44 protein-coding genes and 1 pseudogene (1 of these 45 cut by a window edge) are annotated in these 49,805 nt (G+C 31.4%); 11 read left to right on the plus strand and 34 right to left on the minus strand.

Features of this window, described 5'->3' with window-relative positions; translation table 11 throughout:
- The 6 genes from mprF to parE all read right to left on the minus strand — a co-directional run.
- Nucleotides 1–1,553: the 5' portion of a bifunctional lysylphosphatidylglycerol flippase/synthetase MprF gene (gene mprF / locus SBL16_RS05310; RefSeq protein ID WP_107638452.1), read on the minus strand. Its footprint begins 970 nt before the window's first position; only the first 1,553 of its 2,523 coding nucleotides appear in the window; its start codon is at nt 1,551–1,553; its stop codon lies off the left edge, out of view.
- A 241-nt stretch (nt 1,554–1,794) separates the two neighbouring features.
- A complete protein-coding gene (locus SBL16_RS05315; protein ID WP_037537130.1) occupies nt 1,795–3,024 on the minus strand; it encodes an AI-2E family transporter in 1,230 nt (409 codons plus the stop codon).
- Nucleotides 3,025–3,101: 77 nt separating this feature from the next.
- Entirely contained in the window at nt 3,102–3,956 is an 855-nt protein-coding gene (gene glcT, locus SBL16_RS05320; RefSeq protein ID WP_053017916.1) for a glucose PTS transporter transcription antiterminator GlcT, read from the minus strand.
- A gap of 161 nt (nt 3,957–4,117) precedes the next feature.
- Nucleotides 4,118–5,575, minus strand: coding sequence for an alanine/glycine:cation symporter family protein (locus tag SBL16_RS05325; RefSeq protein WP_107614265.1), 1,458 nt, complete (start codon nt 5,573–5,575; stop codon nt 4,118–4,120).
- A gap of 216 nt (nt 5,576–5,791) precedes the next feature.
- Nucleotides 5,792–8,191 (minus strand): DNA topoisomerase IV subunit A, encoded by a 2,400-nt coding sequence (gene parC, locus SBL16_RS05330; RefSeq protein WP_107612237.1) that lies wholly within the window; start codon nt 8,189–8,191, stop codon nt 5,792–5,794.
- Nucleotides 8,188–10,188: a DNA topoisomerase IV subunit B gene (parE, locus tag SBL16_RS05335; RefSeq protein WP_107612238.1), complete on the minus strand. Its 2,001-nt coding sequence runs from the start codon at nt 10,186–10,188 to the stop codon at nt 8,188–8,190. Before parE ends, parC begins: the two co-directional genes overlap by 4 nt.
- 202 nt (nt 10,189–10,390) lie before the next feature.
- On the opposite strand from parE, the gene plsY reads away from it, so the two are divergent.
- Both plsY and SBL16_RS05345 read left to right on the plus strand, forming a co-directional pair.
- A complete protein-coding gene (plsY, locus tag SBL16_RS05340) occupies nt 10,391–10,999 on the plus strand; it encodes a glycerol-3-phosphate 1-O-acyltransferase PlsY (RefSeq protein WP_011275846.1) in 609 nt (202 codons plus the stop codon).
- Nucleotides 11,000–11,168: 169 nt separating this feature from the next.
- A complete protein-coding gene (locus tag SBL16_RS05345; RefSeq protein WP_011275847.1) occupies nt 11,169–11,468 on the plus strand; it encodes a HesB/YadR/YfhF family protein in 300 nt (99 codons plus the stop codon).
- A 361-nt stretch (nt 11,469–11,829) separates the two neighbouring features.
- Here SBL16_RS05345 and menI read toward each other — a convergent pair whose 3' ends face one another.
- The 3 genes from menI to SBL16_RS05360 all read right to left on the minus strand — a co-directional run bounded on the left by menI (nt 11,830) and on the right by SBL16_RS05360 (nt 17,033).
- Nucleotides 11,830–12,300, minus strand: coding sequence for a 1,4-dihydroxy-2-naphthoyl-CoA hydrolase MenI (gene menI / locus SBL16_RS05350; protein ID WP_107612239.1), 471 nt, complete (start codon nt 12,298–12,300; stop codon nt 11,830–11,832).
- Between the two features lie 94 nt (nt 12,301–12,394).
- Nucleotides 12,395–15,100 carry an aconitate hydratase AcnA gene (gene acnA, locus SBL16_RS05355; RefSeq protein ID WP_011275849.1) on the minus strand — a complete coding sequence of 902 codons (2,706 nt, stop codon included), beginning with the start codon at nt 15,098–15,100 and terminating at the stop codon, nt 12,395–12,397.
- Nucleotides 15,101–15,395: 295 nt separating this feature from the next.
- On the minus strand, nt 15,396–17,033 hold the full coding sequence (locus tag SBL16_RS05360) for a BCCT family transporter (protein WP_107612240.1): 1,638 nt from the start codon (nt 17,031–17,033) through the stop codon (nt 15,396–15,398).
- A 188-nt stretch (nt 17,034–17,221) separates the two neighbouring features.
- On the opposite strand from SBL16_RS05360, the gene mscL reads away from it, so the two are divergent.
- Nucleotides 17,222–17,575, plus strand: coding sequence for a large conductance mechanosensitive channel protein MscL (gene mscL / locus SBL16_RS05365; RefSeq protein WP_033080045.1), 354 nt, complete (start codon nt 17,222–17,224; stop codon nt 17,573–17,575).
- Nucleotides 17,576–17,629: 54 nt separating this feature from the next.
- Here mscL and sbcC read toward each other — a convergent pair whose 3' ends face one another.
- The 7 genes from sbcC to sosA all read right to left on the minus strand — a co-directional run bounded on the left by sbcC (nt 17,630) and on the right by sosA (nt 25,929).
- Nucleotides 17,630–20,665, minus strand: a complete 3,036-nt coding sequence (gene sbcC, locus SBL16_RS05370; protein WP_317953078.1) for an exonuclease subunit SbcC — start codon at nt 20,663–20,665, stop codon at nt 17,630–17,632.
- Nucleotides 20,666–20,669: 4 nt separating this feature from the next.
- The gene (gene sbcD, locus SBL16_RS05375; RefSeq protein WP_107634648.1) at nt 20,670–21,794 is read right to left on the minus strand and encodes an exonuclease subunit SbcD; all 1,125 of its coding nucleotides are present in this window, start codon (nt 21,792–21,794) and stop codon (nt 20,670–20,672) included.
- Between the two features lie 363 nt (nt 21,795–22,157).
- Nucleotides 22,158–22,625, minus strand: a complete 468-nt coding sequence (locus tag SBL16_RS05380; RefSeq protein ID WP_037537138.1) for a CcdC family protein — start codon at nt 22,623–22,625, stop codon at nt 22,158–22,160.
- A 158-nt stretch (nt 22,626–22,783) separates the two neighbouring features.
- Nucleotides 22,784–23,026, minus strand: coding sequence for a YneF family protein (locus SBL16_RS05385; protein WP_011275855.1), 243 nt, complete (start codon nt 23,024–23,026; stop codon nt 22,784–22,786).
- Nucleotides 23,027–23,246: 220 nt separating this feature from the next.
- Entirely contained in the window at nt 23,247–25,235 is a 1,989-nt protein-coding gene (gene tkt, locus SBL16_RS05390) for a transketolase (RefSeq protein ID WP_107612638.1), read from the minus strand.
- 103 nt (nt 25,236–25,338) lie between these two features.
- A complete protein-coding gene (locus SBL16_RS05395) occupies nt 25,339–25,572 on the minus strand; it encodes a DUF896 domain-containing protein (protein ID WP_016931078.1) in 234 nt (77 codons plus the stop codon).
- A 123-nt stretch (nt 25,573–25,695) separates the two neighbouring features.
- A complete protein-coding gene (gene sosA, locus SBL16_RS05400) occupies nt 25,696–25,929 on the minus strand; it encodes a DNA damage-induced cell division inhibitor SosA (RefSeq protein ID WP_107612636.1) in 234 nt (77 codons plus the stop codon).
- A gap of 142 nt (nt 25,930–26,071) precedes the next feature.
- On the opposite strand from sosA, the gene lexA reads away from it, so the two are divergent.
- A complete protein-coding gene (gene lexA / locus SBL16_RS05405; RefSeq protein WP_011275859.1) occupies nt 26,072–26,695 on the plus strand; it encodes a transcriptional repressor LexA in 624 nt (207 codons plus the stop codon).
- Between the two features lie 229 nt (nt 26,696–26,924).
- Here the strand turns inward: lexA and SBL16_RS05410 are convergent, their stop codons facing one another.
- The 5 genes from SBL16_RS05410 to SBL16_RS05430 all read right to left on the minus strand — a co-directional run bounded on the left by SBL16_RS05410 (nt 26,925) and on the right by SBL16_RS05430 (nt 31,293).
- Nucleotides 26,925–27,917, minus strand: coding sequence for a CAP domain-containing protein (locus tag SBL16_RS05410; RefSeq protein WP_411861520.1), 993 nt, complete (start codon nt 27,915–27,917; stop codon nt 26,925–26,927).
- Nucleotides 27,918–27,965: 48 nt separating this feature from the next.
- On the minus strand, nt 27,966–28,943 hold the full coding sequence (gene guaC / locus SBL16_RS05415; protein WP_037537140.1) for a GMP reductase: 978 nt from the start codon (nt 28,941–28,943) through the stop codon (nt 27,966–27,968).
- A 146-nt stretch (nt 28,944–29,089) separates the two neighbouring features.
- Nucleotides 29,090–29,359 (minus strand): 30S ribosomal protein S14, encoded by a 270-nt coding sequence (rpsN, locus tag SBL16_RS05420; RefSeq protein WP_011275862.1) that lies wholly within the window; start codon nt 29,357–29,359, stop codon nt 29,090–29,092.
- A 180-nt stretch (nt 29,360–29,539) separates the two neighbouring features.
- Entirely contained in the window at nt 29,540–29,689 is a 150-nt protein-coding gene (gene rpmG, locus SBL16_RS05425) for a 50S ribosomal protein L33 (RefSeq protein ID WP_001265708.1), read from the minus strand.
- Nucleotides 29,690–29,778: 89 nt separating this feature from the next.
- Nucleotides 29,779–31,293 carry a catalase gene (locus tag SBL16_RS05430; RefSeq protein ID WP_107612502.1) on the minus strand — a complete coding sequence of 505 codons (1,515 nt, stop codon included), beginning with the start codon at nt 31,291–31,293 and terminating at the stop codon, nt 29,779–29,781.
- A gap of 215 nt (nt 31,294–31,508) precedes the next feature.
- On the opposite strand from SBL16_RS05430, the gene SBL16_RS05435 reads away from it, so the two are divergent.
- Nucleotides 31,509–32,963, plus strand: coding sequence for an amino acid permease (locus tag SBL16_RS05435; protein ID WP_107612504.1), 1,455 nt, complete (start codon nt 31,509–31,511; stop codon nt 32,961–32,963).
- Between the two features lie 139 nt (nt 32,964–33,102).
- Entirely contained in the window at nt 33,103–33,417 is a 315-nt protein-coding gene (locus tag SBL16_RS05440) for a hypothetical protein (protein ID WP_107612506.1), read from the plus strand.
- A gap of 86 nt (nt 33,418–33,503) precedes the next feature.
- Here the strand turns inward: SBL16_RS05440 and SBL16_RS05445 are convergent, their stop codons facing one another.
- From SBL16_RS05445 to SBL16_RS05460, 4 genes are read right to left on the minus strand one after another with little or no spacing between them, the layout of a single operon-like run.
- Entirely contained in the window at nt 33,504–34,307 is an 804-nt protein-coding gene (locus SBL16_RS05445) for a Cof-type HAD-IIB family hydrolase (RefSeq protein WP_317953093.1), read from the minus strand.
- A 52-nt stretch (nt 34,308–34,359) separates the two neighbouring features.
- On the minus strand, nt 34,360–35,277 hold the full coding sequence (gene thrB / locus SBL16_RS05450) for a homoserine kinase (protein ID WP_107612508.1): 918 nt from the start codon (nt 35,275–35,277) through the stop codon (nt 34,360–34,362).
- A 2-nt stretch (nt 35,278–35,279) separates the two neighbouring features.
- Nucleotides 35,280–36,341 carry a threonine synthase gene (gene thrC / locus SBL16_RS05455; protein ID WP_107613660.1) on the minus strand — a complete coding sequence of 354 codons (1,062 nt, stop codon included), beginning with the start codon at nt 36,339–36,341 and terminating at the stop codon, nt 35,280–35,282.
- Between the two features lie 5 nt (nt 36,342–36,346).
- Nucleotides 36,347–37,624, minus strand: coding sequence for a homoserine dehydrogenase (locus SBL16_RS05460; protein WP_107612512.1), 1,278 nt, complete (start codon nt 37,622–37,624; stop codon nt 36,347–36,349).
- Between the two features lie 197 nt (nt 37,625–37,821).
- On the opposite strand from SBL16_RS05460, the gene SBL16_RS05465 reads away from it, so the two are divergent.
- Nucleotides 37,822–39,204, plus strand: a complete 1,383-nt coding sequence (locus tag SBL16_RS05465) for an aspartate kinase (RefSeq protein ID WP_107612514.1) — start codon at nt 37,822–37,824, stop codon at nt 39,202–39,204.
- A gap of 65 nt (nt 39,205–39,269) precedes the next feature.
- On the opposite strand, the gene SBL16_RS05470 is transcribed toward SBL16_RS05465, so the two are convergent.
- Nucleotides 39,270–39,851: a hypothetical protein gene (locus SBL16_RS05470; RefSeq protein ID WP_037537148.1), complete on the minus strand. Its 582-nt coding sequence runs from the start codon at nt 39,849–39,851 to the stop codon at nt 39,270–39,272.
- Nucleotides 39,852–40,137: 286 nt separating this feature from the next.
- Here SBL16_RS05470 and SBL16_RS05475 point away from each other — a divergent pair, with 286 nt between their 5' ends.
- Nucleotides 40,138–40,995, plus strand: coding sequence for a hypothetical protein (locus SBL16_RS05475; protein ID WP_107612518.1), 858 nt, complete (start codon nt 40,138–40,140; stop codon nt 40,993–40,995).
- 62 nt (nt 40,996–41,057) lie between these two features.
- Here the strand turns inward: SBL16_RS05475 and nucI are convergent, their stop codons facing one another.
- Nucleotides 41,058–41,594 (minus strand): thermonuclease NucI, encoded by a 537-nt coding sequence (gene nucI, locus SBL16_RS05480; RefSeq protein WP_107612520.1) that lies wholly within the window; start codon nt 41,592–41,594, stop codon nt 41,058–41,060.
- Between the two features lie 167 nt (nt 41,595–41,761).
- Here nucI and SBL16_RS05485 point away from each other — a divergent pair, with 167 nt between their 5' ends.
- Nucleotides 41,762–41,953, plus strand: a complete 192-nt coding sequence (locus SBL16_RS05485) for a hypothetical protein (RefSeq protein WP_011275874.1) — start codon at nt 41,762–41,764, stop codon at nt 41,951–41,953.
- 240 nt (nt 41,954–42,193) lie between these two features.
- Nucleotides 42,194–42,373 (plus strand): hypothetical protein, encoded by a 180-nt coding sequence (locus SBL16_RS05490; protein ID WP_037537151.1) that lies wholly within the window; start codon nt 42,194–42,196, stop codon nt 42,371–42,373.
- A 153-nt stretch (nt 42,374–42,526) separates the two neighbouring features.
- Here the strand turns inward: SBL16_RS05490 and SBL16_RS05495 are convergent, their stop codons facing one another.
- The 6 genes and pseudogenes from SBL16_RS05495 to SBL16_RS05520 all read right to left on the minus strand — a co-directional run bounded on the left by SBL16_RS05495 (nt 42,527) and on the right by SBL16_RS05520 (nt 47,736).
- Nucleotides 42,527–43,129 (minus strand): response regulator transcription factor, encoded by a 603-nt coding sequence (locus tag SBL16_RS05495; RefSeq protein ID WP_107612522.1) that lies wholly within the window; start codon nt 43,127–43,129, stop codon nt 42,527–42,529.
- A complete protein-coding gene (locus SBL16_RS05500) occupies nt 43,126–44,223 on the minus strand; it encodes a sensor histidine kinase (protein ID WP_107613665.1) in 1,098 nt (365 codons plus the stop codon). The genes SBL16_RS05495 and SBL16_RS05500 overlap by 4 nt, the downstream gene beginning before the upstream one ends.
- A pseudogene (locus SBL16_RS05505) lies at nt 44,224–44,962 on the minus strand (ABC transporter permease).
- A 3-nt stretch (nt 44,963–44,965) separates the two neighbouring features.
- Nucleotides 44,966–45,832 (minus strand): ABC transporter ATP-binding protein, encoded by an 867-nt coding sequence (locus tag SBL16_RS05510; protein WP_053041023.1) that lies wholly within the window; start codon nt 45,830–45,832, stop codon nt 44,966–44,968.
- Nucleotides 45,833–46,021: 189 nt separating this feature from the next.
- Nucleotides 46,022–47,503 (minus strand): cardiolipin synthase, encoded by a 1,482-nt coding sequence (gene cls, locus SBL16_RS05515; RefSeq protein ID WP_107612702.1) that lies wholly within the window; start codon nt 47,501–47,503, stop codon nt 46,022–46,024.
- A 38-nt stretch (nt 47,504–47,541) separates the two neighbouring features.
- On the minus strand, nt 47,542–47,736 hold the full coding sequence (locus SBL16_RS05520) for a hypothetical protein (RefSeq protein ID WP_107612699.1): 195 nt from the start codon (nt 47,734–47,736) through the stop codon (nt 47,542–47,544).
- Between the two features lie 213 nt (nt 47,737–47,949).
- Between SBL16_RS05520 and SBL16_RS05525 the strand changes: the two genes are divergently transcribed.
- Nucleotides 47,950–48,975, plus strand: a complete 1,026-nt coding sequence (locus SBL16_RS05525) for a threonine aldolase family protein (protein WP_119472381.1) — start codon at nt 47,950–47,952, stop codon at nt 48,973–48,975.
- Between the two features lie 423 nt (nt 48,976–49,398).
- On the opposite strand, the gene SBL16_RS05530 is transcribed toward SBL16_RS05525, so the two are convergent.
- Nucleotides 49,399–49,677 (minus strand): hypothetical protein, encoded by a 279-nt coding sequence (locus SBL16_RS05530; RefSeq protein WP_107612747.1) that lies wholly within the window; start codon nt 49,675–49,677, stop codon nt 49,399–49,401.
- Nucleotides 49,678–49,805: the final 128 nt, after the last annotated feature.

The raw sequence follows: 49,805 nt of genomic DNA on the forward strand, positions 1-49,805 counted from the left end.
TGTGGTCTAGTGTATCTAGACCCCAATAACCATGCGACGATACCTACAAGTATGACTACTACAAGAATCGTTAACCAGAAATAATATTTCAATAAAGAAGTATCCATTTCAATGTGGTAAATATCAAGTGCATATAAAGTTTCTGAAATTATAAAATGATTAACATACAACACTAGCATACTTAAAATAATTGTAAAAATTAAACGTTTTAATCTGAATGGTCGTTTCATCACTTTAGAACGACGATAAGCGAGAACAAGTAATACAAATATTAATAAAATCCATGATAAAAGAATTAAAGATGCATAAGTATATACTGTTGCACTAAATATTAAAACAAGTGAAATCATTACAAACAAAATAGCACGTCGGCTTTGTTTAAATACACCTCTAACATTGATAAGTAATAATAAGCAAGCACTTGTATGCACAGATAACATAATATAATATGCGAAATGATGATCGTCGTATAAACCATCATAAACAATTGTAATGTTATTAATAAAGAAAACAAAACTTGTTATTAGTACTAACGTAGCTAAGGCAAATGACGGAATCTTGGCAATAATATCTTTTTGATAAGAGAATAAAAAAGATGTTACATCTCTTGCAGGTACAAAATATTTAGATTCTTCGAAGTATTTTCGCGCAGATGATCCAAACTCAAATGTAGATAAAACAAGTGCAATAATAACTGGTACAAAGTAATAAGCGAAACGATATAATAATAACGCTAATAATACTTTTTCTTCAGGAACACCTAAAGACTTAAGACCTAATAATACAACTAAATCGAAAGCACCGAAGCCACCTGGTATGAAACTAACCAATCCAGAAAGAGCAGCAATGATGAATATACCGATAACAGTCGTGAATGCTATGTTAATATCTACAATAACTGTTGATAAATAGAGTACTGTCGCAGCTGCAAGCCACTCAAAACTTGATACTAATGTGCAATAAACACCTAAATATTTATTGTTGCGATCAATAGGGTTAATCATGGTATAGGCAATAAATAAAGGTAAAAATAATGCAACAACATATAAAATCCATCGAACCCAACTTACTTTATTTATTATATGAGAAGCATCAAAAATATGTAACACGACAAGGATTGATAAAAGACTCAAACCCGTTAACATAGAAATCAGTATGATTGAAATGGCATGAACTAATTTTTTTCTATCAGTTGTATAATTTTTATAAATAAATGCTCTAAATCCAGCCCCTATAAATCCACCAAAGCCAACAATGGCATTAAGTGCATTAATGATATAGCTAATTTTAAAAACCCTAATAAGCGGTATATCCAGTTTTAACCCTTTTACTAAGATAAGATCATACAAACTTAGTAAAATCATAGCTGAACCACCGCAAATGAATAAGCCAACTAGATACCAACGATTAATTTTGCTAAATGCTTCAAGTGTTTGTTTAAAATTAATGTGTGCTAATTCATGATATAGCGTTGCAACAACTGCTATAAATAAAACTGCAGCAAAAACAAATTTGAGTATTGATAATAATCTATTCTTAAGTTCTTCAGTCATGTCATACCTCTACCTTTACCTACGATTATTTAAAAATATATCATACCTTCATTTGAATGAACATATGAATATGTATAACTCATACTAACAGTATTGTAATGTGTGTAAGATTAAATACTTTTAAAAAAAGGACGGGAATGAGACAGAATCCAAAATGAATTCATTATCTCATTCCCGCTAAGGTAACTAAAACTGGGAAAGCTAGATAAACTGGCTTTTACACTTAATACTCGTTTAAAGTTTATTCAGCTTGAGTATATTCTTTAGTTTCTTCTTTTTTAATTTCATATTCTCCTGAATCATCACCATAATAGTTGTTATAACGACGTTTAAATAATAAGAATAGGTGTGAGACTAATACTTTAAGTATTGCATAACCAGGTATACCTAAAATAACACCAACAATACCTAATAAATTACCAGCACTCAATAAGATGAAAATAATCGTTAAAGGATGAATTTTCAATGTTTTACCCATAACATTAGGTGAAATGAAATGTCCCTCAATAAATTGAACAAGCGTCCATACTACAATTAATTTCAATAACATGAATGGCGATGTAATAATCGCTATAATGATGGCTGGTGAAATAGCGATCGTTGGTCCTAGATAAGGTACAACACTAGTAACAGCAGCTATACAAGCAAGTACAAGACCGTAATCAAGACCAATAATTGAATAGCCTATAAAGAGTAAGATACCAATACAAAATGAAACAATAATTTGACCTTGGATATATGATCCAACTTGTACACTCATTTTTTCCATTAAATCATGGTAATCTTTTCTAAATTTAGGTGGCATAATCTTCGTTGAATACTCTTTAAATTTGTGACCATCTTTTAACATGAAGAATAATACAAAAGGTGTTGTGACAAGAACTACACCTACATTAACAATAGCTTCTGCAAAACTTCTAATTTTAGTTCCAAATCCATCAAAATAACTCGAAACCATAGAAGGTATCTTATTGGAAACTGAGTCTAACCAATCTTGTATTTGAGTATAAAATGATGATAAGAAAGAAAAATGTGTGACTTGATCTATTGCGTTATTAAATTTATCTACATATTTAGGGAAGTTGTTAGCTAAACGTGTGATTTGATCTCCAATAAGCGGAATTAATAAATTAATAATTAATGTCGCTCCACCAACAATAGCTAAAAATACAATAATGATTCCTAGTAATCTTGGAATATTATATCTCTCCATCAAATTAATCACTGGATTAATAAGATAGAATAAAATAAGCGATAAAATAATTGGTGCTACAATTGTATTAAATATGATGATAAATGGTTCAAAAACATAAGAAACTTTATCAAATATAAATATTACAATACCTATGAGCACTAATGAAAGCAAAGCAAATAATAAATCTTTACCGCCTAAGAATTTCATAAAACGCGTTTCTGTAAAACTAAATTTTTTTGCGTTTTTTTCTTCAACTTGCTTATTTTCAATTGCCATGTTTTTCACCATACCTTAACTTACTATTAAAACTAAAGCTATTTTACATCATAACACAAAAAATAATTAAGTGTTCCTTAGTTATGCGATGAACTTATTTGATTTTCAAAATGATAAATATGTAAAGCAAGATACACAATTTCGGAATCATCGATAGGAATATTCAAGTGCTTTTGAATCATTTTTGAAATTTTAAAAGCAGTATTATATGCATTTGGGTAATGATTTTTAACCATATCTATAAAAACATCTTGAGCATATATATATTCTTTTTTATTAAGTCGTCGAATTAAAAATTGAATATGTCTTATAAAACGTTGATATTGAACCGTATGATTATCGATTTCATGATTTAAATCATTTTCAATAATAAGTATACTTTTACTAATCAATTTATTGATCAAAGACATCTCATGTATCGTTAAATCCTCTGTGTTTGAAGCAATGTGTAATGCAATAAATCCAATTTCATCAGGTGGGAACTTAACATCTAGTCGTTGATTTAATTTATCAATAACTTGACTTGCAATAGCGTACGCACCACTATATAAATGTTTGGTTTCGATAGCAAATGGATTACTAATAATTTGATTTTGTTTTAATCTTTTATATGCAAATATAATATGATCAGTCAATGCAACAACAAGGTTTTTATCATCTGTAGTATGAGTTGTACTTGTAATAAAATTGACTGCTTCAATAATCGCTTGTAGAACATCTTCATCGGCAATTTCAACTAAAGATTTGTAATATTCTTGTTGTTGTTTTTGCTCTAATTTATAAACCTTTTCTATTGAAGCACTTTCATCTAAAGTCATTCCAGCCTTTTTATTAAAGCCAATACCTTTTCCAATGAGTATGACCTCTTGATTATTATAAGTGCATATGATGACGTTATTGTTTAAAGCTTTAGAAATGGTATACTCACTCATCATAATCACCTTTCTCTGTAATATATGAATTATAAATCTATTTATTAAAAATGAAAAGATTTCTAACTTAATGTAAAAACTCCTTTCAACGTTTTGAATGAAAGTTTCAACACATTGAAAGGAGTATGAATAAATTTTATTTTAATCAATCAATTAAGCGATTATTTTTTAGGTAGTTGATTTTCTCTACCCCAAGTTTCAATACCAAATAAGTTAATTTCAAGATTCTCTGGTTTAAACACAGGTTTCATACCAGCTTTACGTTGTCTTTGGTAATCTTTCATTACAGCTATCGCTATATTTGAAAGACCAATTATAGAAATCAAGTTAACAATTGCCATTAATCCCATGAATAAATCGGCAGTACTCCAAACAGTTTCAGTTTTTACTACTGATCCAACAAATACTAATAAGACAACTAAACATCTAAAAACAAACATAACTACTTTGTTTTTAGATAAGAACTCTATGTTAGATTGACCATAATAATAGTTACCAACAACAGAAGAAAATGCAAATAGCGTAATTGCGATTGTTAAGAAGATACCTCCAGCTGAACCTAAATGTTCATTTAATGCTGATTGTGTAACTTGAACACCTTGAGGTGCATTTTCTCCAAATTTTAATCCTGAATATAAAAGAATCATAATCGCTGTGGCTGTACAAACTAACATTGTATCGAAAAATACACCTAGTGATTGAATTAAACCTTGTTTAACTGGATGTGGCACTGCCGCTGTTGCTGCTGCGTTTGGCGCAGAACCCATACCAGCCTCGTTAGAGAATAGACCACGTTTAATACCTTGAAGAATCGCTGCACCTACAGCGCCTCCTGTAACTTGCTCGAAACCAAATGCACTCTTAATGATTGTGCCAATCATCGGAACAATTTGATCGATATTTAATAATAAGATAACTAAAACCATACCGATATAAATAATAGCCATGATTGGAACAATCAATGAAGATAATGTCGCGATACTGCGGACACCACCAAAGATAATTGCTGCAGTAATAACAGCTAAAATAATTCCTGTTACAACTGGACTTACGTTGTACTGTGTGTTTAATGATTCTGCAATCGTATTAGATTGAACAGTATTAAATACAAACGCAAATGTTATTGTAATTAATATTGAGAATAAGATACCTAACCATTTTTGGTTCAAACCTTTAGTTATGTAATATGCGGGACCCCCTCGGAATCCACCTTCTTTGTCATGAACTTTATAAATTTGAGCTAAAGTTGCCTCCATAAATGCACTTGCAGCACCGATAAAAGCAATTACCCACATCCAAAATACTGCGCCAGGACCACCTAGTACAATTGCCGTAGCTACACCTGCAATATTACCAGTACCAACACGGGAACCAGCACTAATTGCAAATGCTTGGAATGGCGATATACCTTTTTCACCACTATTCAATGTTTCAGGTTTTTCAGTTAAAGCTCTAAACATTTCCGGCAACATACGTAATTGCACGAATTTAGAACTAATAGTAAAGAAGAACCCTACAGTTAATAGCAATCCAATTAAATATTGCGACCAAATTAAATCATTACCTACCTGAACAATTGTTTTAAACCACCCAGGTATTAAATTATCAAAATCACTCATTAAATCCCTCTCATCTACAATAAATTAATATCCTAAGATATACTACAAGAGATTTATACTGTATTGAATAAACCCAATAAAATAATACTAGTACATATTACGTTTGAGTGTTATACAACATCAATATAAATCTCTTGAAAGATTAAAATTGGTTAAAATAACAAGTTCAATTTTATCATTTTCTTTTAAAATTGAAAATATAATTTTTATAATCCATTAGTCGATTGTCATATCTAAGACGTCTCCAAACTCTTTAACATCAACAACAAATGACCCATTTGTGTATTGTTCAGATAAATGAATATCAGTGATTTGTCCTTCTTCAGAGTGACTTTCAGAATATAGAGTATACATACTTTCATCTTTAACAACATAACCTGCAACAACACGATGCGGATTTTTCTTCAACTCTTTAAGTAATGTAATACCTCTTTGTGCTCTTTTAGCTTGTTGTAAAATCTTATAGCTAATTCGTTTTACAGCACCTCTTTGAGTAGCCATTATAATTGAGCTATCACTATCTACAACATCCGTCATAACGACAAAATCTTCATCTTTTAAGTTGATAGATTTCACCCCAGCTGCTCGTAATCCCGTATCAGATAGTTCTTCACTTGAATATGTTAATGACATACCTTTATGTGTTAATACATTGATGAGTTGATCTTCATTTAATCGAATGACATTTATTAATTCATCATTATCTTTAACTTTCATAGCAACTAATGGTTTATTGTAACGAGTCGTTTTAAATAAGCTAACGTTACTTTTTTTAATCATTCCATTTCGAGTCGCTAGTACATAAAATGCGTTATCTTTAAAACTTTGTTCATTGTAAACATCAACTACAGTTTCATAATCATCTAGGGGAACAATTTGAGATACATGCTGTCCAAGTTCTTTCCATCTGATATCTGCTAATTTATGAACCGGAATGAATAAATACCTTCCTTTATTTGTAAAAACAAGTACCGTATCTTGCGTGTTAACTGTTTGATATTTGAGTAAACTGTCTCCATCTTTAAGCCCTATTTCAGTTACACCACTGGCATTGAAACTACGTGTAGATGTCCGTTTAATATATCCTTGACGTGTAATACTTAAAACAACATCTTCACTTGGAACCATAACTTCTTTATCAATTTTAATTTCTGCGATTTCCGCTTCAATTGATGATAAACGTTCAGATTTAAATCTTTTTCTAATATCAGTCAATTCACTTTTAATTACTTGTAACAATGCATCATGATTATCAAGTATATGACGATATTCTTTAATCAAATTAGCTAACTCATTATGTTCATTTTCCAATGCAACGATATCTGTATTAGTTAAACGATAAAGTTGAAGCATAACAATAGCCTCTGCTTGAGCTTCCGTAAATTCAAATTCAGCAACTAAATTGTCTTTAGCATCTTTTTTATTTTTAGAGTTACGAATTAACGTGATAACCTCATCCAATATTGATAGTGCTTTCATTAAACCTTCCACAATATGCATGCGTTTTTCAGCGTGATCTAAATCATATTTCGTACGATTTGCCACAACTTCAATTTGATGATTTAAGTAACTATCAATAATTTGGCGAATACCCATTAGTTTTGGACGACCGTCACTAATTGCAACCATATTAAAGTTATAAGCAATTTGTAAATCAGAGTTTTTGAATAAATAGTTTTTTATAGCTTCTGCATTTACATCCTTTTTCAGTTCGATTGCTATTCGTAATCCAGTGCGATCAGTTTCATCACGGACTTCGATAATACCATCTACTTTTTTATCTGCTCTTAACTCATCGATTCTTTTGACTAGTGAACTTTTATTCACTTCGTAAGGAATCTCAGTAACGATAAGTTGTTGACGACCATTACGAAGGGTTTCTTCATCCACTTTAGAACGTACAACAATTTTACCTTTACCAGTCTCATAAGCTTTCTTAATGCCATCCACACCTTGAATAATACCGCCAGTAGGGAAATCTGGACCTTTTATATATTTCATTAGTTGAGTGACAGTAATATCAGGATTATCGATATATTTCAATGTTGCTTGAATTACCTCTGCTAAATTATGCGGTGGGATGTCAGTCGCATAACCTGAAGAAATCCCTGTTGAACCATTAACTAATAAATTAGGAAATCTTGCTGGTAAAACCATTGGTTCTAAAGTTGTATCATCATAGTTTGGAACAAATGCAACAGTTTCCTTGTTAATATCTCTGACAAGTTCTTCCGATAATTGGCTTAACTTCGCTTCAGTATAACGCATGGCTGCAGGAGGATCATTATCGATACTACCGTTATTACCATGCATTTCAATTAAAACATGACGTAATTTCCAATCTTGACTTAAGCGTACCATTGCATCATATACTGATGAGTCGCCATGAGGATGATATTGACCAATAACGTCACCGACTGTCTTCGCACTCTTACGGAAATTCTTATCATACGTATTCCCACTACTATGCATTGCGAAAAGAATTCTTCGTTGTACTGGCTTCAAGCCATCACGAACATCCGGTAATGCACGTTCTTGAATAATATATTTACTATATCTTCCAAAACGATCGCCTATCACATCTTCAAGTGATAAATCTTGAATTATCTCACTCAATTTGTTTCCTCCTCAGTATATTCTTCAGTTTCTAGTACTTGTACTTCAGTATTATCTAATATACTCTGATCTTCTTGCATGCCAAATTCAACGTGACTTTCAATCCATTCACGACGTGGCGCAACTTTATCACCCATTAAAGTTGTAACTCGTTTAGACGAACGCATTTCATCTTCAATTTGAACACGAATTAATGTTCTAGTTTCAGGATTCATAGTTGTTTCCCATAACTGTTCAGGGTTCATTTCACCTAGACCTTTATAACGTTGCAACATAAATCCTTTTCCTAATTTCTTCTGAAGTTTTTCAAGTTCATCATCAGTCCATGCATATTCAACTTGCTTAGATTTACCTTTTCCTTTTTCCAGTTTATATAATGGCGGTAATGCGATAAATACTCTTCCAGCTTGTACAAGCGGTTTCATGTACTTAAAGAAGAAGGTTAATAATAATACTTGAATATGCGCACCATCTGTGTCGGCATCAGTCATGATAATAATTCTATTATAATTACTGTCTTCTATTTTAAAGTCGTTTCCAACACCAGCACCAATTGTATGAATGATAGTATTAATTTCTTCATTTTTAAAAATATCTTCAAGTCTTGCTTTTTCAGTATTAATAACTTTACCTCTTAAAGGTAAAATCGCTTGGAATTTTCTATCTCTTCCAAGTTTAGCTGAACCGCCTGCTGAGTCACCTTCGACTAGATATAATTCATTTTTCTCAGTATTTTTACTTTGAGCAGGTGTTAACTTTCCTGATAATAAAGTGTCTTTACGTTTATTCTTCTTACCTGAACGTGCATCTTCACGTGCTTTACGCGCAGCTTCCCTAGCTTGTTGTGCTTTAATTGCTTTCTTCACTAGAGATTTAGAAAGTTGACCTTTTTCTTCTAAATAATATGGCAATTTATCAGAAACTACTGAATCAACAGCACTACGAGCTTCTGAAGTACCCAATTTAGATTTAGTTTGCCCTTCAAATTGTAACAATTCTTCAGGTATGCGAACTGATATAACTGCAGTTAAACCTTCACGAATATCATTACCGTCTAAATTTTTGTCTTTTTCTTTCAATTCATTGATTCTTCTTGCGTAATCGTTGAACACACGTGTCATTGCAGTTTTAAATCCTACTTCATGTGTTCCGCCGTCTTTGGTACGCACGTTATTTACGAAGCTTAATATACTTTCTGAATATTGATCATTATATTGAAAAGCGACATCTACTTCTATACCATTTGAAGCACCTGTAAACATAGTTACGTCGTGAAGAACCTCTTTGCCTTCATTTACATAACTAACAAACTCTTTAATCCCCTCTTCGTAATGATAAACATCTTCACGTTCTTTGCCATTACGTAAATCTTTCAATGTTATTTTAAGATTCTTTAATAGGAAGGCAGATTCTTGTAACCTCTCACTTAAGGTTTCAAAATTAAATGTAGTTGTAGCTTTAAATATTTCGGGATCTGGTTTAAATGTAACTTTAGTTCCTGTTTTTTTTGTTTTACCTGATTTAACTAATCCAGATGCTGGCACTCCACCATTTTTAAAGCTTTGCTTGTAAATATTCCCGTCTCTATGTATTTCTACTTCTAACCATTCGCTTAATGCGTTAACTACAGATGCACCAACCCCATGCAATCCACCTGATGTTTTATATCCGCCTTGGCCGAATTTACCACCGGCGTGCAATACCGTGAAAATAACTTCTACAGTAGGTTTACCCGATGCATGCATACCTGAAGGCATACCACGACCATTATCTTCAATAGAAATACTATTATCTTGATTTATTGTTACATTTATTTCATTACCATATCCGTTTAAAATTTCATCTACGGAGTTATCTACTACTTCATACACTAAATGATGTAGTCCTCGTTTATCAGTAGATCCTATATACATACCTGGACGCTTTCTTACAGCTTCCAATCCCTCTAATACTTGAATAGAATCATCTGAGTAATGATTTGAATTTTTTGTTGCCAATGCGTTCGCCTCCTACAAACGTACGTTCGTTTTAAAAACTATACAATAGTTATTCTTATATAAATTGGTCTAAATTGCAAGCGTGAGTTAAAAACTAATCTATTTAAAGTTCTTGTTAAGAACAAATTTTTAAAATTGGTCGTTGTTATCTATTAGATTATGGTAAAATATAGCTACGTTATTAAAGGATGTGTAAAGTTATATGATGATAGTAGTCATGCTCATATTAAGCTATCTCATCGGCGCTATTCCTAATGGATATGTTATAGGAAAGCTTTTTTTCAAAAAAGATATTAGACAATATGGCAGTGGTAATACTGGCGCAACTAATAGTTTCCGAGTTCTAGGTAAACCAGCAGGATTTATTGTAACCTTTTTAGATATATTTAAAGGATTTATTACTGTGTTCTTTCCTATTTGGTTTCCAGTGCATGCAGATGGACCGCTTAGCACGTTCTTCACACATGGGTTAATTGTAGGTTTATTCGCAATACTTGGCCATGTATATCCAATATATCTTAGATTTAAGGGTGGAAAAGCTGTAGCTACAAGTGCTGGTGTTGTCTTAGGCGTAAATCCTATCTTGCTACTTATATTGGCAATTATATTCTTTGGAGTATTATATATATTTAAATATGTTTCACTCTCAAGTATTATTGCAGCAATTTGTTGCGTTATTGGCTCTCTCATCATACAAGATTACATATTATTTGGGATGAGCTTACTCGTTTCAATAATTTTAATAGTAAGACATCGCACCAATATTGTAAGAATTTTTAAAGGCGAAGAGCCAAAAATAAAATGGATGTAAATCCAATACCGATAATAATGCATTAAGCGTATCAATTCGCTTAGTGCTTTTTTATATCTTCATTGAAATTTTAAGGATTATCTCAAAATATGGATATGTTATAATTCTAAGAGTTCCATTTAAAAATTAAAATCCAAGTAATAGATAAATAAGGTAGGAGGATAATGTAATGAAAATTAAACTAACAGATCAAGCTGTAGAATGGTTTAAAGATGAACTAGACTTACCTGAAAATAACAAAGTTTTACAGTTTTACGTTCGCTATGGTGGTGAATTTCAACTTAAACAAGGTTTCAGTCCTGCCTTTCGCGTTGAACCAAGAGAAGATGTAGAAATTGGTTACGAAGAAAATTATAATGATTTGATATTAGTCGTTTCAGAAGAAGATCTATGGTATTTTGAGGACAATGAAGTCCTCGTTGAAAAAGTAGATCATGATGATGAAATTGCCTATTCTAAATTGAAGTAAGTCATAAAAACCGTTGAATTTAACTAAGCATATATAAAAGAACTGAGAAGACGCTCGCATGTAGCATTTCTCAGTTTTTTTAATACATATTAGTGATAAATCTAAACGCTTGAAATCACAATAAAAATTTTAAAGGTAAGGTAAATGATGGTCGGCCCTCGAATAGAGAATTTCGCCCTGAAATTCTTCAAGCAAAGTAAGCTGGGGTCGGCCCCCGAATAGAGAATTTCGCCATGAAATTCTTCAAGCAAAGCAAGCTGGGGTCGGGGCCCTAGCATAGAGAATTTCGCCCTGAAATTCTTCAAGCTAAGCAAGCTGGGGTTAAATGAATACATTCCTCTCCCTAAGTCTTGTATATCATCTATATTTCAAGGTCGCTTGATTGTGTCACTTCAAAATCTTTTCCATCTTGATTTAATTTATCTACATGACTATAAACCTTATGCCATTCTGGGAAGTAACGGTCTAATCTAATTGGTCGAAAATTACTTGATTTCATACAAATTAATTGAGTTGAACCAGTTGTGGCAAGATCTCCATTCTCATTATATACTTCATAACAATAAACTGATTTAAGTCTTGAATATTGCTCAACCCATGTTTTGACTGTCACTTTTTCAGGATAAAAAATTGATTTTCTATATTTTATTTGGAGGTCTACAACTGGAGAAATGATGCCCTCTTTTTCCATATCTGCATAACTAAAACCCAACTTTCGGATATAATCTGTTCGTGCAACCTCAAACCATGTTGCATAATTACCATGATAAATCACACCCATTTTATCTGTTTCTTGATATCTAGCTTCAATTTCAGTCATACTGTATATCATTCTTAAGTACCTCTTTTCCAAAATCATTCATAATTCATATTAACATAAAAAAGCCATGCCAACATAAAGTCAGCATGGCTTTAAAATTCATATATTATTGCGCTAATTTATTTCTAAGAACCATTTGTAAAATACCACCATGACGATAGTAATCTAATTCTACTAGTGAATCAAATCGTACAATTGCTTCAAAATCAACGACTTCACCATTTTCTTTTTTAGCATGTACTTTCACAGTATCACGTGGACTTACTGTTTCGTCAATATCAACAGAAATAGCTTCTTTACCATCTAATCCTAATGATTCTGCTGATTCACCATCTTTAAATTGCAATGGTAAAACACCCATCATAACTAAGTTAGAACGGTGAATACGTTCATAGCTTTGAGCGATAACAGTTTTCACACCTAATAAGTTTGTACCTTTTGCAGCCCAGTCACGAGAAGAACCCATACCGTAGTCGTTTCCTGCTAAAACAGCTAAACCAGTACCGTCTTCTTTATATTTCATAGCTGCATCATATATAGGCATTACTTCATCTGTAGGCCAGTAAGTAGTGAATCCACCCTCAGTACCTGGCGCTAATTGGTTTTTAATACGAATATTAGCAAATGTACCTCTTACCATTACTTCATGGTTACCACGTCGAGAACCGTAAGAGTTAAAGTTTCTAATAGGTACATCATGATCTAACAAATATTTACCAGCTGGTGTGTCTTTACCGATTGCACCGGCTGGAGAAATATGGTCAGTCGTAACAGAATCGCCAAATTTACCCATAACTCTTAAATCTTTAAGTGGTTCAATTGTACCAGGCTCTTTTGATAAACCTTGGAAGAATGATGGATTTTGGATATATGTTGAATTAGGATCAAAGTCATATAATGGTGCATCTGTTACATCAATTTCATTCCACATTTCATTGTTATTATACACGTTTTTATATTCTTCTAAGAATAGTTCAGGTGTTACAACACTATCTACAGTATCTGCAACCTCTTGAATTGTTGGCCAGATATCGTTTAAGTAAACATCTTGACCGTCTTTACCTTTTCCAATTGGCTCATTTTGTAAATCAATATCCACTGTACCAGCTAATGCATAAGCTACTACTAATTGAGGAGAAGCTAAATAGTTTGCTTTAACTAATGGATGGATACGACCTTCAAAGTTACGGTTACCAGATAATACTGATGTAACTAGTAAATCTTCTTCAGCCACTGCTTTTTCGATTTCAGGTAATAATGGACCAGAGTTACCAATACATGTCGTACAGCCGTAACCAACTAAGTTAAATCCTAAGTCATCTAAATATTCTTGAAGACCTGAATCTCTTAAGTATCCAGTTACAACTTTTGAACCTGGTGCTAATGAAGTTTTAACAAATTCAGGAACTTTAAGACCTTTTTCAACGGCTTTTTTAGCAACTAATCCTGCACCTAACATAACATATGGGTTAGATGTATTTGTACATGATGTGATAGCTGCGATAGCAATATCACCTGTTTTCATTGTTGCAGTTGAACCGTCAGCAAAATTGATATTTGCTTTTTTATCAAATTCACTTTTATCTAGTCCATGTCCTTGGTTACCAGCAGGTGCTGTAACAGATTTTTCAAATTCTTTCTTCATATCACTTAAGAAAATTAAATCTTGTGGACGTTTTGGACCTGATAATGAAGCTTCAACAGTAGATAAATCTAAGTCGATGACATCTGTATATTCTGGGTCTTCTTTATCTACAGTGAAGAACATATTATTTTGTTCTAAATAAGCTTTAACTAATTCAACATGCTCTTCTTTACGTCCAGTTAATCTCATATATTTAAGAGATTCTTCATCAACTGGGAAGAAACCACAAGTTGCACCATATTCAGGCGCCATGTTAGCGATTGTTGCACGATCTGCTAATGGTAAGTCAGTTACACCAGGACCGAAGAATTCAACAAATTTGCCAACTACACCTTTTTTACGTAGTTCTTGAGTCACACGTAATGCTAAATCAGTAGCTGTTGAACCTTGTGGTAATGAATTAGTTAATCGAACACCAATTACTTCAGGGATTGGGAAGTAAGAAGGTTGTCCTAGCATACCCGCTTCAGCTTCAATACCACCAACACCCCAACCTAATACACCAATACCATTGATCATTGTAGTATGAGAGTCAGTTCCTACAAGTGTGTCAGGAAATGCCGTCTGTTCTCCATCAACATCGCGAACGTGTACAACATTTGCAAGATATTCTAAGTTTACTTGGTGAACAATACCAGTTGCAGGGGGAACAGCATTATAGTTATCAAATGCTTTAGTCGCCCAATTTAAAAATTGATAACGCTCATAGTTACGTTCGAATTCTAATTTCATATTTCTTTCTAATGCATCTGGATTAGCATAGCTATCAACTTGAACAGAGTGGTCAATGACTAAGTCAACTGGCACTTCTGGGTTGATTTTATTAATATCCCCACCAACATCGTTCATTGCTTTACGTAATGATGCTAAATCAACAACTGCAGGAACACCTGTGAAGTCTTGCAGAATAACACGAGATGGTTTGAAAGGTACTTCACCTTCATTTCCTTCATTGCCAAAGTTACCCAACGCTTTAATATGTTCATCAGTAATGACAAATTCATCTTCTTGTCTTAATACTGATTCTAATAAAACACGAATTGAGTAAGGTAATTTACTTATTTTTGTTAAACCTTGTTCTTCTAAACTTTTTAAATCATAGTACGTATATGACTGGCCATTTGCTTCAAATGTCTTTTTAGCTTGTTGCTTAATGTTAGAAGTCATTTATATATCCCCCTTGAATATTAAAATTCATATTTATATGCCTTTAAATAAATTGTATAATTATATGTTTTTCAAAACAACTGTATATACCTACATTTCATGTGATTTAGCTTTCGCATTTATAATCAGTGTATATAAGTTATTCTTATCATATGTGCTTACCACTATAAGTAAATATTATTAATTGAGAATGATTTTCATTAATATATAACATGATCTCTTTAAAATTCATAAAAAACCCTCAAGTACTTATAAAAGCACTTAAGGGCAATAATGTTATTATGATGACTTCATATTATTTTTCAGCGTTTCTTCTTGATTCACGCTTTTCTAAAATATCAGATTCATAATCTTGTTGTTGACTTTTAACATAATCTTGAAGTCTATGTTTGTTTGGTTGAAGTGTTAATCCTAAGAATTTACGTTCTTGGTTTGCATCTTTATAGAAACTAATCATCATCATTATAACTACAAAGGAGAATGGGAACGCACTTATAATTGCCGCACTTTGAATAGCATTTAATGCGTCAGCACCGTTTCCGCCACCTGCTAGTAATAAGATGAATGCGATTAATGATTGAGAAACACCCCATGTTACTTTCACAGCACTAGAAGGTTCAAGAGAACCAAATGTTGTTTGCATACCCAACACAAATGTAGCTGAATCGGCAGATGTGATAAAGAATGAAGCAATTAGTACTAATGCTATAAGTGATAATGCCATTCCTAATGGAACGTGGTGGAATACACCGAACAACTGAGTTTCAGGTGTCATTTTAAATAATTCAGGGTGTTTTTTACCTGTTTCAATACCTAACACACCAAATACACTGAACCATAAGAAACTTACGATTGCTGGTACTAGTAAAACACCTGAGATAAATTCACGAATTGAACGTCCTTTAGACACACGTGCAATAAATACACCTACGAATGGACTCCAACTTAACCACCAACCCCAATAATAAAGGGTCCATGAAGACATCCATTCACGTTTTTGACCATTTAATGCTGCAGTGTCAAAACTGTTGAATAAGAATGAATTTAATAAGCTACCAGTTGAACTAGTAAACATATTTAAAATAAGTACAGTAGGTCCAATAATTAAAGCAATAATCATTAAAACAGTACCTAAACCAATATTTAAGTTACTTAAATATTGAATACCTTTACTTAAACCAGACCATGCACTAGCAATAAATAATATTGTAACTACGACAATTATAATAGATTGAACCCATACATTATTTGGAACACCAAATAAGTAATGAAGTCCACCATTAATTTGTAACGCTCCCATACCAAGTGAAACGGCTACACCTACAACAGTCGCAAATACTGAAAGAACGTCAATAATTGTTCCTATAGGTCCTTCCACTTTGTCTCCTAAAATAGGGCGTAGTGTACGAGAAATTAAACCTGGTTCATTTTTTCTAAATTGTGCGTAAGCTAAAGCTAATGCAACTACACCATATACAGCCCAAGCATGGAATCCCCAGTGGAAAAATGTAGAACGTAATGCTTCTGTATATGCTTCAGTAGTTTTAGGATCGGCATTAGGTGGTGAGGCAAAATCTGCCATAGGTTCAGCTGCACCGTAGAACACTAAACCTATTCCCATACCGGCACTAAATAACATCGCAAACCATGAAACAGTATTAAATTCAGGTTTATCATTAGGTTTACCTAGTTTAAGTTTACCGATTGGACTAAAAATTAAAAAGATACAAAAGAACACTATTACAGTAATCAAAATCATGTAATACCAGCCAAGCTTTTCAGTAATCCAACTACTGATGTCACCTGTAATTTTACCGAATTGCTCAGGTAAAAATGCACCGATTAATACAACAATGGCTACTACGATAGCACTGTAAATAAAAACCGATGAAAACTTCTTGTTTTGTTTTGTTTCTTCAGAAGAAGAATTCATAATTTACTTACCCCTTTCCTATATTAAATTTAAAAATTAGTTTGAAATAACTATGAAGTAATTTAAGACGCTATATTAAAGGATAACAAAGCCTTTATACAATATCAAATTTCTTTTAAATTAAACATTTACTAAAATATTTATATATTGTATAATATATTTTATTCTTATGTGAGGGGTATTGAATTATGTTTAAAGAATTTAAAGAGTTTGCTCTTAAAGGTAACGTGCTAGATTTAGCAATCGCTGTAGTTATGGGTGCAGCATTCAATAAAATTGTTACATCATTAGTTACATACATTATCATGCCATTAATTGGTAAAATTTTCGGTTCTGTTGATTTTGCTAAAGATTGGGAATTCTGGGGTATTAAATATGGCCTATTTATCCAATCAATTATTGATTTTATAATTGTAGCAATCGCACTATTTATATTTGTTAAAATCGCAAATACTTTAGTGAAGAAAGAAGAGCCTGAAGAAGAAATCGAAGAAAATACTGTTTTATTAACAGAAATCCGCGATTTGTTAAGAGCTAAATAATCATAATTTAAGACCGTATGGCAATATTGTATTAATTTTGCCATACGCTCTTTTTTAGTTCCACTTAAATCGAGTTTGACTTTGATATTGATTTGATGTTACTTCAAGTATTAATGGAATGCGTTGTTTAAGTTCACTAACGTGAGATATGATACCAACCATCCTGCCTGAAGTTTTTAATTTAACCAAAGTATCTAGAGCAGTTTCTAATGTTTCTTGATCTAACGTACCAAAGCCTTCATCTATAAACATTGACTCAAGGGTAATACCACCAGACTCTTGTTGAACCACTTCACTCAATCCTAGCGCTAAAGCTAGAGATGCTTGGAACGTTTCACCACCTGATAATGAACTAATATGTCTAGATTTATTTGAATGAAAATCAAACACTTCAATTTCCAAACCACTATAACCATGAGATATAGATTCTCTTCTTTTTAGCTGATATCTTTCCCCACTCATACGTTCTAAACGAATATTTGCTTGATGGATGATTCGTTCTAAGTAATAAACAAGCACATAGTTTTCAAGCGTTAATTTTTTACTATTTTTTCCTGATAGTACCTCTGATAATTCAAAGATTTCTTGTTGTTCTTTTAATTCTTTCTCTAAATAATTTATATGATCCATTATACTATTAAATTTGTCTTTATTTTTCTGTACTTGATATTGAATTGTAGCACTCGCTTCAACGTACTTATTATAGTTGGATTCAATTTCAGTTTTTGTAGCTTCCAATTTTTCAACCGATTCAGGTTTATTGTCTTTTGTAAGTTGAGATAGTCGTTCAATTTCTAAAGTAAGTTTTTGATGATCATGCTCATATTGCTGAATTTTCATTTCAATTTGCTCTTTGTTGTCTAACTTAGATAATAAAATTTCAACATCTTTGTATGAATTTAGTCCAATTCGCTTCATTTCTTGATTAATTTCATCGCTATGACCACTAATTTCTTGTTCAAGTTCTTTAATAACTAATTGATTATTGTTTAGATTATTTGTTTCGATTTCAATTTGTTGTTTTGTTTGATTTATTTCTTTCTCTAATACTTCGTTCTTAGAAACATGATCAGTTACTATCTGTTCATATTGCTTAAAGCACTGTTCAAATTTATTAGTTTCATCATAATTAGTGTAGCTTTTAAATTCTTTTATTAGTGTTTCAAATTGATGCTTCAATGATAAAAGTTTTTCATGCTTAATTTGTAAGCTATGATTAACATCTTTATGCTTATCTAGTGCACTTTTAAACTTTTCACGTTGCTTAATTTGAAGTTGTAGTTTTTCTTTTTCCTTATTTTTAGTTCTTAATTGTTGTTCTATTTCGTCGATATCACTAATTTCATCATCATTTATTTCTAACTCACTCATTTGATTACTAATATAATCAGAAGTGGTTTCAAGTTTAGTTAACTCATTTATTTCTTTATTTAACTGATTATTAACTTCTTTTATTAAATTTTGATTCTTAGCTATTTCATTAAAATTAATATGTTCATTGAGAGACTCAATTTCATTACCACAGATAGGACATGTATCTCCAACATGAAGTGCATTTTGAATTTCTTGAATAAATGTTTGTTTATCATTTAAATCAATATTTGACTTGTCTATATTTTCTAATTGAAGTTTTAAATCTGAAATTTGTTCTTTAGTTTTTTTAATACTATTCTCTGTTTCGTTGTATTTTTGACTTAAAGATTGGTATTTTTTCTTGTTTTCTCTCAAAGTCACTTTTTTATCAAAAGTGTTTTTTAATTGGAATATCTCCTGTGTTATTTCGTCAATATTCTCGTTATTTACATCTATTTTAGCTATATCATTATTTAATTTATCAATTAAATTCTTATTTTCTTCTTGCTTTTGATTATTCTCTTTTAAGTATGTTTCATTTTGTTTAATTTCGTTAAAAGCTTCACGATACTTATTTATGTTTGTATAAAACTGTTTAGTTTTATCAATATATACAGACTTAATGTTAATATCTTCTGATTGTTGATTTAAAATTTCTTTTTCTATCTTAAATTTCTCTAATTTATCATTAAGTTCATCTAACTCTTCAAGAATAGAATTTAACTTAACCTTAGTATTTTCATATTTTTGTTCCTTTGCGTTTCTTTGATTATACAATTGACTCAAGGGTTTAATTTCCATAATTTTACGTAATTCAGCTTTTAATTTTTCAATACTATCTTTGTTTCTTTCTAGTTGCACTTTCTTATCTTTATTTCGATCAAGTTCTTTAAGTGATTCTATTAATTTATTGTTTTCTTCAATTTTTCTTTTAATAGCTTCAAGCGCATCATGGTGTTCAGATTTTAATTGTTCATATTTTTCATTTAAGTGTTGACCTACTTGTTCAAACTGAGGTATTGCATTAATAATGTCTTTGGTTTGCAAACTATTCAAAGATTTAAATTGAATTAATCCATCATTCTCAAATGTTTCAATATCTTCCCAAAGTATTTGAATCTGACTATAACGTGATTCTATTTGTTTCTTCTCGTCTTTAACTTGATTTAACAATAAATTTTGCATCTCTTCAAAACGAATACTATTGAATAATGTTCTTAAAATACTTTGTTTATCGGAACTGTTAGATACTAAAAATTTCTTAAATTCTCCTTGAGGTAATATGAATAATTGTCTAAATTGTTCAGCGTTGATACCTAACAGATCTTTGATAAAACCATTACCAGAGCTGATTTTACTCTCTCGTAGTTCGTAAAGCTGACTTTCTTCATCAAATTCAAAAACATCAAGTTTACCAGGTGTTAAAGAAGTATTCCCCTCTTTAATAAATCCAGCCTGTCTAGATATTTTAAATTTTTTATCGTTAATTTTAAATTCATATTCTACACTCATCGGGGATTTACCATCTGCAAAATGACTTCGTAATTCTCCCTCATTTCTCCCCTCTGTAGAAGCCTTACCAAATAGAGCATAAACAATGCCATCAAATAACATAGTTTTTCCCGAACCAGTTTTTCCACTAATTAAAAATAACTGTTCATTATTTATTTGTTCAAAATCAATAACTTCATGTATGAAAGGTCCAAAATTATTAAGTATTAATTTAGTTGGTCTCAATTATTTAATCCTCCCTATTGATAACTTGATTTAATAATTGATGTATTTTCTTCTCTTGATAGTTTGTTAACTCTTCACCCGTAATTATTTTGTAGAAATTTTTAATTATTGTAGGATCATCTGTAGTTTTAAAATCTGCGTACGTTGATTTATTATCATTTTCAAAAGTGATATTACTAAGCGAGAGTGTATTTGGGTATATCTGTTTAAGGTGGATGATAGGGTCCGTGACATGAGACATATTTTTAAGTTTGAAGTGAAAATAATTGTCCTTATTTTTCACAGGAACGTCTCCTTGTATAACAGCCGAGTAGTCACCTTCAATTTCTTCTAACTCTCTTAAAGGTTTTAATTGTACAAACTTAGTATTTATGTCATTTTTTGAACTAATCATTAATTTTTTGTATCCTTTGGCCTGGTTCACTTCAGAAAATGAGTATTGTAATAACGAACCACTGTAATCAACAATATTATCAGTAATACTAAATGGATGATGAAGATGCCCTAATAGTACTTTGTCAAAAATTTGGAAGTTAGCGCTTTCTACACTTTCAACTGTTCCAATTGTAAGTGGCCTTTCAGATTCTGATGTTTTACCACCTTTTATGGTTAAATGGCCAATTAAAATATTAATTTGATTAGGGTCTATAATCTTCGAAATGTGGTTAATACACTTTTGAGTTGCTTGCTCATATGTCTTGATATCATCATCATTAAAGTAAGCCTTAATTTCACTAATAGTGGCAAAAGGAAGTGTGTAAAAGTTAATATTATTAATAGTTATAGGGGTAGACATTAATTCTAGTTGCGTTCTAATATATAAATGTGAAAACTCAAACCATGTTGACCCATAATTTAATCTTTCTCTACCATCATGATTTCCATTGGTTATAATTGTAGGAATTTTCATATTTACATTTATAGTTTTAATCGTTTCTTCAAAAAGTCTAATGGTCTCCTTACTAGGATAAGACGTATCGTATATATCACCCGAAATAACCAGAACATCTGGTTTCTCTTCCTTCAAATTATCAATAAATTTGTTCAATATGTAATGTTGATCTTCTAAAAATTGCTTACCATTTAAAATCTTACCTAAATGCCAATCAGCAGTGTGAATAACCTTCATAATGACCTCCCTTTAGAACGTTTGTTCGTGTATATTATATCTTGAATCATACTATTGTTCAAACTAAAAAAGATGGAACAATGATTAATTTAAATTCATTGTCCCACCTATGTTATTAAGCAGCTATTAATAACCCCAACTTGCATTGCTTGTAGAATTTCTTATTTTGAAATTCTCTTTGTTGGGGTCCCGCTCAGCCCGGCAAGGTTGAATCGAATTAAAAAAGCTTGTTACAAGTGTGTTTTTAATTCATTCAACTACTTCCAATATGTAATTATAGCCTGAGATATTAATTTATGTCCCAGGCTCTACTAAAATTTTCAAAGTAATTTAAAATACATCATTTTTTAAATCATTATTCAATTATTTGACAGTTGACCTTTTCAACTTTTTATATTTATATAACATTGCTAATCTCCAAGGAACAATCATGCTAAACGCAAGTAAGAAGAACATGCCGCCAATTTCACCTGGATCAATTTTACTACTGATAAATATTTTAATTACAGTGCGTATAATTAATAAAGAAATTAAAATGATTGGAAATGCTTTTGAACGCTTCATATAAATTTCAGTACCGTGTACCTCAAAGTGACTTGTCCATATAAGAACAGATGAGAATAAGACACCTAGAATAATCGACTCTAAAATTTCAGTACCAGTCAATCTAAAGTACGGAATCACATACATCAATGCACCTGTAGCCATGAAAAATGGAGGTAATATAATTTTCTTTTCATTAACAGGAAAGTTTTGAGCTTTCATTCGAATAAAAATTACTACTATACCCATAAATAAAGCAAATACAACAGAAAAAATTAAATACGCCAACGTTACACCTTCTTATATATTCATAAACTCTTACTCTTTATTTCTCATTGTAAGTTATTTAGATTTTTAAAAATTTTCTTTTTTAAATAACACTAAAGTTGTTTTACTACAAAAATAAAGGATTGTAAACCTTAAAGGTACTACAATCCATTTAAAAATTATTTTTTTGAACTTTTCATGTTTTGATCCATGTTTTTATTCATCATTGTCATCATTTGATTGATTTTCTTTTGCGATGGTTTTTGACCCATTTGCATCATCATCATTCGTAACATTTCTTCATTAATAGGTGGGTTTTTTTTCAAATAATCCATCATATATTTACGTGCTAAAAAGAAACCACCAACTAGTCCACCGATAAGCGCTACAATGATTAATAAAATTGCTAACCATGTTGCCATTGTTTCACCCACTTTCTATATCCTACTGAATTTTACTAAATTACTATTCTATTTTCAAGAGCTAGTTAGTAATTCTGCATCCATTTGTTATCATAACAAATACTTAAACAAATGTAATATTTATTTTTAGCTAACTTAAAAATTATTTTGTATTACTCATTCAAATTAAAGAAGACTTTCCAATGAAAGCCTTCTCAGTTCTCTAATTTCTTATCTAATATTAAAATGTGCGAATTTGATTTAATACATTTTCTTTAGTGAAACCATATTTTTCTACGACTAAGTCGCCAGGGGCACTTGCACCAAATTGGTCAATACCTATCACTTTACCTTCAGTGCCTACATATTTGTGCCAACCTAATGGAGATGCCATTTCAATTGCAACACGTTTAGTAATTTCTTTAGGAATTACAGACTCTTTATATTCTTCTGATTGTTGCTCAAAAGCAAACCAGTTAGGCATTGATACTACACGTACACCTTTACCTTGTTTATCTAAATCTTTAGCTGCTTCAATTGCTAAGCTAACTTCAGAACCAGTAGCAAGTAATAGATACTCAGGTTTAGTTTCAGTTTCGAAGACAACATAAGCACCTTTACGAACACCTTGTTCAACTGTCTCTTCATCTACATCTAAATATGGTAGATTTTGACGAGTTAATACTAAAGAAGTTGGTGTTTGTTCTGATTCAAGAGCTACTTCCCAAGCTACTCTTGTTTCATTTCCATCAGCTGGACGAATGACATTCATATTTGGTATTGATCTTAAACCCGCTAATTGTTCAATTGGCTCATGAGTAGGTCCATCTTCACCTACAGCGATTGAATCATGTGTGAAGATAAATGTTGAATTTAATCCCATGATAGCTGATAAACGCAACGCTGGTTTTAAGTAGTCACTAAATACAAAGAATGTTGCACCATAAGGGTGTAATCCACCGTGTGCTGCCATACCATTTACAGCTGCACCCATAGCGAACTCACGTACACCAAACCATATATTTTTACCTTCAGGTGTATTTCTATCATAATCAGTCGCTTCTTTAACGTTAGATTTGTTAGAACCAGCTAAGTCAGCAGAACCACCAAAGAATGACGGAACTGATTTACTTAATGCTTGAATTACTTCACCTGAATCAGCACGTGTTGCTGCATTATGATCGCTATCAAAGCGTGGTAATTCATCTCTATAGTTTTTAGGTAGTTTACCACTAATAGCTAATTTAAATTCATCTGCTAATTCTGGATATTGTTTAGAATAATTTTCTAGTAATGCTTTCCATGCATCTTCATGCTCATTTGCACGTTTTAACATAGTTGTTTGGAAAATTTCATATACTTCTTCTGGGACATTGAAACGTTTTTCAGGATCTAAACCATATGCCTCAAAAGTTAATTTTCTCTCATCTGAACCTAGTGGTGCACCATGGACACCATTAGTACCACTCACGTTTGGAGCGCCATAACCGATAATTGTTTTAACTTCAATCATAGTTGGACCATTTTGAGACTTAGCTTTAGTTATTGCCTTATCGATAGCGTCTAAATCATTACCATCTTTTACTAATATGTGATTCCAACCATAACTTTCAAATCGTTTCTTAACATCTTCAGAGAAGGCTTTATTTAATTCGCCATCTAATGAAATATCGTTTGAATCATATAAAACAATTAGCTTATCTAATTGATTATGGCCAGCAAATGAAGCAGCTTCATGAGAAATACCTTCCATTAAATCACCATCAGAAGCTAGCACATAAGTATAATGGTCAACAATATTGAAATCATCTTTATTAAATTTACCAGCTAAATGGTCTTCAGCCAGAGCCATACCTACAGACATAGCAAAGCCTTGTCCAAGTGGGCCAGTAGTAACTTCAACACCATCAGTATGTCTGAATTCTGGGTGTCCAGGTGTTTTAGAACCCCATTGTCTAAATTGCTTCAATTCTTCTAATTCAAGACTGCCTGAAACATGTAACAAGCTGTATAATAGCGCAGATCCATGTCCAGCCGACAATACAAAACGGTCTCTATTAAAATAGTCTTTAGATTGAGGATTAAAATTTAAGTGGCGTGTCCATAAAGTATAAGCCATTGGTGCAGCTCCCATAGGTAATCCAGGATGACCTGAATTAGCTTCTTCGATTGCATCAATACTTAAAGCTCTAATCGTATCAATCGCTAATAGATCTTTCTCGTTAAACATCTCTAATACTTCCCTTCTACTTTAATCATCTTTCGTATATTATAACTTAAAAATATTGAAATTGATAATCGTTTAAACTCAACGAACTATATTCTAATATTTATTAATTTTTATTTTGTTCTTGTATCTTTTTTAATTTTTCAGGTGTCACATCATTACCCTCAGGATCTATCACCTTTGTGCTTTCAATTTGTTGTTTAAACCCTTTTCTAAATGCTTCGAGGTATTTTTTACGCAATTTCGATTGCTCTTTAGCTTCAGCTTCAGTTAAACCTTGTTCCTTTTTCTTTTTAGCAAGCTCATTAATTCTATCTATATTTAAATTATCATTAGACATAACTATCACTCTTTCTATATTTCCATTAATATTTTCTCTTTTACTTCATAGAATATAACAAAAAAGAGGTCTAGACAAAAGCTATTGACATTTAAATAGCTTTGACAGACCTCAAATTTATAATCATCTTACAAAAGCGAACACTTTGTAGTCATTTTGTTCCCCATTTGTATTATTTACGTTCTTATTATCATCTTTAATAATTGCCTTTTTAGAAATAGTATGGTCAGTTATTTCGTACGTTTGTTCCATTTGAGCGTTATGATATAAATTCATGAAAAATACTATAAAAACAACACAAGATATTGATACAACAGCTATATTAGTTAATAATTTATTTTTATATTTATTAAACATTACTTTCACCTCTAGAACATTTGTTTGTATACACACTTTAACAGAACATCTGTTCTTAGTCAACATAAAAACGAACAAATGTTTGTTCAATGTTTAAATCAGTGCTATAATATAGTTAAATAAAATTAGGGAGTGCCTATATATGAGAGAATTAACTAAACGTCAAAGTGAAATATACGATTATATTAAACATGTAGTACAAACTAAAGGATATCCACCAAGCGTACGAGAAATTGGTGAAGCAGTAGGGTTAGCGTCAAGTTCAACTGTTCATGGTCATCTATCTAGACTGGAAGAAAAAGGATATATTAAACGAGACCCTACGAAACCGAGAGCCATTGAAATTGTTAGCGAACAAACTAACGATGCAGTTAATATGGAGGAAACAATTTATGTTCCTGTAATTGGTAAAGTTACTGCCGGAATTCCGATTACTGCAGTTGAAAACATTGAGGAATATTTCCCTTTACCAGAACATTTAACATCAACTCACAATAGTGATATCTTTATTTTAAATGTTGTGGGTGAAAGTATGATTGAGGCAGGTATTTTAGATGGAGATAAAGTTATAGTTAGAAGCCAAACCATTGCTGAAAATGGGGACATCATTGTTGCGATGACTGAAGATGATGAAGCAACAGTTAAACGCTTCTATAAAGAAAAAACACGTTATAGATTACAACCTGAAAATAGTACAATGAGTCCTATTTATCTTGATAACGTTACTGTTATCGGTAAAGTTATTGGTTTATACAGAGAACTGTAGTTTTAATTTCTAAAATTTACGTTAACCTCTCTCTTATATATTTCTATATACAAAGAACTAGCAAAGTCTACAATGTAAACTTTGCTAGTTCTTTTGCTTTTCATTCTCTTTTTTATTCAAAATTTCTTTAACCTTATCTAGAATATCTAGTTTATTAACATCTTTAGTTGTCATAATATCAACTTCCTTATCAACTAAAAGATACCCTTAATAAGTCGCATTAAAACACTTAGCCCGTATAATTTTCTGTCCAATATGGTTGTCGTTTGTCATTAAAATCAACGCCTACGCCTAGAGTACTGAAATTTGTATTCAATATATTCTTTCTATGACCAAGTGAATTCATTAACCCCTCATGAGCAAATATACTATTTTGTTGCCCATACGCTAAATTTTCACCTGCCGCATTGAAATCAATGTCATCATCTTTTAATCGATTAAAAGGAGATTCACCATCTAAATTGTTATGATCAAAGTAATTTTGTTTTACCATGTCTTCACTATGATTTCTTGCTGTATCGGAGACATCTTTCGAGTAACTAAGTGTATTCAGCCCATGCTGTTTACGCTCAGAATTAACTAAATCATAATTTTGATATTCAAAGCTTTGTTCTAATGTTGAAGATGGCGCACCGTAATGTTGAGTCAACCTTTTTTCCATGGCGTCACTAACTTGAAGTAATGCAGTAACACCATTGTCATTATGTTTATCATAAAAAACAGTTGTATAAATATTATCTTCATGGAAAACATCATACTCATCGCTACTTATATCAACACGGTATCTACCTTTAACAATTTCCTTTAAAGGTTTACCGAGTCTATCCTCAACAACATTTTTAGGGGTGTTATATTTCACCTTAGATTTAGATGTAATGACATTTTGATTACTATATAAAGCATTGACTTTATTCCCTAAATAGCTAACCATTATGAAATTATCGTAATCATTATTGTAATAGGTATACCATTTAGCGCCATATTCATTAGATGTTACTCTTTTAGGTTTCCCCAATTGATTTTCAACTTTGTCTTTAGACATATTCATCTGAATATTATTAATAGCAAAGTCCTGTTCTGTAGGTGTTTTGAGCCTATTGTTTTTTAAACTCGAATCTTGATTCATAACTTGCTGAACTTTACTTCTTACGTCATTCTGAAATTTTACTAGTGTTTGATTTTCCTTTAATGGTATGAATAAAGCTACAACTAATAACACCAAAGAAAATAAAAGGAATTTTTTAATAACAATACACCTACCACTCAAGTTCTAATCCTTGTCCCCATTAAAAATTGAATTTCGCACTATAACATAATCGACAGTTGTTAATGATTTTAAATCTTTTCCACCTGCATATGAAATCGAGCTTTGTAAGTCTTGTTGCATTTCAACTAAAGTATCTTTTAATGATCCTTTATGTTCAACAAACATTTTTTTACCTTCAACATTCTTGTGTTCACCTTTTTGGAATTCAGATGCACTACCAAAATACTCTTTATAACGTTTGCCGTCTAATTCAACAGTTTCACCTGGTGATTCTTCATGAGCCGCAAATAGAGATCCTATCATTACCATGCTTGCACCAAATCGAATTGATTTAGCAATATCGCCATGTGTTCTTAAGCCACCATCAGCGATTATAGGTTTACGCGCTGCTTTACTACAAATATTTAATGCTGCTAATTGCCAACCACCAGTGCCAAAACCAGTTTTTATTTTTGTGATACAAACTCTACCTGGTCCAATACCAACTTTAGTTGCATCTGCACCAGCGTTTTCAAGTTCTCTAACACCTTCTGGCGTACCAACATTTCCAGCAATTACAAATGTTTTTGGAATATATTTTTTTATGTGTTTAATCATTTTAATAACTGAATCCGAATGACCATGAGCTATATCAATCGTAATATATTCAGGAACTAATTGTTTGTCAGCTAATTCTTCAATAAACTTAAATTCATTTGCTTTAACACCTACAGAAATAGAAGCAAACAATCCTTCTTTTTGCATGTTTTGAATAAATGGAATACGAGCTGCTTCGTCAAATCGATGCATAATATAAAAATAATCATTTTTAGCGAACCAATGCGCTAATTCTTCACTCATAACAGTTTGCATATTCGCTGGCACAACAGGTAACTTAAACGTTTTCGGTCCAAATTGAACAGTTGTATCACATTCCGAACGACTTTCAACTATACATTTATTTGGAATTAATTGAATATCTTCATAATCAAAAATTTTCATACTTTTTAGCCCCTATACAATCATATTTATTAAGTAAAAACGAACGTTTAGTATATTAAATATAAAAATCATTCATTTTCTCACCCTTATATACTTTACAATTTTTTAATTGTCTTGTAAATGGACTAAAGTACTAGATTTGTATTTTACCAACTTGATTTTTTAACGCCCGGGATTTGTCCTTTGTGTGCATGTTCTCTAAAAGCAATTCTAGACATTTCAAATTTTCTTAATACACCTCTTGGACGTCCTGTTACTTTACATCTTCGAGTTAAACGCGTTGGTGAAGAATCACGTGGCAACTTACGTAATGCTTCATAATCTCCTTTAGCTTTTAATTCTTTACGTAATTCATAATATTGATTAACTAATTTTTCTCTTTTCATTTCTTTAGCAATTTTAGATTTTTTTGCCATATATATCACTCCCGTTATTTTAAATCGTAATAATTACTTTTTATATAATAACACATGATTTTAAATTTACAAGACTGATGACTTAATTTCATTTAAATAATTAAAAAACCGAAGTATAAGATTATTATACTTCGGCAAGTTCTTACTTTATCTTTAATGTCGTATTTAAAAGATAAGAGATTATTTAGTTTCACGGTGTAGCGTGTATTTATTTAATCTTGGGCAATATTTTTTCATTTCAATACGCTCAGGATTATTACGTTTATTTTTAGTAGTAATATAATTACGATCGCCACATTCTGTGCAAGCTAATGTTACATTAACGCGCATAATTAACATCCTTTCTCATTTAACTAGGAATACTTACGATTTAAAATTTTACCATATTAAAATGCTCTACGCAATCTAATTTTATAGTACTATTTAAAATTCTCGTATGTTTCGTCGTTAGTACCTTCTAAATCAACATCATTAATATCGATTTCTAATGCTTTGGCAACACCTTTACCATATTCTTGATCAGCTTTATAACAATGACGAATGTGTCTATGTTTAACGTCTTCACTCACACCATCCATTGCATTTGCTGTGTTAGTAAAGATTCTTTCTTTGGCATCATCAGATTGTAAACGGAATAATTTACCAGGTTGTTCAAAGTAATTATCATCATCTTGTCTTTGATTGTACTCATAACCGTCTCCATCTACTGGAAATGCTGGTTTTTTATATTCAGGTTGTGATTGGTAAGCACCTTTATTATTTGGATAATAATGAGGACCACCACCTTGATTTCCATCAAGGAATCTCATTTGACCATCACGACTGAATGGACACATATTTTCAATGCCAACACCTTTAGGTTGGTTAACAGGAATTTGCCAGTGATTGACACCTAATCTATAACGTTGCGCATCACCATATGAGAATAGACGTCCTTGTAACATTTTATCTGGTGAGAAGTCTAGACCAGGAATAATGTTTGTTGGAGCAAAAGCAGCTTGTTCAACATCCATGAAATAATTCTCTGGGTTTCTATTTAGCTCAAATTCACCCACTTCAATTAATGGGTAATCACCTTTATACCAAACTTTAGTTAAATCAAACGGATTATCTGGATGATTTTTAGCTTGCTCCTCAGTCATAACTTGGATATACATTTTCCATTTTGGATAATTGCCATTTTCAATTGCATCGTATAGGTCACGTTGTGATGATTCTCTATCTTGACCTACAATTTCAGCCGCTTCATCATCTGTGTAGTTTTCGATGCCTTGTTGAGTTCTGAAATGATATTTAACCCAAACACGTTCACCCTCGTCATTGTACATAGAATACGTATGTGAACCGAAACCGTGCATATGACGGAAGTCTTTTGGCATACCTCTATCTGACATTAAAATTGTAACTTGGTGAAGTGCCTCTGGTACGCCAGTCCAGAAATCCCAGTTATTTTGAGGACTTCTCATATTAGTACGTGGGTCTCTTTTAACAGCACGGTTTAAACTAACAAACAACTTAGGATCTCTAAAGAAGAACACGGGTGTATTGTTACCTACTAAGTCCCAGTTACCTTCTTCCGTGTAAAATTTAAGTGCAAATCCACGGATATCTCTCTCTAAGTCAGCTGCCCCACGTTCACCGGCAACTGTTGAAAATCGTGCAAACATTTCTGTTTGTTTACCTATTTCTGAAAAGATTTTAGCATTTGTATATTTCGTAATATCATTTGTTACAGTAAATGTACCAAATGCACCTGAACCTTTAGCGTGCATACGACGTTCAGGTATTACTTCACGATCAAAATGAGACATTTGTTCTAAAAAGTATGCATCTTGCATTAATAGTGGACCTCTCGGACCAGCTGTCATACTATTCTCTCTATCTGAAACAGGGTGCCCAAATAAACCAGTTAATCTTTTATCATCTTTCGCCATAGTTAATTCCCCTTTCACTTATTTATAATTATTATAATTTAGAATCTACTATAATTAAACCCATAGCCCCTATAATTAAAACATTTTAAAAAACCTTATAAAATGTCAGAAAATTTAAAATTTTTAAGCTAAATTGTTTAAAAGTTATTGAATACTGTCCCTAAAAGGATTAAAATGGTTTGTATATTTTAAATTTTAGAATTAGGAGACATCATATGGAAGATAACAATATGAAAAGAGGTCTTAACTCAAGACACATATCTATGATTGCTATAGGTGGCGCAATTGGTACAGGGCTCTTTGTAGCAACAGGTAGTGTTGTTGCTCAAGCTGGTCCTGGGGGCGCTATATTAGCCTATTTATTAATTGGCATAATGCTTTACTTTTTAATGTCGTCAATTGGAGAGTTGGCAACATTTTATCCAGTTTCAGGATCATTCAGTTCATACGCAACGCGATTTGTAGACCCTTCTCTAGGTTTTACAATGGGATGGTTATATTACATTATGTGGGCACTAGTTTCCAGTGTAGATGTTATGGTTGCTTCAAACGTATTGTATTATTGGGATGTATTTAAATTCTTTAGTCCACTTACTTGGAGTTTAATCTTTATCACTATTGTATTTTTATTAAACATCTTCACGGTTAAAGCTTTTGGAGAAACTGAATTTTGGTTATCACTAATTAAGGTAGTAACTATTATTATATTTATTATTGTTGGTTTCTTGATGATCTTCGGTATATTAGGTGGCCATTCTTATGGCTTTGAAAATTATACTAAAGGTGAGGCACCATTCGTGGGTGGTTTATCTGGTTTCTTAGGTGTCTTACTCGTTGCAGGATTCTCAGTTGGCGGTACTGAAGTTGTAGCAGTGACTGCTGGAGAATCTGATAATCCAGAAAAAACAATGCCTAAAGCTGTTAAACAAGTTTTTTGGAGAATTTTATTATTCTATGTATTATCAATTGGCGTTATTGCAGCTATCATTCCTTATACTGACCCATTATTGTTAAATGAGAATGAATCTGTTACACAAAGTCCTTTCACAATTGTATTTGATAGAATTGGTGTTGCTTTTGCCGCTTCTGTTATTAATGCTGTTATATTGACATCATTATTATCTGCGACAAACTCAGGTGTTTATACTACTAGTAGAATGTTGTTCTCTTTAAGTGATGAAAAACAGGCACCTAAATTCTTAAGTAATCTAAACGATAAGTCTAAATTACCTTTAAGAGCATTAGTTACAACATATATTTTGATTGTAGCGATTATTATAATTGCTAATTTTTATTCAAATGCTGTTTTTAGTTTGTTAAATATTATTGGTTCATTGGTAATCATTGTTTGGGCAGCTAGTTCATGGGCACAAGTAAGATTGCGTAAAGCTATTAAACGTCAAGGTCAAGATATCAATCAACTTTTACCTTATAAATCACCATTGTACCCTCTTGGACCAATTTTAGTATTTGCAACTTTAATTTTCTTATACTTTGGTAATTCAATTGGAGATTTATTCGATGGTAATATAGGTAAATTTTTCGTTAACATTTTACCTATCATTATTTTAGGACTCATTTTCTTAGCTCATAAATTAATAAGAAAAACGAAGTTCGTTAAACTAAATGATATGGATATCACACCACATCATTATCATAAAGATAATTAAATAATTAAATGCGAGCACTGAAAGTATAGTAAATCCTTTTTAGTGACTCGCATTTTTGGTTTCAACATATTGATATTTTCGAAAAAACAGTTATCTAGTATAATAGTAGTAAAGATAATGACTTAGAGGTGAAAGCAAGATGGTTGGTCAAACAAACTTATTTGATGATGTCATTAAGAATGAAGAACGTTTCGTTATAGTTGTACAATCTCTAGAAGAAAAAAATGGTCAATTACTAAAACGTACATTAAGAGAGTACCCTAGTCTTGAACATGACCAAATGGAAAATTTATTTACACATTTAAAAGATGTATTTAGTACTGAACCATTCAGTGAAAACCAGTCTGCATTTACAATTACAGTGTATACAAATTTAGATTATGCTGCTGATCAAGTTTACGCTTATGTAAAGCGTTCAAAAGGAAAGCACGAATGGACACATACTGCTAAATAATAAAAAGGCATGAGGTCGAATGAATCATTCATCATGGTAATTATGATGAAATAAACAACATTCGTATTCTCATGCCTTATTTTGTATTACAAAAGTGTTTTTAAAGCTGCGGGAATACCATTAGAATCGTTATCTAACGTTATTTTGTCTGCAATAGCCTTCAGTTCCTCATTTGCATTTCCCATCGCGATAGCACAACCCACTACTTCAAACATTGATTGATCATTTAAACTATCACCAAAACAAATCACTTCAGATAATGATACATTTAATTTTTCACATAATGCTTTAATCGCATTACCTTTTGAAACATCCTTTGCCATAAATTCTAAAAAGAATGGTTTACTTGTTGTTACATCAATTTCTGAGTTAAAACTTCCATGCATATCATCACGTACTTTAGCAATATTTGTTGCGTAATCAACGCCCATCGCTTTTGGAACGCTATCGTTAATATAAGCTTTAATATCATCTACACGTTTCATAGGTAGCCCGGTAAGTTCTGATTCAATATCTCGATATTCATGATCACCATCATGGATAATATGACCATCTTGATATGTCAGGATTAAAAAGTTATGTTCACGACAAAAATCCACAATAAGGTCAAAATTCTTCTTAGATACACTTTGACTCACTTCTACTTCTTCTGTTGCTACTTTGATCGTTTTACCGCCGTTGTAACTGATGATATAACTATCATGAACATCTAATTGTAATTCTTTTGCAATTGGTAGCATACCTTCAGTTGGTCTTCCTGAAGCTAACACTACTTTATAGTCTTGATTTTGAATATCTATCAAGTAATTTTTAGTTTCTTTACTTACTTTATTCTCACTATTAATTAAAGTATCGTCCATGTCCATAACGATCATTTTATAATTACTCATATCTGAAGTGTACTCCTTTCGAAATTTACTCGTTTATATTTTACAATAAATTTTATGAAGGATACACAATTTCTTCAACAACGCCAATTTCATTGATTGTTGCTAATTCTGAATGACATGTTGTAACGGCTTGTCTTAACGCTCTAACTAATTGACCACTCGTCTCCTTAGGACTCATTGTTAATATGGTAGGCCCTGCACCACTAATTACTGTCGCATATGCATCATATTGTTGAGCTATAGCTTTTACCTCTTTAAATTCAGATATTAAATGTTGGCGATATGGCTCGTGGAAGCCATCCTGTGACATCATTTTCCCAGCAAGTTCATAATTATGTTGAATTAATGCACACAGCATCGTATTACTTATTGCACTACTTTGAACCGCGCGCTTATGAGAAAATTGATCAGGTAAAACGTTACGAGAATCTTCAGTCTTTAATTCATATGGAGGTATAGTTAGAATTATATCAACATCTGGCACATCAATATGTGCTATATTCGTTTCTTTAGTATCTGGATTATAGAAGCCTGCTAATAAGCCACCATAAATTGTAGGTGCAACATTATCTGGATGACCTTCTATTTCTGTAGCTAATTGAAGTAATTCATATTTAGAAAGCTGAATATTGCCAAAATAATTTGCAATGTATAAAGCGCCTACCAATGCAGACGCCGATGAACCTAAACCTCTAGCTAATGGTATATCACTTCGCATTTCTACACTTAAGCTAGGTAATTCTACATTATATTTAGATGCGACCTGCTGGGCCACTTTAAAAACATAATTGTCTTTGTTCTTAGGAAGTGAATCTAATTCGGAATTTAAATATGTAAATTCCCATTCTTCCCCTTTAATTCGTTTCACATAAAGATGTAAATATTTATCTATAGCCATACCTATCGAATCGAAACCAACGCCTAAATTAGCAGTAGACGCTGGTATCTTTAAGTGCAACTGTTCAGTCATTTTTACAAAGCCCCTTTAATGTAATCAATAATACTTGATTTATCGTTAGGAAGCGGTTGAATAGGGTTATCTAATATTGAAATAGCAGTATCAGGATCTTTTAATCCATTACCAGTTAAAATAGCTACTATTTTTTTGCCTTTAGGTAATTGTCCTGCTCGATGTAATTTAATCAGACCTGCAATTGAGGCGTTACTAGCTGGTTCGCTAAATACACCTTCTTTAGAAGTCATTAATTGATAAGCTTCTAAAATTTCATCATCAGTAACACTATCAATCAATCCATTAGATTCGTCTAACGCATTCGTAGCTTTAGTCCAACTAGCTGGATTACCAATTCGAATAGCTGTAGCAATTGTTTCAGGGTTTTTAATCACTTTATTTTGAACAATTGGTGACGCACCTTCTGCTTGGAAGCCAAATAATCGAGGTAATTGACTACCCTTTTTCTCATGGTATTCTTTAAAACCTTTCCAATAAGCTGTAATATTGCCTGCGTTTCCAACTGGAATTGCGAGTACGTCTGGGGCTTGTTCCAATTGTTCAACAATTTCAAATGCACCCGTTTTTTGACCTTCAATACGATGTGGATTCACTGAATTAACTAACTCAATTTCTTCATCATTTTCAGCAATTTCCTTAACAATTTCTAAAGCTTCATCAAAGTTTCCTTCAATAGAAACAATTTCAGCACCATACATAACAGCTTGCGATAATTTACCGAGTGCAATCTTACCCTCTGGAATAACTACAATTGCTTTCAATCCAGCTCGTGCAGCATATGCAGCTGCTGAGGCTGATGTATTACCAGTAGATGCACAGATAACAACTTTTTTCCCTTGTTCTTTTGCTTTAGTAACAGCCATGACCATACCTCTATCTTTAAAAGAACCTGTAGGATTTGCACCTTCATATTTTACATATAAATCAATATCCAACATCTTAGACAAGTTCTCACAATGAATTAATGGAGTATGTCCTTCATTTAATGTTAACTTTGGTGTGTCGCTGTTAACTGGTAAATATTCTTTAAACTCTTCAACTAAACCTTGCCATCTTTTCATAAACATTAAACCCCTTCAACTGGATAAATTTTCTCGATATTAAAATCAGCTTTACTTAAAACGTCCTCTGGTGACTGATCTAAACCTATAATAACTACATCATACGTTTGTTCATCACGTTGTTCAACTTGTAGTGATTTATGGAAAGGTAACGTTTCTTTCAATAATGATTCAAATTTTTCTTTTGATAAGTCACTATTAAGAACAACATAATAGTTTAACTTCTCTTGAATAGCTACGACATCTTCCGTATCCATAATTTCGCGAGTTGCATCGGTTTTCAATTCAAAATGAGGTGGTAATGTATGCGTATTTGATTCAAAGAATAATGCCACATTTAGTAAATCACTTACAACAGCACTTCCAGTAGCTAAGCTACCTGCACCTTTCCCATAGAACATTGTATCGCCCACTGCATCGCCCACGACATAGATTGCATTATATTCATCTTCAACTGTAGCTAGTTGATGGGATTTATGTATTAATGTTGGTTCAACTGATGCGTTAACTTTACTATTTTGATAAGTTCCCTTACCAATCAATTTAATTTTATAACCTAATTTGTCCGCGACATTGATATCAGATAAAGTGGTTTGACTTATACCACGAACTTTAACATCATTTAATTTAATGACTTGGTTAAATGATAAATAAGAAGTGATAACAACTTTACGTGCTGCATCAATACCTTCTACGTCATCAGTCGGATCTGCTTCAGCAAAACCTAACCTTTGCGCTTCATCAAGAGCCTCTTCAAACGTTGTTTGTTCACGTGTCATTTTAGATAAGATGAAGTTAGATGTACCATTTAGTATTCCCATAAATTTAGAAATGTTATTAGCATTTAATCCATTATTAATAGCATTTACTATAGGGATACCACCGGCAACACTCGCTTCGAATTTCAACGCAAGTCCCTTTTCCTCAGCTAAATCTTCTAGTAGCTTCAAATGTACGGCTAATAAATCTTTGTTTGCAGTAATTACATGTTTACCGTTTTTCAAAGCATCTCTTAACCAATTAACAGTAGGTTCAATGCCACCCATTACTTCAATAACGATATCGATAGAATCATCATTTAAAATTTCATTAACATCTTCAGTTAAATGATATCGACTAATATTTATAGGTCTTTTCTTAGATTTATCACGCACTAAAATATGCTTTATAACAATATCTTTGTTTAATGTATCTATAATTTGTTGTCGATTCTCTTCAATTATTTTAACTACACCTGATCCCACTGTTCCTAGACCAAGTAAAGCAATATTTAATTCTTTCATATTTTTATCTTCCCCCATTTGTATAACTGAGAAATACAATTGTTTTATTGAAATATACTTTATTTTAGTATACTATTAAACCATATTAAATTGATAGGACTTTTAGTAAAAAATGTAAATACTTAGCTTTATATTATCATGTGGTATCAGAAAATTAAATAGAATTTTCTGATTTTTTAGAAAGGTTGATTAGGTATATGAAAGTGGCAAAATTCGGCGGTAGTTCAGTTTCAAATGCAACACAAATCAAAAAAGTCCTAGATATCGTTAATAGCGATTCAGATCGTAAAATTATCATTGTTTCTGCACCAGGCAAAAGACACAAAGATGATGTCAAAACGACCGATCTTCTAGTTCGATTATATGAAAAAGTAATGAATAATCTTAATTATCAGGATAAAAAGAAAGAAATTATTCAACGTTATGCAGATATTTTACATGAACTTGATATGGATGATTCATTATTAAAAGTAATTGATGACACATTAGAAGAGATTATTTCAACTTTAAAAGATAAGCCTTTAAGATTATACGATGCTATTCTTTCTTGTGGTGAGAATTTTAATGCGCAATTAATTGCAGCTTATAATGATTCACAAGGTTTTAAAACGACATATCTTTCTCCAAAAGATGCAGGTATTTTAGTTACAGATTTACCACAACAAGCTCAAATCCTGGAAGAAGCTTATGAGAAGATTAGTAAATTAAAAGATATTGAAGGTAAAATTATTATCCCAGGATTCTTCGGTGTTTCTAATAATGATTATGTCGTTACGTTCCCAAGAGGCGGTTCTGACATTACAGGTGCAATTATCGCTAGAGGAATTAGAGCGTCTTTATATGAAAACTTCACTGATGTATCAGGTATTTATAAGGCTAATCCTAATATAATTAACAATCCAGATCTTATTGAAGAAATTACGTATCGTGAAATGCGAGAACTTTCATATGCTGGGTTTAGCGTCTTCCATGATGAAGCATTGCAGCCACTCTATAAACACAGAATTCCAGTGGTAATAAAAAATACAAATCGCCCTCAAGATAAAGGTACATTTATACGCCATGATAGAGATGTAAGTGATAAAAATGTCATTATAGGTATAAGCTGTGATAAAGGATTTAGTGTTATTAATATTAAAAAATATCTAATGAATAGACAGGTCGGTTTCACACGTAAAATTCTTGAAATATTAGAAGATTACAATATTTCTTTCGACCATATGCCTTCAGGTATTGATAGTATTAGTATCATCCTTCGAACACATCAATTAAAAGGTAAAGAAAAAGATGTACTTAACGCTATACGTAAACGTTGCGATGTCGATGAATTAAGTATTGAACACGACTTAGCGATTTTAATGATTGTTGGTGAAGGAATGAATAAAGCAATCGGTACTGCAAACACTATTACACATGCGTTAGCAGAGTCTAACATCAATTTGAAAATGATCAACCAAGGCTCGTCTGAAATATCAATGATGTTCGGTATTTCAATTGAAGATGCAGACAAGGCTGTTTTATCTACATATGAATATTGTTATCATGGCATTTGTTTGAAAAATCTAAATAAGCAAGCATAGTTAAAAAGCATCTAGTATTTAAGTAGTCATGTTTTGTACATTCCACTTAAATATTAGATGCTTCTTTATAATTTGTTATGAGCTAATGCCTCATTGATACGTTGCTCCCCTACGACAACTTTTAATATAACAAATTGATAATAACTTAATGAGTCTAAAACCATTTTATAATTAGGTAATTGATGGTAATTTTGATTATCCAATAAGTCGTACATTAGCACGATTTCTGGTTTAATATAATCTACTCCCCATGTCAGCGAATGAAAATAAATACTATTCTTAGGAATTCTAATATTACTATCTAATCTAAATATCCACTCTTCATTTACGACATCATAAATAAAGATATTCATTAATAATTTCTCGTTAAAAGTAATATCTATGTGTGCAATTTCGGGTACACTTAATTGATCTCGATTCATTAACTTATTATTTTTATCATAATAATTTAAATGATATGTGGACGGAATTACTTTTAATACTTCAACTAGTTGTTTACGTTCTACGCATATGTCGACTCTAGAAGGTAGAATAAAATTATCACTTAAAAATAGCTGCATTGCGACTTCCCCATGAAATTTGAATGAAGTACGACATTCATTTTTTAATATTTTAACTAGCTCTTCTACATGTTGTTGATGTTCCATATTACTACCTCCAAAGTAAACGCTTTCATACATTAATTATACATATCCTTATTTCTGATTTCAATTTACGAATTGTGAAGTATTGCTAAATTTGATGTTAAACAAAATAATAAAATTGCTAAAATTAGGTAATATTTATTATTTTATTAATTTAACTTAATTTACATTTTGTTGAACTACGCAATTATAATAGATATAATTTATATGTTATTTCATATCGCTCATGTTATAACTTTCAAATTTATTGAGTGATATAAAATTAAAATTCGAACATAGGTGATGAATTATGACATTAACAATTATCTTAATTGTTATCATCGTTATACTTATTTTGGCGTTCATCTTAAATCAACGTTACATGCAAGATAGAGTTGATACAGAAGTGTACGCAAGAAATCAGATGGTAACTAAGAATGCGACGCTTAGCAATGAAAATTTAGAACTTAAAAATCAAATGCTTAGTTCTAATAATGATGTAAGTTCACATGCAAAGCGCAACGCGAAACACGTTTTAACTAGCATTCTTGATAAGTATAAAGACCAAGGCAAGTTAAAGTATTACGATATTATAACGACAAGTAATTTAGCTACAAAACATCCTTTCTTTGAATACGCTAGAACATTCGATTACATTGTCATTTCAGATGTTGGCTTAATCAATATTGACGTCAAAAACTGGAAACAAAAAACGTTTTACCATTTTGATGCACCAGTAGACGACGATATGCAAATTGACACAAATGATGTAAATCAGATTGTCGGTCATTATGTAAGTAAACAATATCACAGTCAGTTTGATTCACCACGCAGTGAAATTTATACTTTCGTCGAAAAAATTCAAAATAATCGTGTGATTTATGAATTTTATGATCATGATCCATATGAACAAGCAGCGATTAATTCAAAAGTTTTAAAAGACGGAATTGAAAATCATTTTAATCATAAAGTACAAAGCATCGGAGTCGTTTACTTTAGCGATGGTAGCGTAAATATCATTGAGGGTTCAGAGGAAAGAGCTCAATATGTAGACACCGTTTCAACTAAATCATCACTTGAAGCGGTAATCAAAAATGCAATTGATTTATCTAAACATCCACTTTCTGAAGACCAAGTTACCAAAATTGTAAACAGCTTTAATAATTAATGCACATAATAAGCGATCGACAGTGAATCTAGATACAGATACACGTGTCAATCGCTTATTTTTTAACTCCATAAATTCACTTTATCTTTTTTAGCTTGTTGTTCATCTTTTTCAAAAAGATGACGATATTTGCCATTCGGTGAGAAGTACTTTTCACGTGCTAATCCATTTTTGACTAATTCTTCGTTGTACATAGTGTTCTCATCTAGCCACACATATGCAAGTGTCCGACCATATCTATCTTCTTTCTCTTTGTCATATTCTAAATACACATCTTTCCCATTTAAGTGTTGTTTACTATAATTAGATGCTTCTTTACCATATGGTTGAACTTGTTTGTTAGGTTTAACTGTTTCTGGTGTATCTATACCTATAAGTCTAACTTTAATTTCTTTTCCTTCACTATTTGTAGCAACAAAGGTATCACCATCTACTACTCGGTCTACATGTACTTTCTCTTTATCCTTAATGTTAGTACTGTTTGATGATTGAGAACCATTATTTTTAAAAGGTCCTGTATGATTTATAAATTGAAAGGCTAAAACGCCTACCACTAAAACAGCTAAAACGATGATACTTAATGATTTTTTCGAATTCAAAGATGTCACCTACGCTTTTTATTTCAATAATAAATATCATATATAAATTAAAATTAATCGTCAATGACAACTTGTTTTAGTTAGACGATGTTAGTATCTACTGTACTCGCAAAAAATGAAATTATTAATCTTATCATGCTATAATAAATGCGTTAGGAGTGACATCAATGTCTGAGAAAAATGAAAATTTAGTGACAGTTATAGCCGTAATTATAGCCATAATCGTCGGTGTAATACTACAAATTGTCTATAAGTTACCTATTATTGTCTCTGTCGTAGTAGCTGTATTATTAGGCGTCTTAGTAGGATTTATTGCTTATATCATTCAATCTATAATTCGCAAAAGAAAAAACAAGTAGCACAATTAGAAAATCTTAATAGAAATTTTACTTGCAATACTAATGGGAGTAAGACAAAGAATTCAAACTGAATATTTTATCTTACTCCCAACTTTTTTTATATTTAAGGTTAACTTCTTAATATTGTGGTATTTATAAGAAATACCTTAAATGTATAAAATTAATTTTAAAATATGATTAATTTATCACAATTTTAACTATCAAAAAGCCTCATCATTAAACAATTAGCGAGGTGTTATTATGGAAATCCTAGACGTAATTATAGATAATCACGGTCTAATTTATAAAGTACAAACACAAAATGGCCATGTATTCGAACATACTTTGGCGAAAGATACACCTCCAGATAAGGTTGCTCAAGTGTTACGGTTATTAGCCACTCATGTTGACAATCTAGAAACTCAAAAAAGAGATCATTAGTGAATTTACCAAGCCAAATCTCAAATTTTAAAATATAGTATTATATTTCACAAAAGTCAGGACATAGAGTTTTTTGGTTCTTGGAAACCATTCTCTTAAGAGCAAACTTATGTACTGACTCTTTTCTTCATATTTAACTACAACAATTAAATTCTATATCCAACCTTTTTCATTTGCTTTTTTCCATGCATCAAAGCGGTTCTCCGCTTCAAGTTTATCAATTATATTAGACGTGTAATTTCTTACAGTACCGTTTGAAAGATAGAGTTTATCAGCGACTTCTTTATTACTTAATCCTTCTCCTATTTCACGTAACACGACTTGTTCTTTATGCGTTAATGGATTAGCCTCTTTAAACAAAGATGTCATTAAAGACGCACTATATTCTTTTTCGCCTTTTAAAACTTTATGGATGGTTGCAACTAAATCATCTACCGATCGTTCTTTTAACACATAGGCATCAACATCGTTTGCAACAGCTCTTTCAAAATAACCAGGCCTTTTAAAAGTCGTGACAATAATCACTTTTGTATTAATTTTATTTTCTCTTAATTGCGATAATACTTCTAAACCCGTCATTCCTGGTATCTCAATATCTAAAATAGCAATGTCAGGCTGTTGACTATTAATAGATTGTAATGCGTCAATACCATTATCAAAATCATCTATCACTTTTAAATCGTCGTGAAATTCAATTAATTGTATCATTGCTTTACGCAACATATTTTGATCTTCTGCAATTACGATTGAAATCATTGTACACCTTCTCTCGGAATCATAATATCGATAGTCGTACCCTGTTTAGAAGTGATATTAACTGTCCCGCTCAATAACGCTACCCTATCGTTAATACTCTTTAATTTTACTTCGCTAGGTTGTTTCAGACCTATACCGTTGTCACTAATGATTAATTTAATACCATTGTCGTAACTTTCTATTTTCCCATTAATTTCAGAGGCTTCCGCGTGCTTAATTACATTGTTAACCGCTTCTCTAAGTATCATTGATAATATCGTCTGTTTAGTTGGGTTGAGGGAACTCGCACCTCTTATATTTTCAAAGTTAAAGTGAATATTTGCATCCTTTAAGATTTGTTCTATAGATTGAATTTCTTCTTCAAAAGTTTGAACTTTTAAATTTTCAATAATATGTCTTACTTTCTCTAATGTATCTTTCGAAATTTCGTTTATATTTAATATTTCTTTCTTAGCTGCTATCGGATCTTTATCGATTAGTTTTGCAGCTAATTCTGATTTAACACTCAAACTTGCAAATACATGTCCTAACGTGTCATGTAAGTCTTGACCTATTCGATTACGTTCTTGTTCCGCAATCAAAATATTAATATATTTATTTTTTTCTTCAATTTGTTGACGATATTGTCTCTCTTTCATTATTTTAAAATTACCAAATAATATTGCTAAAATAACAATATAATAAATAATAATACTCACGACATAAAAGTGATTCGTTTGTATAATCGTTATGATGATACATGTAATCATTGAGCTTATTAATAACATAAACTCCATTGATTTTACTCCCTTTTTAAATAAAAATGGTATAGCAAATGCACTAAAGAAGAAAAATAAACTCAATGTTGGATTGTATGCATATACAAAGTAAATAATCGCTAAAAAATGAATAAAAAATAATATTAAATTGATACGATGGCTTAATGCTTCATGAAAAAGAATTAAACTAGCATATGCAAATGTAAAAATGATTACAATAAATAAATTTAATAAAAAGCTATCATCTTGCCATGTTAAATACAAACCATAATATGGAAATATTAAGTAAATTAAAGATGAAATCTCTCCCATTTTAGCGCCTAAACTACGCTTCATTTATTCCACCTCTTTTCTCTTATTAATTAATAATGCAATAATTAAGAAAATAATGCTATAAATACCTAAAATTATGAATGATTGTACATTAAAGCCATTACCTTTACCAAATTCAAGTGCCAAATGACGTAAATGATACGTTGGTGTTAGTTTAGCAATTGTTTGCATCCAATCAGGAAATGTACTAACAGGGAACCACAATCCACCAATAATGGCTAATACAATATTAAGCAGATTAGCTACGCTACTTGCTTTCTGTGTCTCACTAAATTGCGTAATGATTAAACCTAATGTCAAAAACATGCTAGCACCTAACCATAAAGAAACACCAGATAAAATCCATTCACTTGCACTTAGATCTACCCCTTTATAGAAGTGTGCTACGCTGAATAAAAGCAATATTGAAGCTAAAAATAAAGTCATAGTTTTAATAATCTTAGCCAAATAATAATTTAATACTGTGATTGGTGTAGAAATTAATCTTTTATACCAACCACTGTTTCTTTCCTCGATTATTTCTAATGGAAACTGCATCAGACAAAATCCCCTTTAAACTGAATACCGTCATACTATACATATACTCTTTGTAAAATACTTTTTTCGCATCTGCTGGCATATCAATTAATGATGTAAACAATAAATAGAATGCCAAAGGGAAGATGAAAGCCATAAATGATGATAATTTGCCTCGAAATAATAGTTTATATTCAATATCAAGTAACGTTATGATGTTCGTCATAGTCTATTGCACCACTCTTTCTTCTTTTGAAAACATGAGTTCCAATAAAGATTTTTTATAAATTGTGATTTGATTTAAATCTACATTTATTTTAATTAGATTTGTAATAACTGCTTCAACATTTTCTGTTTGAATTTTTAAGTTACCATTCGTAATTTCTATATCATATGTTTCTGAAAGTATTTGATATTGTTCTTCCGTAAAGGTCATTATTTCAATAATTGAATTATTTTGACTAAATAAGATATTATGTGGTGTATCATTAATTTTGATACTTCCTTGTTCTAAATAGACAACTTTATCAGCCATTCTTTCGACTTCTTCAATATAATGAGAGGTGTAAAGTATAGTTATACCATCTTCTTTAAGTTGTTCAATTAGATTCCAAAAGTGTTCTCTTGTTTCAATATCCATTGATGTTGTTGGTTCATCTAATATTAAAAATTGAGGTTTGCCTATTAAAGTTAGAACAAAGTCTAATAATCTCTTTTGACCTCCTGATAATTTATTAGCATATTGTTCCAATTGAAGATTAGAAAATTGAGTTAATTTTTGAAACTCATTAAATGTCATAGGATTGGTATATAATTGTTGATATAAATGATATAGCTCTTTTACTTTAATGAGCTTAGGTAAATTCGTAGTTTGAAATAATATGCCCATATTATGTGAGGATATTAAATTAAATTTATCTTCGACTGTTCCACTATTCGCATGCTTATGACCAATAAGTATATCTATTAAAGTGGACTTTCCTGCACCATTTTTTCCGATTAATGCAGTACACTTTCCTTCCTCGATATCTAATGAGATATTATTCAAAACCGTCTTTTTACCAAACGATTTCTTTAATTGATTGATATATATCATAACGACCTCACATCCTTTTATTTTATATATCTACTTTATCTTTTAATCGAATTTAAAATTAGTTCAAATTGTCACGACTTTAATATGACATTTGTCATATTAACTACGACGAGGTATCAAAAAAAGAGATTAAGCAACTTTAAATTGCTTAATCTCATAATTTTTAACTATTAAATTAGATTCCTTTTGCTATAAAATTGGTGATACTAATTTTGCAATATCTTCTTTAACTTTAATTGAAAGCGAACGTTTCTTGTATTCCTCTAAAGTTAATAGTTTTGATTTTTCAATGTCTTCTTCGTATGCTGCTCTGATCTTTTTAGCGATCTCTTTATCATAAATAAAAGCATTTACCTCAAAGTTTAAAGCAAAACTACGATAATCCATATTAGCTGAACCGACACTACAAATTTCATCATCAATCATCATGACTTTTGAATGAATAAAGCCATTTTGATACGTATAAATTTTCACACCACTACTTAACAATTCGGCAGCATTTGAAAATGTCGCCCAATATACAAACGGATGATCTGGTTTACATGGAATCATCAAGTGTACATCAACGCCAGCATTCGCTGCCATTTTAAGTGCATTGATATACGATTGATCTGGAATAAAGTAAGGGCTTTGCATATATATAGATTTTTTTGCACTCATAATCATTTTAGTATATCCATATTCAATCTGATGTAAATCAAATGCTGGACCACTTGAAGCAATTTGAATCGCTGATTTCCCTTTATGCTGTCTTTTTTTAGGGAAGTATTTATCATCATATTCAAATTGTGGGCGGTGCGCTTGTGAATTCCAATCTAATATAAAACGTATTTGTAATGCGTCTATAACGTCACCTTCAACACGTATATGCGTATCTCTCCAATATCCTAGTTTACCAAGTCCTAAATAATCATCGCCAATATTAAATCCTCCAATGTAACCAACTTGACCATCAATCACTATAATTTTTCTATGATTACGGTTATTCATTCTAAAATTGATAAGTGGAAACTTAGATGCAAAAAACGCTTCAACTTCGCCACCTAATGATTCAAAATGATGAAATTTCGACATTCTTACTTTTTTAGAGCCTACATCATCATATAATATTTTAACTTCTAGTCCTTCTTTGAGTTTCGTTTCTAATGCATCTAGAATACGATGACCTAAGCCATCAAGTTCAAATGTATAGTACTCTAAATGTATGTAGTTCTTAGCGTTATAAATGTCTTCAATGACTTTCTTATATAGCTTATGACCATCTGTAAATAAGTCAATGTGATTATCTTCGGTTAAAAATGCATCTTGTTTGTTTAATAACATTCTAATTAAATCTCTGTGTTTTGTTACTTGTTGATTATCAGTTTGATAATTGTGTGCATCAAATTGTTTAACTTGATCCTTTATAACACTTTTAAATGTATCTAATTCCTTACCATTATTTTTCTCCATTTTTCTTTTTGAAACAGTTCTGCCAAAAAATAAATAAAGAATAAACCCGATTAATGGTAAAACAAACAATACAAAGAGCCACGCCCATGTAGAAGACGCACTTCTTCTATTTCTTTCTAAAAAGATGATAATAAAAGCTAATACTAGATTTATCACAAAGCCTAGTGCTAATAAAATCGTAAAAACAGTTCCCAAATCTGGGCCGAACATGAATTTCATAAAATAATACTCCTATTTAATTTTATAATTTAAATTATTTACTTAGCATTTAAGACCAAGATGGCATTTAGCACTTCTTCATTATTTGGAAATTTACGTTCTTCTATTTTGTCTATTGAAATATTTAGAACTTCAAATTGACTTCCTTCATCACTTTCAAGATACATATTAATCTCTTTTTCTAACTCATCCAGTGTTTTTTCTTGAATCTTTTTAAATTTGATTTTACTCATTCTACAACACTCCATTTCAACTTATTTGTTTAAATCATAGTCTTTTTACATTTAAATCGCAAATTAATTCATTCTATAACTTATATTTTATTAAAACGCTTACAATTATATATTTAAAATATTAAATTCACATAAGAGATAAATTATTGTATACTAAAGTCATTCTATTAAAATTTTCAGAATAATTAAATTATTTAGATTGTGGGGTATTATATGATTTCTTTTGAAAATGATTACCTTGAAGGTGCACATGAAAACGTATTACAACGATTATTTGATACCAATTTAATCCAGGCTTCTGGTTATGGTGATGATCAATTTTCAAAGCAAGCAGCAGAACAAATAAAATCTGTTATCAATTGTCCAGAAGCGACTGTACGATTCTTAGTTGGTGGTACGCAAACCAATCAAGTTGTTATTAATTCAGTACTAGAGCCATATGAAGGTGTGATTTCAGCTGACACTGGTCACGTAGCTGTACATGAGGGCGGCGCGATCGAATTTAGTGGTCATAAAGTTTTAACTGTCCCATCTCACGAAGGTAAAATTAGACCAAAAGAAGTTAATGCATATCTAGATACTTTTTACAATGATTTTAAACGTGAACACATGGTCTTTCCAGGAATGGTTTATATTTCACACCCTACAGAATACGGCACTTTGTATAGTAAAGAAGAATTGAAGAATCTTGCTGACGTGTGTAAAGAACATCAAGTACCATTATTTATGGACGGTGCGCATTTAGGCTATGGTTTAATGAGTGATCAAAGTGATTTAACATTTGAAGACATTGCTAAATACTGTGATATCTTTTATATAGGTGGTACTAAAATAGGTGCGTTATGTGGTGAAGCCATCGTATTCACTAAAAATAATGAGCCAAAACACTTTACCACTCGAATCAAACAACATGGTGCTTTACTTGCTAAAGGTCGTTTAGTAGGTGTACAATTTCTGGAATTATTCACTAATAATTTATATTTAGATATTAGCCGTCATGCCATTAATATGGCTAATAAAATGAAAAAAGGATTTCTTGAAAAAGGCTATCAACTTTACTTTGATTCACCTACTAATCAACAATTTTTTGTACTTAGTGAAGAAAAGATTAAAGAGTTGAAACAAAAAGTAAAGTTCGCGATTTGGGAGAAATATGATGATAATCATCGTGTTGTTAGATTTGCGACAAGTTGGGCTACTACCGAAGAAAATGTAGATAAGTTATTAGAGTTAATTTGATTATAGAGAAGGGAGTGGGACAGAATTCTTTTAAATTCGTCGTCCCACCCCCGCAAGGATGACTAGAACTGAGAAAAGCTTGATTTAAGCGCCTTCTCAGTTCAGTCAGCTACTGCGAATTTGCTAAATAGCATTATTATATTATTTATGTCCCAGACTGTTTTTTAATGTAGTTTATAATAAATACCGGCTATAATTACAATTAATCCAAAAAGTCCTATGATTATTTCTTTTTTAGATGGTTCACGTTTTTCTATAGTGACTTTAATATTAAATTCCACTTTTTATTCTCCTCTTAAAAGTTTAAGCAATCATGTTAATCACATTCACTACCACGTTAATATTGAATTTTAAGTAGTATAATACAATATTATACTTTGTTTTATTATTTTAGTCACCTATAGTTTAAAGTACTACCCTTTATCATACGCCTATTCTATTAATAACTTTTTGATAAGCTTCAAGCACTTGTGGATAAAGATATATTACTCTAGATCCAATCCGGCGAGTTACTTCAACTATTTCAGGTTCACAAACTATTTTATTTTGAAGCGTTGATTTACTTAATCCAGTTAAAGTTACTAAATCTTTAATACCTACTGAAGCATATTGCCTCTTATAATTTTTCAGTAAGTTTTCTAGTTTATCTTCAATCAATTTATTCATAAATGTTTCATCAATTTGGATTGTTATGTTACTCATGTTGTCTCACTCCATCTCCTACGATTAGTCAAGCATTTACAAATAAAATATGCATTACTTAACTAAACCGTTCAATTTTAATTTTTTGAATAAGGTGTTAAACTGTATTTGATTGTACGTTTGGCTAA

The sequence above is a fragment of the Staphylococcus sp. NWU MK-U1 genome, assembly GCF_033283505.1.
Lineage (GTDB): Bacteria > Bacillota > Bacilli > Staphylococcales > Staphylococcaceae > Staphylococcus > Staphylococcus haemolyticus.

Bases quoted from the DNA above. Each gene is read 5' to 3' on its own strand.
- SBL16_RS05435 (WP_107612504.1), top strand. From the start codon at position 31,509: ATGGAAGATAACAATATGAAAAGAGGTCTTAACTCAAGACACATATCT.
- SBL16_RS05430 (WP_107612502.1), bottom strand. From the start codon at position 31,293: ATGGCGAAAGATGATAAAAGATTAACTGGTTTATTTGGGCACCCTGTT.
- SBL16_RS05495 (WP_107612522.1), bottom strand. From the start codon at position 43,129: ATGATTTCAATCGTAATTGCAGAAGATCAAAATATGTTGCGTAAAGCA.
- SBL16_RS05360 (WP_107612240.1), bottom strand. From the start codon at position 17,033: ATGAATTCTTCTTCTGAAGAAACAAAACAAAACAAGAAGTTTTCATCG.
- SBL16_RS05510 (WP_053041023.1), bottom strand. From the start codon at position 45,832: ATGATATATATCAATCAATTAAAGAAATCGTTTGGTAAAAAGACGGTT.
- lexA (WP_011275859.1), top strand. From the start codon at position 26,072: ATGAGAGAATTAACTAAACGTCAAAGTGAAATATACGATTATATTAAA.
- SBL16_RS05525 (WP_119472381.1), top strand. From the start codon at position 47,950: ATGATTTCTTTTGAAAATGATTACCTTGAAGGTGCACATGAAAACGTA.
- rpmG (WP_001265708.1), bottom strand. From the start codon at position 29,689: ATGCGCGTTAATGTAACATTAGCTTGCACAGAATGTGGCGATCGTAAT.
- SBL16_RS05465 (WP_107612514.1), top strand. From the start codon at position 37,822: ATGAAAGTGGCAAAATTCGGCGGTAGTTCAGTTTCAAATGCAACACAA.
- SBL16_RS05500 (WP_107613665.1), bottom strand. From the start codon at position 44,223: ATGAAGCGTAGTTTAGGCGCTAAAATGGGAGAGATTTCATCTTTAATT.
- SBL16_RS05440 (WP_107612506.1), top strand. From the start codon at position 33,103: ATGGTTGGTCAAACAAACTTATTTGATGATGTCATTAAGAATGAAGAA.
- SBL16_RS05475 (WP_107612518.1), top strand. From the start codon at position 40,138: ATGACATTAACAATTATCTTAATTGTTATCATCGTTATACTTATTTTG.
- sbcD (WP_107634648.1), bottom strand. From the start codon at position 21,794: ATGAAGGTTATTCACACTGCTGATTGGCATTTAGGTAAGATTTTAAAT.
- SBL16_RS05325 (WP_107614265.1), bottom strand. From the start codon at position 5,575: ATGAGTGATTTTGATAATTTAATACCTGGGTGGTTTAAAACAATTGTT.
- cls (WP_107612702.1), bottom strand. From the start codon at position 47,503: ATGAAATTCATGTTCGGCCCAGATTTGGGAACTGTTTTTACGATTTTA.
- SBL16_RS05345 (WP_011275847.1), top strand. From the start codon at position 11,169: ATGAAAATTAAACTAACAGATCAAGCTGTAGAATGGTTTAAAGATGAA.
- plsY (WP_011275846.1), top strand. From the start codon at position 10,391: ATGATGATAGTAGTCATGCTCATATTAAGCTATCTCATCGGCGCTATT.
- guaC (WP_037537140.1), bottom strand. From the start codon at position 28,943: ATGAAAATTTTTGATTATGAAGATATTCAATTAATTCCAAATAAATGT.
- rpsN (WP_011275862.1), bottom strand. From the start codon at position 29,359: ATGGCAAAAAAATCTAAAATTGCTAAAGAAATGAAAAGAGAAAAATTA.
- SBL16_RS05395 (WP_016931078.1), bottom strand. From the start codon at position 25,572: ATGTCTAATGATAATTTAAATATAGATAGAATTAATGAGCTTGCTAAA.
- SBL16_RS05315 (WP_037537130.1), bottom strand. From the start codon at position 3,024: ATGGCAATTGAAAATAAGCAAGTTGAAGAAAAAAACGCAAAAAAATTT.
- SBL16_RS05490 (WP_037537151.1), top strand. From the start codon at position 42,194: ATGGAAATCCTAGACGTAATTATAGATAATCACGGTCTAATTTATAAA.
- glcT (WP_053017916.1), bottom strand. From the start codon at position 3,956: ATGAGTGAGTATACCATTTCTAAAGCTTTAAACAATAACGTCATCATA.
- mscL (WP_033080045.1), top strand. From the start codon at position 17,222: ATGTTTAAAGAATTTAAAGAGTTTGCTCTTAAAGGTAACGTGCTAGAT.
- thrB (WP_107612508.1), bottom strand. From the start codon at position 35,277: ATGACTGAACAGTTGCACTTAAAGATACCAGCGTCTACTGCTAATTTA.
- SBL16_RS05530 (WP_107612747.1), bottom strand. From the start codon at position 49,677: ATGAGTAACATAACAATCCAAATTGATGAAACATTTATGAATAAATTG.
- thrC (WP_107613660.1), bottom strand. From the start codon at position 36,341: ATGAAAAGATGGCAAGGTTTAGTTGAAGAGTTTAAAGAATATTTACCA.
- SBL16_RS05445 (WP_317953093.1), bottom strand. From the start codon at position 34,307: ATGAGTAATTATAAAATGATCGTTATGGACATGGACGATACTTTAATT.
- tkt (WP_107612638.1), bottom strand. From the start codon at position 25,235: ATGTTTAACGAGAAAGATCTATTAGCGATTGATACGATTAGAGCTTTA.
- SBL16_RS05460 (WP_107612512.1), bottom strand. From the start codon at position 37,624: ATGAAAGAATTAAATATTGCTTTACTTGGTCTAGGAACAGTGGGATCA.
- SBL16_RS05485 (WP_011275874.1), top strand. From the start codon at position 41,762: ATGTCTGAGAAAAATGAAAATTTAGTGACAGTTATAGCCGTAATTATA.
- menI (WP_107612239.1), bottom strand. From the start codon at position 12,300: ATGATATACAGTATGACTGAAATTGAAGCTAGATATCAAGAAACAGAT.
- SBL16_RS05385 (WP_011275855.1), bottom strand. From the start codon at position 23,026: ATGGCAACATGGTTAGCAATTTTATTAATCATTGTAGCGCTTATCGGT.
- SBL16_RS05470 (WP_037537148.1), bottom strand. From the start codon at position 39,851: ATGGAACATCAACAACATGTAGAAGAGCTAGTTAAAATATTAAAAAAT.
- SBL16_RS05520 (WP_107612699.1), bottom strand. From the start codon at position 47,736: ATGAGTAAAATCAAATTTAAAAAGATTCAAGAAAAAACACTGGATGAG.
- sosA (WP_107612636.1), bottom strand. From the start codon at position 25,929: ATGTTTAATAAATATAAAAATAAATTATTAACTAATATAGCTGTTGTA.
- acnA (WP_011275849.1), bottom strand. From the start codon at position 15,100: ATGACTTCTAACATTAAGCAACAAGCTAAAAAGACATTTGAAGCAAAT.